The following is a 57,671-nucleotide window of genomic DNA, read 5'->3' on the forward strand; positions in this document are numbered from 1 at the left end:
CCGATTGGGAGTGCAAAAGTGCAACTTTAACCTTTTATACGCAAGTGCAGAACCAAAATATTGCTGAACTTTTTTCAAGATATTTCCTAACCCGTTGATAATCACATTTATTTAACGGAAAAGTTTTCTGAAATTTTTTAAAACAATCTTTCCTCACCATTAACCCCATCAAAACGCCCCAAACCGCATTTATATAAAATCCTTTCTGAGTCCAAAAACACAAAAAGGACCCTTGCCGAAGCAAGGATCCTTTTATAGAATCTATTGATCTATTTACGAACCGCATGCTTCGCAGCCTTCCGGATCGTCCAGCGAGCATTGCATATCCGCCTTATTGTCTCTTGGCGCAACAGGCTTTGCATGCTCTTCCGCATACTGAACATAATTTAACTCTTTCTCCGTTACAACAGCGGTTGCTGGCTCCAGCAAAACTTCTGCCTGCTTGCTTACAGTAAACTGAACCGGGTCGGAAGCCGCTCTGGTCCTCAAATAATACATGCCGGTTTTAAGTCCTTTTTTCCACGCATAAAAGTGCATGGAAGTAAGTTTACCAAAATTCGCTTCTTCCATAAAGATATTCAGCGACTGGGACTGGCAAATGAATGCGCCACGATCCGCTGACATGTCCAGCAAACTCCGTTGCTTGATTTCCCATGCCGTTTTATAAAGATCCTTGATGTTCTGAGGAATATTCGGAATCGGCTGCACCGAGCCGCTTGCACGGACAAGGTTATTTTTCATCTCTTCATTCCAGAGACCCAGTCTCACAAGATCTTTGAGCAAATACTTGTTGACAACCACGAATTCACCCGAAAGAACGCGTCTTACGTAGATATTGGATGTAAATGGCTCGAAACATTCATTGTTCCCCAGTATCTGGCTTGTTGAAGCTGTCGGCATCGGCGCAAGCAACAGGGAATTACGAACACCGTACTGAATTACTTCTTTTCTCAGCTTGCTCCAGTCCCAGCGATTGCTTCCAGGCGTGACACCCCACATATCAAACTGGAAAATTCCCTTTGAAATAGGACTTCCCGCCCAAGTCTCGTAAGGACCGTGTTGCATGGCCAGTTCCATGGACGCTTCCATGGAGCCATAGTAAATCGTTTCAAACACATCTTTGTTCAGCTGGCGCGCCTCATCCGAGTCGAATGGCATGCGCATCATGCAAAATGCATCCGCAAGTCCCTGCACACCGATTCCGATTGGCCGGTGTCTTTTGTTGCTTTTTTCTGCTTCCGGTACCGGATAATAATTCAGATCGATGATTTTGTTCAGGTTGCGTGTGATGACCTTTGTAATTTCATACAATTTTTTATGGTCAAAACGCATGTATCCGTCCGCACCTTGTTCAACGAACTTTGGCAATGCAATAGAAGCAAGGTTACAAACCGCAACTTCGTCCGGCGCTGTATACTCGATAATTTCGGTACAAAGGTTGGATGATTTGATCGTTCCCAGATTTTGCTGGTTTGATTTGCTGTTTGCATGATCCTTGTACAACATATAAGGAGTACCCGTTTCAATCTGCGATTCCATGATTGCAAACCACAAATCCTGCGCTTTTATCGTTTTACGTGCTTTGCCTTCCAGCTCGTATCTTTCATATAGTTTTTCAAATTCTTCACTGTGCGTATCCGAAAGGCCGGGGCATTCGTGCGGACAGAATAATGACCACGTATCGTTTGCCTCCACACGCTTCATAAACAAATCCGGAATCCACAACGCATAGAAAAGATCGCGGGCACGCTGCTCTTCTTTTCCGTGATTCTTTTTAAGATCAAGAAAATCAAAAATGTCCGAATGCCAGGGTTCCATATAAATAGCAAAAGAACCTTTGCGCTTTCCACCGCCCTGATCCACATATCTTGCGGTATCGTTAAATACACGAAGCATCGGAACAATACCGTTCGATTGTCCATTCGTACCTTTAATATAAGTACCCGTTGCACGCACGTCATGAATGCTGAGTCCGATTCCGCCGGCCGACTGTGAAATCAACGCACAGTTTTTAAGCGTATCGTAAATTCCGTTGATGCTGTCTTCTTTCATCGTCAGCAAAAAGCACGAAGACATTTGCGGCTTCGGAGTTCCTGCATTGAATAAAGTTGGCGTTGCGTGTGTAAACCATTTTTCCGAAAGCAAATGATACGTTTCAATCGCAGCCTGAATATCGTCCTGATGAATTCCGACAGCAACCCGCATGAGCATGTGCTGGGGTCTTTCTACGATTTTACCGTCTACTTTCAGTAAATAAGATTTTTCAAGTGTTTTATAACCAAAATAATCATAGGCATAATCACGGTCATAAATAATAGTAGAATCAAGCAGAGAAGCATGCTGACGGATTACATCATATACTTCCTTTGAAATCAGTGACGCATTTTCCCCCGTTTTGGAATCTACATACGTGTAAAGCCGCTTCATCGTAGCTGAAAACGACTTCAATGTATTTTTATGGAGATTCGATATTGCAACACGGGCAGCAAGAATGGCGTAATCCGGATGTTTCGTGGTCATGGAAGCCGCAGTTTCCGCAGCCAGATTATCCAGTTCGGCAGTCGTAACGCCGTCGTAAATGCCCGACACAACTTTCTTCGCCACTTCAATCGGCTGAATATAGTTGATATCAAGCCCGTAGCTCAGTTTCTCTATGCGTGCCGTCACCTTATCGAATTTTACAGATTCGCGGCGGCCGTCACGCTTTATTACATACATTGACATATAAGTAGATTGTTTAAAGGAAGTAAGTGATGTATACTATTGAAATTTCAAGTTCGTGAAGCCTTAAAATCTCTTGAAATAACATTAAATTAACATGAATCGCAACCTTCATTCCGGAGGCAAATTTTGTGTTATAGGGATAATGCAAATTAACTTTCAAGTAAGATTCTTATAGCTAGCCGATTACGAATACAGTATCTCTAAATTGATCACAAAAAATAATTTTAACTTTTTTCAGCATTAAAATTTGTAAACTTTTTTCAGTAACAACCTAATTTTTCTGATTAAAATTTTAACATTATTATCTATTGTTCAACTAGTTAGAATGAAAAAAAATGTTGCTGAAAAATTTTTTTTGTAAACTTTATTTTTCAGAGAAGATTTTTAGTTGCAAAACCTGCTATTTCAACTGCCGGTATTATTATAAAAAAACGTGTCAATATTTCAATGTTATGGATAAAAAAACTGCTGTTTCTTCAAGAAGGGATTTTGTAAAAAAGAGTGCCGGCATGGTTGCCGGTCTGGCTGCCGGCCCAACATTCGCTCAGGTTCTGACAACACAAAAACCGGACCCGCTTTATTCCTTGCAACTGGGCGTTTTTGCCGCTTACGACAAAGCTGATTTCCTTCGGGAATCCGGATGCAGTTATATAGAGGAATCGGTCGCCGGTTTTCTGATTCCTGCCGACGGAGACGTGCAGTATGCGAAAAATCTGGAACTGCTGCGATCCGAAAACTTCCCGATCAAATCGTATGTAATCCTGCTGCCCGGAAGCCTGAAAACACTTGGTCCCGACGCCAATCACGAAGCCATTCTGCAGCGCACGGAACTTGTACTGAAACGCGCAAAGGAATGCGGCTCACAATATGTTGTATTCGGAAGCGGCGGTTCCCGCGTAATTCCCGAAGGATACGACCGCAACAAGGCAAAGGCGCAGCATATTGAACTCACCCGGAAAATGGCGCCGCTTGCTGAAAAGTACGGCGTTACGGTTGCCATTGAACCTTTGAACCGCGGCGAAACCAATTTCATCAATAGCCTGGCCGAAGGCGTTGAAATCGTGGAAGCCGTAAAAAGCCCGAAAGTGAAACTGTTATGCGATATTTATCACATGCTCAAAGAAGACGAATCGCCGGATGAAATCGTGAAATACGGCAAGCATATTGTTCATTGTCACATTGCGGAAAAAGAAAACCGCACGCCACCGGGCGTAAAAGGGGATGATTTCCGGCCTTATCTCGGCGCATTGAAAAAAATAAATTACAAAGGCGGATTGTCCATAGAATGCTTTGTTTATACCGATTTTGAAAAAGAAGCAAGAAAAGGCATAGAAGTGCTTAAACAGCAGCTTAGTGAAGTGTAAACCGCCGTATCCTGTTAACATCAAAAAAGATAGCCTTCTTTTACTTGGTTTACACAATTAGAATTTTTACTTTTGCAATCCTTTTTGAAAATTGTATCGAAACACATAATACCATATACCAATGAAAAAAGATATTCATCCCAATTATAGAGAAGTAGTTTTCTGGGATTTATCAAGCGACTATAAGTTCATAACGCGCTCTACAATAGAAACCAATGAAACTGTTACTATGGAGGATGGCAAATCATATCCGGTGTACAAAGTTGAGGTTTCTTCTCAGTCACATCCATTTTATACAGGTAAAAACGTACTTGTGGATACAGCCGGACGTGTTGATAAATTCAGAAAACGTTACGGACAACAAAAAGAAGCGTAAATCTTCTTTTCAGCCTGAAGTTATTTTAATTAAGAACTCCTTGGCTGATCCGTTTGAAAATAATTACAAGAAGCAGTCTCCTGATAAAAGTCACAGGAGACTGCTTCTTTTTTTGTCCTGTCCGAAAAATGGGCGAACTTTGGCTGCACATACTTGTATAAAACATGCTCCATACCATTCTGTTTGACGATCCCGTAATTCGTACGCAGCTTTTACCATTTACATACACACGTCCGGTTGCAGCAATCCGCTGCGGAATTGAAAGAATTTTCGAAAAGTGGAATGATTGGCTGCAAACGGCTGCTTCTTTCCAGACGGCACCGTATCTAAACGCAAAATTTCCAATGAATGCTTCCGATGACAATCTTTTTATTAACGGCGGTTTATGCCCGGATGAAAAGCTGGTCGCAGCAATTCAGGATCTTGCATTGCATACAGTTCTGCTTTCGGAAAAGGGTGAAATACTTGCAGCAAGAAGTTCCGCCGACTGGCAGCCTTCCAATGAATACGGACAAATGAATACGGTGACTTATACCGAACCATTTACACTCATTAGAAATGTATGGGATATATTTGCACTTAATGGCGCACAGATAAAAGCTGATTTTGAAAGAATTACAGCAGGAAAACAGTCTGAACCGGTTACTGATCCTTTTACGCATTGTTATAATCCGGACCAGATTTTCATTGAAAGCGGAGCCGTGATCAAAGCAGCCGTGATCAATGCGGAAAACGGCCCCGTTTACATCGGACGCAATGCGTTGATTCAGGAAGGATCGCTTATTCAGGGTCCGTTTGCGATTGGCGAAAGTTCTGTGCTTGCGCAAGGTGCCAAAATACGGCCGAATACAAGCATCGGGCCATTCTGCAAGGTTGGTGGCGAAGTAAGTAATTGTGTCATTTTTGGTTACAGCAATAAAGGCCACGACGGCTATTTGGGAAATTCAGTTTTGGGCGAATGGTGTAATCTGGGTGCAAATACAAATAATTCAAACCTGAAAAATGACCATAGCAATGTAAAACTGCATAGTTATGCTTCCGGCTCGCTTGCTGACACCGGCCTGACTTTCTGCGGTTTGATGATGGGCGATTATTCCAAAGCCGGAATTTCCACGATGTTCAACACCGGAACGGTTGTCGGCGTAAGCGTGAATGTTTTCGGTTCCGGGTTTCAGGCCAAGCATACGCCTTCCTTTTCGTGGGGCGGCCATGTGGAAGGAACTTCGGAATACCGGTTTGAAAAAGCGCTTGCCGTTGCAAAAGATACCGCAATCCGGCGGGGAATTGATTTGAAGAAAGAAGATGAAGATATTTTGCAGTCCGTTTTTGAACAAACCCGAAATCAACGGATATTCTGACTGGCTGCTGCGTTGATCTATAAAAGACTAATCTAACCAAATCGTGCTTTTTAAAGATATTCCGGGACTTGAACATATAAAATCCACGTTGAGGCGCTCGGTAAATACCAGTCATCTTGCTCACGCCCAACTTTTTGATTCTGCTCCCGGCGGAGCCGGCCTGGCTTTGGCCCTTGCATTTGCCACTTACATAAACTGTGAAAACCGGAATGAGGCGGATGCATGCGGCGTTTGTGCTTCATGCTCCAAAATGGGCAAACTGATCCATCCCGATTTCCATTTTATCTTTCCGGTTGCCGCTTCCAAAAAAGCGGACGGCAAAAACAGTGAGGCTTTTTTAAATTTATGGCGTTCATTCCTGATAGAAAATCCATACCGCATACTTCCCGAATGGCTGGATTTTATTGGTTCGGAAAACAAGCAAGGCAATATTTCAGTAGAAGAAGCACGCGGTATTCTCGGAAAACTCTCGGTTAAGGCGTACGAAGGCGAATACAAGATTCTGCTGATCTGGAAACCGGATATCATGAATGCGTCGTCAGCCAATGCCATTTTGAAAATCCTGGAAGAGCCGCCTGCAAAAACTTTGTTTCTGCTCGTCAGCGATCAGTCGGACAAACTGCTGACTACCATTATTTCACGTACGCAGCGCATCGCAGTTCCGGCATTTTCCGACGATGAAGTCCGTACTTTCCTGAAATGGCAACATGTAAATGAAACAACAGCAACCCAGATCGCATACTTGTGCGACGGAAATCTTTCCGAAGCCTTGAAACTTGTTCAGGAAACCGAAGATGATCGTTCCGGCTGGTTTGCCACATGGATGCGCTCGTGTTACAAATACGACATTTCACATCTTGTCAAACTTGCGGATAATTTTGACGTCATGAACAAGGAAAGGCAGAAAGGATTGCTGGAATACGGGCTGCGGCTTTTCAGGGATATGCTCGTCTGGCGCGCGGGTGCGGGCGAATTATTGCGTGTTCCGCAGGAAGAACTTACTTTCGTTCAGAATTTTTCCAAAACGGTCAGCTTTGAAGCACTTGAAAGAATGATTGAAGAAGTAAATCTTTCCTATTATCATGTTGAGCGAAATGTAAGGGCCAAAATGGTTTTTCTTGACTTGTCGCTTATCGTTGCTCAATTCTTTCAACGCTGATGAAAAATCCTCTTGAAACAATCGGAGCTACGGACGTTGTGGACTTTCCTGACCTTGGCTGGAATGAAGTGCCTGTGCGTATCGATTCCGGTGCGGCCACTTCTGCCATTCATTGTTCGAGAGTGAAACTGGTCAAAGAAGGAGAAACTGTAAAGCTGCATTTTTATCTGGATACCCGGAAAGGAGCGCCGCAGCAATTGTTTTCTGTTACCGATTTTAAGGAAACAGTCATCCGCAATTCTTTCGGAAAAGAGGAAAAACGGTATGTGATCAAAACCGGCATTCGAATTTTCGGAAAAAAGATACGGGCTGAATTTTCACTCGCCAATCGCCGCAAAATGAGGTATCCGGTACTTCTCGGAAGAAAATTCCTGAAAAACCGTTTTATCATCGATGTCTCGCAGCAAGATCTTTCGGCTAAAAAGCATTCTAAATAAATTTATTAAAATGGCAGATTTACTGCTTTTGCCTTCCACGCATTTCCATTATTCAGAGCTTATATGAAAATCGCCGTATTATCCACTAATCCAGACCTTTATTCCACAAGGCGTTTGGTGGAGGCAATTAAACAAAGAGGCCATCAGGCAGTCGTTATTGACCATATAAAATGTTTTGTAATGATTGAAGGCGGAAAACCCAGCGTTGTATACAAAGGAAAACCGATCACCGGAATCGATGCGGTTATTCCCAGGATCGGAACTTCCGTAACTGCTTTCGGCTGCGCTGTTGTGCGTCAGATGGAACTGATGAAAATATTTACAACCGTAAAATCGCAGGCGATTCTGCGTTCGAGGGACAAATTGCGGAGCATGCAGGTGCTGGCGAAATCCGGCGTTGATATTCCTAAAACGGTATTTGCCAAGAACCCTTCGCAAGTAAATGAACTGATCCATATGGTGGGCGGCCCGCCGGTCATTATCAAACTGCTGGAAGGAACGCAGGGCGTAGGCGTTGTTCTGGCAGAAACCATTAAAGCTGCGAAATCCACAATCGAAGCATTTTACGGATTAAGAGCAAATTTCCTGATACAGGAATACATTGCAGAATCAAAAAGCGCGGACATACGGGCATTTGTAATTGGAAATAAAGTCGTTGCAGCCATGAAACGCCAAGGCGCAGAAGGCGATTTCCGCTCCAATCTGCATCGCGGCGGAGAAGGTTACATGATCGAGCTGACGCCGGAAGAAGAACATACGGCGATTTCTGCGGCCAAAGCATTGGGAATAAAAATAGCAGGCGTGGATATGCTTCAGTCCGACCGGGGCCCGTTGGTCATGGAAGTGAATTCTTCACCGGGTTTAAGAGGAATTGAAGAGGTCAGCGGGATTGATATTGCAGCACTTATTGTTGCTTATATTGAAGATAAAATTGTTACAGACGAGAATGATACCGTAGGTGTCTGACGTAAAAAGTTTTGAATCATGCATATAAAAATAGGAACACGCGGAAGTAAACTGGCTCTTTGGCAGGCACATTATGTTGAGGCGCAGTTACAAAAAGGCGGAATAGAAACCGAAATCGTCATTATTGAAACAAAAGGAGATAAAATCCTTAACCGATCCTTGTCCAAAATCGGCAGCAAAGGCGTTTTTACACAGGAACTGGAAGATCAGCTGAAAAACGGCAGCATTGATATAGCCGTACACAGCGCCAAGGACTTGCAGTCACAGCTGGATGAAGCCTTTGAAATTATTGCTTATACGGAAAGAGAGAAAGCCAATGACGTGCTGGTCAGTTTTGACACGAATCTTTCTTTGAAAAGCGGAGAAGTATTTGTTGTCGGAACTTCATCGACGAGAAGGATTGCCGTTTTAAAACATTTTTATCCGCATATTCAAATTGTGGACATGCGGGGAAATCTGCAGACGCGCCTGAGAAAACTGAATGAAGGCCACTGCAATGCATTGCTGCTTGCTTACGCCGGCGTTCACCGAATGGAATACGACGATAAAATTGCCGAACATCTTTTGCTGGACGAATTTACACCGGCCGTAGGACAAGGCAGCGTTGCCATTGAATGCGCTGTTGACTTATCCGAAGAAAAAAAATCCATACTGAAAGAACTGCTGAATGATAAACATACCGAAACCTGTCTGCGTACGGAAAGGGCATTTCTGAAACGTCTTCAGGGCGGATGCAGCATTCCGGTTTTTGGTATGGCCACGCTGGACGGCGAGCAAATTGATATAACTGGCGGAATCATCAGCCTGGATGGCAAAGAATTGATCCGGAAAACGCAAACCGGATCTTCTCAATTTCCTGAAGAACTGGGAACGGCATTGGCGGATGAATTACTGGAAGCAGGCGCTGAAAGGATATTGAAAGAAATTAGAGAGCAAATACCCGTTAGATAAATGAACATCGCCACTTGGTCAACGCAGTAGAAATGTAAAGTAAAGAGTTCATATCATTGCAGATAACCATAAATATACTGCGATGAAAAAGATCACTTATTTAATTTACTTTTTAATAGCTGGATTGGTTTCTGCATGCTCATCCGATAAATCTCATGATGTGGCGCCTAAGCCAGACATGAAAGCACTAGTTGGCAAGTACCAACTAACACCGGATGAATCAGCCAGACGAAATGAGTCACGCATATGGACGATAACCAAGATTGATGATAGCCATGTTGACGTTAAAGAAAACCTAACAGCGGATCTTAACAGCAAGAAACCTAAAATTACAAGCCGTATTTTAAAAAATGTCTTGGTATTAGGATTGGAAACATCCGGTTCTGTCTTAAAAATAGACTCAGATTTTGAAGATCCAGAATTCCTGAAAGACGGAAAGGGTAGTTATAAAATAGCTGGAAATGGTACTGTTCAAACTAATACATTGATTGCTTCGCTGTCGTTTCGGGATTTGAGCATAAAAGAAAACAACCCACAGCTGCATCAAGAATTTATGGAATTCGAAAAGATAGAGTAAAACAAGAAAAGCCCGGCATTTTATTGCCGGGCTTTCTGGTTACAGGTTTTTAGGAATATTGATGTTTTAGTTTCTTTTTGGCAATGAATCCGCAGGCGTAGCCGGTTTTACCGGAAGTGCCGTTGAATCCGGCTTTACGGGTGTGACTGGCAATGCCGGTTTTGCTGTGCTGTCTGGACGGGCAGTCGAATCCGGCATTGCAGGAATAACGGCCGGCTTTGCAGTCGAATCCGGAGTTGCTGGAACAATAGCTGGTCTTGCTGTAGAGTCCGGCGTAAAAGTTGCGTTTGGTGTTACAGTTGAATCCGTTCTTACACCTTGCATTCCTTGCTGCATTGGCGTTGTCGGCCTTCCTGCTCCGTCGGTTCTTGGTGCCATTGCCGGAGCTCCGGGCCTTACTGCCGGTACTGTAATGGCAGGCTGAGCATTTTGTGCACCTCCGCCACCGCCGGCATCCATTCCGCCGCTTTCGCTTTTCTGGTCATCATTGTTAACGGATTTTCTTCGGCGTGTTTTCTGCTCCACAAATGTCATTTTACCCAAACGGTAAGAGAAATTAATTCTGAAACCTCTGTTGAACAAATAATTGGTGTTCGTCTGTGTAAAGGTGCTGGATTCCAGGCTGGTTTTCATTTTGAAAGAAGGAGCCAGGAAATTTTCCATTCCGAAACCGATGCTTCCGCGCTTGTTGGTAAAATCTTTCTTGATCCCCAGGTCATACATACGGAAACCGGCCTGGCTTCCCTGCAACTGAACATCCCGTCCTCTGATAAATCCGCCGCCCTGCAATCCCCAGCCATTCCGGATCGTAAGACTTGTTCTGAAACGGCCGCTTACGACAAAACCGGTGTTTGAAGCGGATAAAGAAGGATCGGGGCTGTTGTTGGAAAGATCTGCATAGTATGCGTCAAATCCGCCGCCAACCTGCCATTTCTTGAAAAATGTCATATTTCCGAATACATTGACACCATAATTCTTTTTGGAACCGATGTTGCCATAAGTTGTGGTGATTACACCTTGTTCGCTCGTTGTACGGATGCTCTCGATCGAATTGTTTGTAAAACGGGCAAACGTGGAAACATTCACATAAAGGGAATTTTTGAAAAAGCTGGTTCCCAGTTCCACCTGATCCGTAAGCTCCGGTCTCAGCTGCGGATTGCCGACGGTGACGTTCAGCGGGTTGGCTGCATTTCGGTTAGGGTTTAGGAATTGAATGCCGGGACGCTGCAAACGGCGGTTGTAGCCGAGTTTGAATGTCTGCCCTTTGGCAAATGTTTTGGAAAGATTCAGGCTTGGAACCAGATTGCTGTACGCCGGAATATTAAGATTGCCTTGTTCTCCCTGTGAGGCATCAATACTCGTATACTCGTACCTTGATCCCGCCTTGACCGTAAATTTGTTTTTGGTCGTATAAGTATAGGAAAAATAACCGGCTGCCACATTCTGATCGTAGTTCAGGTTACTGGCCGCCTGCGGGGTAGTAATGGTATTGTAATAATCGAAGTTACTCACCACCTGACGGAAAATTCCTTTACCTCCTACTTCAATCAACTGATTATCCTTGATCGGCGTCTGATAATCGAGCTGAACTGTACTTTCCTGATTATGACTGGAATTGTTGTTTCCCTGTATTCCAAGCAGTTCGCGCAACTGATTGTTATTCAATGAATACACATCGGCATCATAGTCATTTGTACGGTTGTTACGGCTGTACTGCGTTGATATGCTCAGTTCCTGTTGCGGCTTGCTCAGTGTTTTGATATAATCCACATTGACATCCCACGTTCCGGAAAGATCTTTGGTGCTTACATCCCTGAAATTGGTAGTTGTTGCGCCGCTGCTCTGCGTATTGAATGTAGACAGTTCCTGTGTATTTCTCATGTTCCTCATTCCGTAACGTACGCCGGCAGAAAGCGAGGTTTTGGAATCAATCTCATAATCCCAGCCGAAATTATAGGAACCGAAAGCCATTTTATTGTCCGTATCGCTGGTCTGGCGAATGGAGAACGGGTTCAGTTTACCAACCTGAAGATTTTCATATTTGCCCGGCATGTTGTAATTGAACCTTCCGAAACCGCCCAGGCTGAATCCCATTTTTCCAACCCGGTAATTTCCTCGAAGGCCGAGGTTGGAACCTCTGTTGCCTATACCCGTATCCAGATTCAGCGTCCCGCCCTGAATGGTGCTCTTTTTAGTAACAATATTGATAATCCCCGCAGAACCTTCCGCATCGTATTTGGCCGATGGAGACGTAATGACTTCCACCGATTTGATCATATCTGCAGGAATCTGCTTCAAAGCGTCCGCTACGCTCGTGGCGATAATGGTTGAAGGCTTGTTATTGATCAGAACCCGCACGTTGGAACTTCCTCTCAGAGAAACATTCCCGTCAAGATCCACTGTAAGCATCGGCACTTTTTTCATGACATCGGAAGCGTCGCCGCCTTTGCTTGTAATGTCCTTTTCGGCGTTATAAACCAGACGGTCTACTTTTTCTTCCACCATTTGTGCCATTCCGACTACTTCCACTTCTTTCAGCTGCACTACATCCGGACTCAGTACAACAGAACCCAGATCAAGGTCCGTTTTGCGGTCTATTTTAATGTCATTAATGGTTTTTGTTTTATATCCGATGAAGGAAATCAGGATTTTGAAATTTCCGGAAGCCACTTTGACGAGTGAAAATGCTCCTTTTTCATCCGTTGTCGTTCCGTCAATCGGATTGTTTGTTTTGATATCGACCAATGCAAGCGCTGCAAATTCAACGGGTTTTTTGCTGACGGAATCAACCAGAATACCCCGGATTTTTCCATTGCCTTTTGGTGAATCTTCTGCCGTTCCGGGAATTACGGTCTGCCGTTGTCTTTCGCCTCCGCGCTGGAAATCACCGCCTCCGCCCGGAAACTGTGCATAAGCCGTTGACGTAAAACCAATAAAAATGATGAAGAGCGAGTTTCGTAAAAAGAGTTGCATGGTTTCTGGTCTCTAATGATGTAATTATCGAATTTCAAAATAACCACCATTTTAAGTGATATGAAAAGACAATAGACAGAAACGACGGATGTGCCGATCAACGGGTGATTCTACACGATTAAGATGTCGAAGTAATCTTTGGAATCAGTAATATAACGGCAAAGCGTACTTATAGATCTTGTCAGGCCGCAAAATGCCATACTGCCATTTTCCTAAATAAGCTTTATAGATTTCAGCAGTTAATCAGTCGGTATTTGAGTTCCTTTGATCGATTTGGTTAGGCACTTTGATATATTCCGTGTAAGATTGTGAATGCATGCTGCGTTTAAGCACATTGAAACTAACAAATTCCCAATGAACTCACGTAACGTTAAAAAATATCCTCCGTTTGTTCTGCATCTTTTAGGATGGAGTTTTCTGGTTATGTTTCTGATGTGGCAACCGCTAAGCTGGCAAATTCAGTTTCCGATGTCTTTCTGGATAAAACAAACGGTTCTTTTTGCGCTGCTGATCACCATATTTTACCTTAATTACTACTTCTGGTTTCCAAGATTTCTTTCGAAAAACAGATATGTACGTTTCATTCTGCTGAATATCGTGTCAGTAATCATGCTTGCAGTCGTCATTGAACAGGTCAAAATCCTTATCAATCACGGCGAACAAATGGACCGCGCTTTCCGCATTGCGCGAGAAGCAAACGGTGACAAGAAACAGCACGACAAACTTGATTATTTCGCATTGCTTACTGCCTTGATGATTATCGGGTTAAGTACGAGTATAGCAGCCGTACGCAGCACGCAGCTTGACAAACAATACCGCCAGAATCTGGAAAAGGAAAAGATCAATTCAGAACTTTCATTTTTGAAAGCGCAGATCAATCCGCATTTCTTTTTCAATACGCTCAATAATATTTACGCACTCACCGTCATCGACGTGGAAGCGGCACGGGAAGCATTGCACAAGCTATCGCGCATGATGCGCTACGTATTGTATGAAACGCAGCACGGAACCGTTTTACTGAGTCAGGAGATTGCTTTTGCACAGGATTACATTCAGCTGATGCAGCTGAGGCTTACGGATAAAGTTACGGTTCATCTGGATCCGCCCAGTCCGCTTCATGACGTTTCCATTGCGCCCATGTTGTTTTTGCCTTTTATCGAAAATGCATTCAAACACGGTGTAAGCGCAGTTCAGCCAAGCAGGATCGACATTCAGATCCGTCAGGATCATCACAAGATTCATGTAGAAGTAAGAAATACCTTGTTTACAGATAAAAGAGCCATTCTGGATGAAAGCAACGGAATCGGGCTGGTGAATACACAGCGGAGACTGGATTTATTGTATCCGGGAAAATATCAGCTCGAAGTGACTGAAAACAAGGAAGACAAAGAATTTGAAGTACATCTGGAACTGGAAACGGCATGAGTATACTAAAATGCATTGCGGTGGATGACGAGCCGCTTGCGCTGGGCCTTGTTTGTGCTTTTATTGACAAAACCCCTTTTCTCTCGCTTGAAGGCCGCTATTCCAGTGCCGTTGAAGCATTGCAGTATATTCAGAACCAGCAGGCCGATATTCTGTTTCTGGATATTCAGATGCCGGATCTCACAGGAATTGAACTGGCAAGAATTCTTGAAAAATCAGGAACGCGCGCCCCAAGAATCATTTTCACAACAGCCTTTAACCAATATGCGCTGGACGGCTTCCGAGTGGACGCACTTGACTATCTCCTGAAACCCTTTAATTATGAAGAATTCCTGCGTGCGGCGTCCAGAGCGCAGGCGTATGTGGAACTTCTGCAAAAAGCTTCGTCGGCCGGCCCAGCGGAACCCAAAGACGAATACCTTTTCCTGAAAGTGGAATATCAGTTGCTCCGCATCGCATACGACGATATTCTTTATATGGAAGGGCTTAAAGACTACGTAAAAGTCCATCTGAAATCCGATTCCAAACCGGTACTTTCACTCACAAGCCTGAAAGCGCTTGAAGAAAAACTGCCCGTTTCCAAATTCATGCGTGTACACCGTTCCTTTATTGTAAATCTGGACAAGATCAGTGCGGTAACCAGAAACACGATTCAGATCGGGACAATCACCATTCCTGTCAGTGATCAGTACAAGGAAGGTTTCAGTCAGTTTCTGAGCAAATGGATGTAATTGCAGGATTGTTACGTGTAGTCATGTATTGTCACTTATAGTCAGGGATTGTCTTTTATTGTCATTCGTGGTCAGGGATTGTCAAGAAGTTGTCATTTGTCGTCAGGGATTGTCATTGTTAGTCATTTATTGTTATAGCTTACAATCCATGACTATAATTAACAATCCTTGACTAACTATGACAATCCATTACAACAATTACCAACCCATGACTATAATTGACCAAAAATGACAAAACTCTCCACACGCAAAACTGCACCCTTACTTCAGTTCTTCCTTCAAGAAATACCCCGTATAACTGCCTTTTACTTTTGAAACTTTCTCGGGCGTTCCTTCGGCAATAATGCGGCCGCCTTGTGCACCGCCTTCCGGACCTACGTCGATAATGTAATCCGCTACTTTTATGACGTCCAGATTGTGCTCGATAATCAGTACGGTATTGCCTTTGTCCACCAATTTATGCAGTACATTCAATAAATGCCGGATATCCTGAAAATGCAGCCCGGTTGTCGGTTCATCCAGGATATAAAGCGTTTTTCCGGTATCTCGTTTGGACAATTCCTCCGAAAGCTTGACGCGTTGTGCCTCTCCTCCTGAAAGTGTGGTGGCGTGCTGCCCGAGTGTAATGTAACCCAAGCCTACATCGTTCATCGTCTGTACTTTTCTCAGGATACGGGGCATATTTTCAAAGAACTCCAGTGCAGCTTCCACCGTCATGTCCAGCACATCTGCAATGGATTTTCCTTTAAAGCGGACCTCCAGTGTTTCCCGGTTAAACCGTTTTCCTTTGCATGTTTCACAATTGATATGAACATCCGGCAGAAAATCCATTTCAATTTTTTTCATTCCGGCACCTTCGCAATCTTCACAGCGTCCTCCTTTTACATTGAATGAAAAGCGGCCGGGTTTGTAACCGCGGATTTTGGCTTCCGGCAACTCGGCAAACAATGAACGGATGTCTGTAAAAAGGTTCGTATAAGTAGCCGGATTGGATCTTGGCGTGCGGCCGATCGGCGATTGATCCACTTCAATTACTTTGTCGATATGTTCCAGCCCGTCAATGGATTTGTAAGGCAAGGGTTCCCTTCTTGATTTGTAAAAATGATGGTTCAGTAATGGAAAAAGCGTTTCATGAATCAGGGAAGATTTCCCGCTTCCGCTCACGCCTGTCACGCAGATCATGGTTCCCAGGGGAAAAGACATGCTTACATTTTTGAGGTTATGGCCTGTGCATCCTTTCAGTACAATCGCGTTTCCGCTTCCTTTTCTGCGCTTTTTCGGAATATCAATGGCCGTTCTGCCGCTGAGGTATTCCGCAGTAAGCGATCCGTTTTCCAGAAACTGCTCCGGCGTCCCGGCCCCCACAACATTTCCGCCATGACGTCCTGCGCCCGGCCCGATGTCCAGGATATAATCCGAAGCAAGCATCATATCTTTATCGTGCTCCACCACCAGAACCGTATTTCCAAGATCACGAAGGCTTTTAAGTGAATTGATCAGCCGGACGTTATCGCGCTGATGCAGACCGATGCTCGGCTCATCCATAATATACAGCACGCCTGTAAGCTGCGTACCGATCTGCGTTGCCAATCGGATTCTTTGCGCTTCGCCGCCTGAAAGCGTACGGAGTGCGCGGTTCAGTGTCAGATAATCCAGACCGACGTCCAGCATAAAACCCACCCTTTTCCTGATTTCCTTAAGAACTTCATGTCCAATGACACGCTGCCGTTCTTCCAGCCTGTCTTCCAGATTCACAAGCCAGACGGCCAGATCTTTGATGTCAATATTGGACAATTCAGCAATGTCTTTTTTATCTATTTTAAAATGCAGCGATTCTTTTCTGAGCCGTTTTCCGTTACATTCCGGACAGGTCTGGATGGTCATAAAGTCTTTTAACCAATCCTGAATTTTATCATTGCCTGTTTCCTGCTGCCTTTTCAAGAAGTTCACAATCCCGTCAAACTTGGTTTCCCATTCCGTTCCCGGATATTTTTTGGAAGCAACGGCAACGGCATCTTCACTTCCGTACAATATTATTTTAATAGCTTCTGCAGGAAATTTCTCAATGGGCGTCGCCAGGGTAATTTTAAAAGGCTTAAGAATGACTTCAAGCTGCTTGAAAATCCATGCGTCCCGGTATTCGCCCATGGGCGCAATGCCGCCTTTATTGATACTCAACGATTTGTCCGGAATAATAGAATCTTCCGTAATTTCCTCAATCACCCCCAACCCCTGGCAAGTCGGACACCAGCCATATGGCGAGTTAAAGGAAAATGCATTTGGAGCCGGATCGTCATAGCTGATTCCCGACTCCGGATCCATCAGATTTTGCGAGAAATAATAGGTTTCTCCTTTTTCGTCAAGAATCATCAACGCGCCTTTTCCCTGTTTTATGGACGTGGCAACCGACTGACTGAGCCGGTATCTTGACTGCGGATCTTCTTCTTCAGTTTTCGGGATAACGCGGTCAATTACAATCTCGATATCATGCACTTTATAGCGATCGAGCTGCATTTTGGGCGTGATTTCCTGCACTTCGCCATCCACTCTTACTTTGGTGTAACCCATCCGTGCAATCTGAACGAAAAGTTCACGATAATGTCCTTTCCGGCCTTTTACTGCCGGTGCAAGCAGCATGATTTTCTGGCCCAGAAACTGGCTTTGCAGCTGGTTTACAATCTGGTCCTGCGATTGTTTTACCATTCTTCTTCCTGTTACATAGGAATAAGCTTCTCCTGCGCGCGCATACAAAAGGCGCAGAAAATCATAAATTTCCGTTACCGTTCCGACCGTAGATCGCGGGTTTCTGGAAGTGGTTTTTTGTTCTATACTGATGACCGGCGACAATCCGCTGATCTTGTCAACGTCCGGCCGTTCCATTTCCCCGATAAACCCGCGTGCGTACGAAGAAAAACTTTCCATATAACGACGCTGGCCTTCTGCATAAATGGTATCAAAAGTCAGGGACGATTTTCCGCTTCCGCTTATTCCGGTTACAACAACAAGCTTGTTGCGGGGAATACTGACATCTATATTTTTAAGATTATGCTCACGGGCACCTTCTACTTCAATTAAGTCCTGACCTGCGAGTTCAGTTATATTCAATGGTTCCAAAATAATGGTTCGTGATGTTGGTTGATTCCTGAATGATGTGAATATATAGTCTAACGATAAGAATACGGTAAGAGTTGCAAATTTTTATGCCTTGATCCACACTCGTATAGCCATAAGGGTTAATTGTCCAAAAGGCGTTCCTTAGTTTTCAAAGTAACAACCGACAAGTATGAACGGTCGAATCAGAAGCTATGTAACCGATAATATATTAATATTTATTCATGAAATTATACCAACAATCGCTTCAACAGTCATCTCTTTTTGTATTTTTGCTGCTAATATTGTCATTATTTAATTTTTGTTTGTTCACATTTTACCTATTCGTTTATGAAACAAAATTTACGCTTCAGGGTATTGTACGCCTTGATTTTTCTGGTTGGCTTGTTAGGCAGTATGTCCGTCCATGCACAGGAACATCGGGTTACCGGTAAAGTAACTTCGTCTGTGGACAACATGGGATTGCCCGGAGTCAATGTTCAGGTAAAAAACACAACTACCGGCACTGTGACGGACGCAGACGGAAATTATTCCATTGATGTAAAGGCAAATGACGCCGTACTCGTATTTTCTTCCATCGGTTTCGGAAAAAAAGAAGTAACCGTAGGAACGCAGTCCACGGTTAACGTATCGTTAACGGACGATGTCAAGAGCCTGAGCGAAGTGGTTGTAACCGGCTATGGTTCCCAGTCCAAAAAGGAAATTACAGGTGCCGTTGCCACTTTGGATGCCAAGCAGCTGCTCACTACGCCGGCAACCAACCTCGGACAGGCATTGCAGGGAAAGGTAGCGGGTGTCGTAATCGGAAATGAAAACAGCCCCGGCGGCGGCGTTTCGGTACGTATCCGCGGGTTCGGTACCATCAATGACAACTCGCCGCTTTATGTTGTGGATGGCGTTCCTACAAAAGGCGTTGGCGCCAACGGCGTTTCCAATACGCTGAACACGCTGAACCTGAATGACATCGAATCCATGCAAATTCTGAAAGATGCTTCTGCTGCTTCCATTTACGGATCACGCGCCGGTAACGGGGTTGTCATTATAACTACCCGGAGAGGAAAGATCGGCAAACCTGTTTTCACCTATGACACCTACTATGGCACCCAGCGTCCGGGAAAATTGCTGGACATGCTCAACACACAGCAATACGCCGATTTGACCTGGGAAGCAAGGACCAACACACTTAACCTTAGCAAAATGGTAAACGGCGCGTTTCCTGCCGGCACCACACTGACTTACCCGACACATGCCCAATTCGGAAACGGCCAAACGCCGAAAATTCCGGATTATATCTTTCCGTCGGGCGTGTACGAAGGCGATCCGAAAGTTGCGCAGGATGCAAACGGCAATTACATTAATTACAGTACGGATGTTAACAATGCCAATTTCAACAAAACCAAATGGCTGATTACCAAAGCTAACAAGCAGGGAACCAACTGGCTGAAAGAAATCTATCAGCCCGCTCCTATCCAGAATCATCAGATCGGTGTTTCAGGCGGAACCGAAAGCGGCCGTTATGCCATGTCGCTGAACTATTTCGATCAGCAGGGTTTGATGATCCACACCAACTTCAAACGCTACACCTTGCGCTCCAATACCGAATTCAACATCAACAAGCGCATTCGTGTCGGCCAGAACTTTCAGGTGGGTTATGCATCCAGAGTGGGTCAGCCAAACGGCAACAATGCGGAAAGCAATCCTACTTCTTTCGGTTATCGTGTGCCGCCGATCGTGCCGGTATACGACGTAGCCGGAAATTTTGCCGGAACGCGCGGAACCGATGTGGACAATTCGGTGAACCCGGTTTCGCTGCTGTACAGAAACAAGGATAATCAGCAGAAAGAAGTAAGGCTGTTCGGAAATGCATATGCAGAAGTGGATATTCTTGAAAACCTGACTGCAAAAACCAGCTTCGGAATTGACTACAACCTTTATAATTACCGCAATTACGTTCCGAGAGATATTGAATCGGCAGAAGCAAGAAGTACGCAAAGCCTGACCACCACCAACAATTACGAATGGACATGGACGTGGTATAACACGCTTACCTACAACATTGCACTGAACAATGCGCATAAACTGAATATCATAGCCGGTACGGAATCCATTAAAAACTATTATGAGAACTTTGATGCAACACGTACCAATTATCTTGTAGATGCGCTGGATAACCGTTACCTGAGTGCAGGAACAGGCGTACAGACCAACAACGGCGGTGCTGCCAACTGGCGACTTGCTTCCGAATTTGCTCGCGCAAGCTATGGTTACCAAAGCAAATATCTATTTGATGCAACCATCCGCCGCGACCGTTCTTCCCGGTTTGCTGCGGCCAACCGCGTTGCCTACTTTCCGGCATTGAGCGCAGGCTGGGTGGTTTCGGATGAAAGTTTTGTAAAATCCGCTGCTTCATGGCTTTCTTATGCCAAGTTCAGAGTCGGCTGGGGACAAACCGGAAATCAGGAAATCGGTAACTATAACTCTTTTACACAATTCGCTACGAACCCTGCTTTGTCATTCTATGATTTGAACGGCGCCAAAACTTCCGCCATTGCAGGTTATGAATTGATTCAGTTTGGTAACCAGAAAGCAAAATGGGAAACAACGACTTCCACCAACATTGGTCTGGACGCGGCTTTCTTCAAAGGAGCATTTGACCTTGCGCTCGACTGGTACACACGTACTACCTCAGACATGCTGTTCCCGGTTTCTCCTCCTTTGACCTCCGGCGTGGCTGCTTCACCTTTCCAGAACATCGGATCCATGCGCAACCGCGGAGTTGACCTTGGTCTGAATTATAACGGAAGTGCTGCAAACGGCGATCTGACCTATACGCTTGGTGTCAATGTCAGTACTTACCGCAACGTTGTAACCAGAACAAACGGCGATCCGAACACGCAATACTTCGGGATCAATGACGAACGTATCCAGAACTTTGTCGTAACGCAGCAGGGCCATCCGATTTCTTCATTCTTCGGGTACAAACACGACGGCATTTTCCAGACCGATGAAGAAGCGCAGAAAGCACCAAAAAACAATCTGGGTTCCAATGAAAACAGAGCGGGACGTTTCAAATTTGTGGATGTGAACGGAGACAATGTCATTGATACCAAAGATCTGAGCATCATCGGCAATCCGCACCCTGACTTCACATACGGTGTCAACCTGAACGTGAATTACAAAGGTTTTGGTCTTGCCCTTTTCGGCGCAGGCGTTCAGGGTAATGAAATCTTCAACTACACCAAATACTGGACCGATTTCCCTACATTCTTCGGAAACAAAAGCACGCGCATGCTGAACGAATCGTGGAGGCCTGGAAAAACGGATGCCATTCTTCCGCAGCTGAATTCAAGCGATCAGGTGAGTATCCTTCCTTCGGATTATTATCTTGAAAAAGGATCTTATTTCCGCTTCAAGAACATTCAGTTTACGTATTCTTTCCCGAAAGGACTGCTTTCCAAAATGGGACTCGGACCTTGCCGGATTTATGTTCAGGGACAAAACCTGGTTACGTTCACCAAATACTCCGGAATGGACCCTGAAATCAACCTGCGGAATTACGGAGCAGGAAATGACAGACAGATCGGCGTAGACGGCGGTTCTTATCCTGCTTCCAAACAATATATCATGGGCCTGAACATCAGCTTTTAAACATGATGACTTTGACTGATCAAGATCATTTAAAAACAGAAATTCAATTTTACAAGAGATGAAAAAAGTTGCATTAATATTCTCATCCGTGGCGCTAGGCATATTAAGCTCATGCTCGGATTCCTTTCTGGATGTACAACCCAAAGCGGCGCTCAGCTCCACTATTTTACAGAACAAAACAGGTGTAAATGCATTGCTGACAGGCGCGTATGCCTTGCTCGACGGCTGGGCAACGGCCGAGGGCGCTTACCGTTCCTATAACGTCGGTGCGGACAACTGGGTTTATGGCAGCGTTGCTTCCGATGATGCTTACAAAGGCACCAATGCCGGTGACCAGCCGCCTATCTCCCTGATCGAACAGGGCAATATTGCCGCTGACAACATTTATTTCCGTGGCAAATGGCGGGGAATGTACGACGGTATCGCCCGGACGAACGATGTACTTCAGAACCTTGAAAAAGCCACTGACTTTACAGACGAAGAACGCGCACAGGTCATTGCAGAAGCCCGTTTTCTGAGAGGAAATTATCATTTTGAACTGAAAAAGATGTTCAATATGGTTCCTTATATTGATGAAAAAACGTACGATCCGAACAATCTGGAAAGTACCAAGCTGCCAAACACCACGGATATTTATCCTAAAATAGAAGAAGACCTGAAAGCGGCTTATGATGTGCTTCCAACTTCGCAGTCGCAGCCGGGCCGTCCTACCAAATGGGCTGCGGGCGCCATGCTCTCAAAAGTTTACTTGTTCCAGAAAAAATATGCCGAAGCAAAAACCATCCTGGAAGCCATTGTAGCAAGCGGCAAATACCGGCTTGTAGACAAATACCATGACAACTTTCAGGCCTCGACCAACAACAATGCCGAATCGATTTTTGAGGTTCAGTATTCTGTAAACGACGGTGCTGCGGGTGGTGAAAACGGGAACATCGGCTCTACGCTGAATTATCCGTACAGCGGCGGTGCATTTACAACCTGCTGCGGATTTTTCCAGCCTTCGGTAAACCTTGCAAATGCGTTCAAAACGGATGCAAACGGGCTGCCGCTGCTGGATACTTTCAACGATACCGACATTCCGAATGATCAGGGAATTGAATCTACGGACCCGAACTTTACGCCTTACAAAGGAAACCTTGATCCTCGTCTGGACTGGACGGTTGGCCGCCGCGGAATTCCTTTTCTGGATTGGGGCGTGCATCCGGGCAAAGCGTACATCCGGGATCAGACTTACGGCGGACCTTACTCGCCGAAAAAGCACGTTTCACATAAATCCGATCCTTCTTTTGCTTCCAACAACCGTTTGAATGCCAACAACTTCCGTATGATCCGTTATGCGCAGGTTTTATTATGGCTTGCAGAAATAGAAGTGGAAATCGGATCGCTTGAAAAGGCACGTGCTTATGTAAACCAGATTCGTGCAAGAGCAGCAAAACCGGAAGGATTTGTAAAAAATGCGGACGGCACGCCTGCGGCCAATTACGTGATCAAAGAATATACAACGCCGTGGACCGATCAGGCTTTTGCGCGCAAGGCAGTACGATTTGAAGAGCGCCTTGAACTCGGAATGGAAGGCAACCGCCGGTTTGACCTGGTCCGCTGGGGAATTGCCGCCGAAACCATGAATGCCTATTATACCGTAGAAAGTACCAAAAGATCCTATCTGAAAGGTTCTCAGTTTGTCAAAGGCAAACATGAATACTTCCCGATTCCAATTCAGGAAATACTGAACAGCCAGGTTGGAGGAAAAGCAACGCTGACACAGAACAACGGTTACTAGATTCTTTCATTTCGGCAAAAAAACCGGCTGGAAACGGCCGGTTTTTTTGTGCTTTACTGATCAATAAAATAACTTTGATAAAAAACCGGTTCAACAACAAAGACGACAACGATGAAAATCAGCAATGAAGGTGAATATGAAAAAGCTTCTGAAAGAGCAGATGAAATTTTCGGGGCAAAAAAAGGATCGCCCGAAGAAAAGGAATTGCAGGAACTCTTGAAAGCGATTAAAGAATATGAAGATGACTTTGTAAAAATGCTGAAAGATATGGAGTAAGGTTTGTGAAAGCCTGTTTGATTTTAATCAGTATTTTTTCCCAGCCATAAAGTCGTCTGAAATCAGATAAAAATGATCTCGTTTATAATTTGAAGATAACTCCTAAAAGCTAACTGCTAATAGCTAACTGCAAAAAGCGAATAGCTAAAAGCTAATTTCCAAAAGCTAAAAGCAACTGCACATTCAACGCCTCCACTTTTCCACATCGCGTTACAAACTGCTCCGTCAGCGTAATCCTGACTTCAACAACCATTTTACATTCCATTTCAAAATCCTGGCTTCTGACCGGCAATTCCATTTCTTTTACAATGCGCATGACATCGTTCATCTGAATGTAGGAAAACGTCAATTCATACAAACTGAAAAAATTCCTTGTAACGACTTCCGCCTGATTCAAAGCATCTTCCGTTGCAAGCTTGTACGCGTTGATTAGACCGGGAACGCCAAGCAGAGTTCCTCCAAAGTAACGCACAACTACGACTAATATATTGGTTATATTTCTGGAATAAAGCGTATTGAGGATTGGTCGCCCGGCTGTTCCGGAAGGCTCGCCGTCATCGCTCATTCGGTAACTCATGCGATCAGAACCGAGCCGGTATGCATAGCAATGATGAACGGCTTTCGGATGAAGTTCGTGCAATGCAGCAAGATGAAATTTGGCATCCTGTTCACCTTCAACCGGAAAAGCATACGCCAGAAATTTGCTTCCTTTGTCTTTGTAAAAACCTTCACAAGGCTTTACAATCGTTTGGTAAGTATCGTCAAACAGCACGGGAACGGCGTTTTTTTAACTGGTAAATGAATATCGCATAAATCAGTGCAGCGGCTGCAAAAGCGGCCATACTGAAAAATACAAGCTGTAAATTCTGCCGCTGATTTGCAAACAGCGCTGCCGACAGAAATGCGCCGAGGCCAATGCCGGCTTCCAGCGAAATAAACATCGTGGCAATTGCTCGCCCCCGGTTGTCTTCCCGGCTAAGGTCCACAGTCCAGGCGGAAAGAACGGGCGAAAGAATGCCCATAGCCATGCCGAAAAATGCAGCACCGGTCAGAAATGTCGTGATGGAATTGGCATAACCTGTAATGAGCATGGCAATAATCAGGATGGCGCAGCCGGCAATCGTAACCGGAACACGGCCGTGCTTATCCGAGATTTTTCCGGCAAAAAGTCTGATCAGTATGGAAAAAAGCGTAAAAAACATGAAGTAATAGCCACGATTCTGCAAACCGAGGTATCCGCTGAAATCAGGCGTTACCGTAGAAACTGCGCCGTATCCGAAATAACAAAGGAACGTAATCAGTGCCGGGCTGAAAACATCCGGCTCAAAAACATCCCGCCATGTAATCTGAAATGCTTTTACTGACAACCGTTCTTTTACTTTGAGCGTTTCCTTCATGTTGAGCAAGATCGCAATGGAAAGAAATGCAAAAAAAGAAGAAGTATAGAAAAGGGCATTCAGCGAAAAATGGATGCTGATCATACTGCCGACAGCCGGCCCGAACGCCGATCCGACGCCCATGCACATGCCGTGAATGCCCATAGCCTCGCCGCGCCGGTTGGCCGGAACAATGTCCGCAACGTAAGCCGAAGTTCCCGTTGGCTTGAAACCCGTCGAAAATCCATGTACAAGCCTTAGAAGCAAAAATGGCATTACGGTTGTAAAAATTGGATATAAAAACCCGCACACAAAGCATACAATGGAACCGAACGCCATCACCGGAACTCTGCCGATGCGATCCGTAAGCCTTCCGCTGAATGGCCTGGACAAGCCGGCTGTGAGTGTAAACAAACCAATGATTGCACCTTTGTACTCGGCGCCGCCCATTTTGGTAAGATAACCCGGAAGTTCGGGAATGAGCATGTTGAAACTGGAAGAAAAAAGAAACGAACTTAGGCCCAGTAACCAGAATTGTGTCGTGAATATTCCTTTGGAAGCGGCATTTTGCATCGTGCAAATTTACAATTAACTTGGTAAAAAAGGAGATATTTCATCCGGCCGCTTTCCTCCTTCTTTCTTTTTTCCCAACTTTAAAAAATGGTACGCATATTTTATAAAGAGGGCAGATTAATCAAACGCGAAAACGACATTCGTGAACTGGGCAAAGTAAAAAACCTGGTTTGGGTGGATTTGCAGTCACCGTCTGCAGAAGAAGAAGAATGGGTTGAGAACAAATGCAACATCAGTTTTCAGACGCCTCAGGAGATCGTGGAAATTGAAAGCAGTTCGCGTTTTTTTGAACAGAATGAAACAATCAACGCCAACTCCAACTTTCTACGCATCGACCGGGATGGTTATGAAAATTACCCGGTTTCTTTCATTCTCAACCATAATGTACTCTTTACGTACCGGCGCGGCGATTCCAAAACTTTTGCGGATACGGTTAAAAAAATGAAAGTCAGTCCGGAAGGCGTGCAAGGAGGCGTGGATTTTATGCTGCTTTTGCTGGAAACCCGTATTGAAGCCGATGCAGATTATCTGGAAAGTATCTCCCGGGAAATTTCGACCATCAGCAAAGACCTTACACACGAACAGAAAGCCAGGCAGGAAGTGCTGATCCGGATCAGTGCACTGCAGGAAATCACGATGGTGCTTCGCGAAACAAGCATTGACAAACAGCGCGTACTTTCCGGCATTCTGCGCAGTCAGTATTTTCCTGAAGACCGCAAGGAACATTTACGCATTATCCTGAAAGATATTAATTCATTGCTTGAATACACGACTTTCAATTTTGAACGTCTGGAGTATCTTCAGAATACATTTATGGGTCTTATCAATCTGGAACAAAGCCAGGTTATCAAAATATTTACGGTTGTAACGATCATTTTTATGCCGCCGACGCTCATTGCGGGTATTTTCGGTATGAATTACAACCATATCCCAACGACTGCCGAGCCGTGGGGTTTTGGCGTTTCGCTGTTCCTGATGATTCTTTCATCGCTGATCGTTTTATGGTTTTTCAGAAGAAAACGATGGATCTGATTTAAATTTTCAGGAATGTTATTTGGTCAAAAAATCGAGTAGTTGCCGCTTACATTATATCAGTCTGTAATTCCGGAATTCAAACAGGCGTTTGCCCGTTTTCTTTTCATACCAGTAAAGCAAGGCATCTTTAAGGCGGAATTTTTTTCTGGAGGTGTCCAGCTGTACTTTCCAGGTCTGTTTTTTGATTCTTTCTTCCATAACGGCCGGATGCGTTCCGTCAAAGAGCTTGATGGAATCAAATTCTTCGTAATCAAAGAAATCTTCAGATTGAAGAATTTTATTCCATTCCGCATCGTCGTTCCAGAAACGACTTACATTTTTCATTTTCGTTTTCATCTGCGCCGGACTTTTTACCCAGCCGTAATGATAAACTGCCGCACCCGAATGCTTGACATTCAGCTTGGTATGGCCTTTTCGAAATCCCTGCGCATCGCGAAATGCCGAAATCTGCGGATTTGGCAGCTTGTTTTCATTTTTTATAATCCTGATTTCCCGGCGGTACCATTTTCTGCTGTCGCCAACATAATCGTACGTACCGTAAAAATGCAGATAATCGAATATCAGTCCTTCCACCGCCGGATCATCCGCATAGCGTTTGCAGGATTCGAGAATGGCAGGATGATATTTTTCATGAACAACCTCATCGCCCTGAATATAAAATGCCCAGTCCGTATCCGGTGAAATCTGGCGCAGCGCTTTGTCCGTTTCCACGGCCAGCACTTTGCCGCCGGCGCGCAGCGATAGGTCCCATTCCGACTCGACGATCCTGATTTTGTCCGAAGGAATGGAACGGATTAAAGCCAGTGTTTCGTCATCACTTTTGCCGACACTGACGAGCATTTCGTCAACAACGGGGAGAATGGACAGGATGGCTTCTACAACCGGATAGTCGTTTATAACCGCATTTCTGATGATTGTAAATCCGGAAATCTTCAATTTTAGTCGTATTAAATGAACTTTTTTTAATGTTGTTCTACACTGCGGGCAGCAATTCGGAACCTTCAAAGTTAACTGATTCAGTACAAGAATTTTTCTAAATAAGTATTTCAATTTGATTCCTTTCTCCTTGAATATTCAGCGCAAAGCATGTAGATTTGTTTTCCTTCAAACCTGCCTTTCAGGCCAGGGCTTGTCAAACGTTATGTATTCTGGTCCCCGTAAATAGTCAAATTAATTATGTCACAAGAACTTACCAGACAGGAACCCCTGTTGATTGAAGATCCGTTGCGGTTCGTTTTGTTCCCGATCAAACATTCCGATATATGGGAAATGTACAAGCGCCATGAAGCTTCTTTCTGGACCGCGGAAGAAATCGATTTATCGCAGGATCAAAAAGACTGGGAAAACCTGAATGATGGAGAACGCCACTTTATTTCGCATGTGCTTGCATTCTTTGCTGCGTCAGATGGCATTGTAAATGAGAACCTTGCGGTTAATTTCCTGAGCGAAGTGCAATATGCCGAGGCAAAATGCTTTTACGGATTTCAGATTGCAATGGAAAACATCCATTCCGAAACCTACTCACTCCTGATCGATACGTACATTAAAGATCCGAATGAAAAAGACCATTTGCTGAGAGCCATTGACACAATTCCATGCGTTCAGAAAAAAGCAGAATGGGCATTGAAATGGATCAACAGCCCCGTTTTTGCCGAACGGATCATTGCCTTTGCAGCCGTGGAAGGAATTTTCTTTTCCGGTTCTTTCTGCTCTATTTTCTGGCTCAAAAAACGCGGCCTGATGCCGGGACTTTCGTTTTCAAACGAGCTGATCTCACGCGATGAAGGTTTGCACTGCGAATTTGCCTGTCTGCTTTATACCAAGCATATCATCAATCAACTGCCGCAGGAAAGAGTCATTGAAATCATGCTGGATGCGGTGAAAATCGAGCAGGAATTTGTGACTGAAGCGCTGCCGGTTTCACTGATCGGGATGAATGCGGATCTAATGAACCAATATATTGAATATATTGCCGATTTCTGGCTGGAACGTCTGGGCTGCCCGAAACAATTCGGCTCGGCAAACCCGTTTGATTTCATGGAACTGATTTCGCTTCCGGGTAAAACCAACTTCTTTGAAAAACGCGTAGGCGAATATCAGAAAGCCGGTGTTATGAGCGGCGTTAAAGACAAGGATTCAGGACACAGAATTTCTTTCGACTCCGATTTCTAAAAAATCCGGTTTATAAAAGATTACTAAAAAATGTCATCCTGAACGGCTGTTCGGGATGACATTTTTAGTGATAGAAAAGCCGGCTCAACAACTTACAAATTCTCGATTTCCTTCCAGACCAGCTCACTTTCGTATCCTTTTCCCAGGGCAAACCTGGCCAGTTTTTGTTTAAGCTTGAAAGGGTCCGTTTCTGTTTTCGCAAGAAGCAGTTTCTTTTTGCCCAAAAGTTCCTTCAGACCGGCAACGTAAGCATCGTCCTGAATTTCATTCATGCCTTTCTGAATGCTGTATTCGCTGAGCCCTCTGCGGTGCAGTTCCTGCCGGATCTTCATTCTTCCCCAGTTTTTCACCCGGAACTTTCCGCCGGCGTACGTTTTTGCAAAACGCTCTTCGCTGAGGTAATTCATGGAAATCAGCTCGGCAATGATTTCATCCGCTTCTTCGCCCCATACATTCCATTTCTTAAGGCGTTGTTTTACCTCATCCTGCGTCCGCTCCTGATAAGCGCAGTACGATGCAGCCTTTTGCAGAATAAGACGATCCATTCCGTTTTATTTAATGTTAAATATCCGTAACATCATGCAAGAATAAAGAAAATATCAGTGATGAATAACTATTTTTGAAATTATAAAATACCTCGGCCTAAACTTACGTAACCTCGCAAACTATGAAATTCCAGAGACGGTCTTTTTTAAAACTGCTTCCCGCACTGCCGGCGATTCCGTATTTGTCCGGGCAAAAAAGTGGGAACGCTGCAAAAATTTCCATGCGGTTTGTCGTTGCTTCGGACGGCCATTACGGACAGCCGGATACCGATTTCAAAACTTTCCATTCCGATCTGATCAGCTGGGTAAACCGTGAAAAATTGCAGAAAGGCGTTGATTTTATATTTTTCAACGGCGACCTGATTCATGACGATCCGACTTTACTTTACGACTTTAAAAGTACACTCGCAAACCTGCGCGTACCATACTATGTAAGTCGCGGAAATCATGACAAAGTGGGGCTGGACGTTTGGCAAAGCACGTGGGGCTATGCAACGAATCACAGTTTTGCAAAAGGTGAATATGCATTTATTGTAGGCGATACTTCCAACGAAAAAGGTGAGTACGTTTGTCCGGATGCCGCTTGGCTGCGAACGGAAATTGCCAAGTATTCCGAAAAGAAGGGCATTTTTGTTTTCCTGCATATCACGCCGGCAAAATGGACCGTAAATGGAATCGAATGCAAGGAAGTCATTGATCTGTTTGAAAATACGCCCAATGTAAAGGCCATTTTCAACGGGCATGACCACGATCAGGACAGCACAAAAATGTATGGCAAAAAACCCTATTTCTTTGACGGGCACTTCGGCGGAAGCTGGGGAACGGCCTATAAAGGTTACCGGATCGTGGAAATTTACGAGGACAGCACGTGGCAATCGTATCAGTACAATCCGGCTGCATCGCCGATTCTGAATACTTTTTCCGGGAAAAACTAGCGGGTGATTACCGGTTCCGTTCAATAGGCGAATCCGATTTAAGTACTCCGCTTCCATTGGTTAAAGGCTTGTTATTTGGGTTGGCATTGTAGATTTTTTTAGCGAACTGAATCAGTTTCAGTGCAGCATTTATGCGCTCCTCAGGCGTTTTTGACCTCCAGTATGCCTTATCAGAATTCGAAATATGCTCAAATACAGATGATTTTCTGACGATTTTCATAAAATACCCTTTTAGAATACAGCTCTGGATTCCAAGATAACTTTACAAGTTCTGAGTACTATTGCTTCGTTGAAACTTAACAGGACTAAATCAGCTAAGACGCATTCCAAACAAAAAAGACTCTGTCAATGCAAGATGCTTTAACAGAGTCTTCGAAAAATTTATAAGAAATTGATTAAAAGAAATTAGATAAAAGCTAACAGCTAACAAGCTAATGGCTAACAGCGAAAAGCCAATCACTTCAATTTGATCAAATGATTTTTCTTGCCTTTTGAAATCAGCAGAAAACGCTCCTGAAGCAAGCTGAAATCGGTCAGTGGCTGTTCTGCGGAAGTAACCTTTACTTTGTTCACGCTGACTGCATTCTGCTGAATGGCCCTGCGGGCCTCACCTTTCGAAGCATAAATTTCTGAGTGCGTAACGGTCGAAATCAGATCTGTAATGTTAGCGCATTCATTCCATTCCTGAAACGTAATTTCAGTTTGCGGCACGCCGTCAAAAACCGTTTCAAATTCATCCGCCGCAATGCTCTGCAACGTTTCCAGCGTAGCTTTTCCGTACAAAACTTCAGTTGCTTTCAAAACCAGCTGAAAAGCGCGTTCGGAATGGATCCGGGAAGTCAGTTCTTCGGCCAGTGCTTTCTGCATGATCCGAAGGTGCGGCGCTTCGGCGTGGCTGCTTTCCAGCGCTTCGATTTCTTCCCGATTTTTAAACGAAAATACCCTCAAATAGCGCGGAAGGTCTTCATCACTCTGGTTAAGCCAGAATTGATAAAACTCATACGGAGAAGTTTTAGTGGCATCCAGCCAGATATTTCCGCCTTCGCTTTTACCGAACTTGGAACCGTCCGATTTGGTCAAAAGCGGCGTTGTAAGCGCATAAGCCTTGAAATAACCTTCTTCATCGCCTTCCTTGCGACGGATAATTTCGGTTCCGGTCGTGATATTCCCCCACTGATCCGAGCCGCCCATCTGCAGACGAACATTTTTGTTTTTATATAAATGGTAAAAATCGTAGCCCTGCAAAAGCTGATAGGAAAATTCAGTAAAGGAAATGCCAGTTTCCAGTCGTTTTTTCACGGAATCCTTGGACATCATGTAATTAACGCTCAAAAACTTGCCCGCATCTCTCAGAAACTGCAGAAACCCGATGTCTTTAAACCAATCGTAATTATTGACCATTTCGGCAGAATTCACACCGCAGTCAAAATCAAGAAACTGTTCCAGCTGTTTCCGGATTCCTTCCTGATTGAAGCGCAAAGTTTCCTCATCCAGAAAAGTACGTTCCGCCGCCTTGAAAGAAGGATCGCCGATCATTCCCGTTGCGCCGCCGATCAATGCAAAAGGTTTGTGCCCGGCACGCTGAAAATGCACAAGAAGCATAATCGTCGCCAGATTCCCGATATGCAGGGAAGAAGCAGTCGGGTCGAAACCGATATAGCCGGAAGTCATTTCTTTTCTGAGCTGCTCGTCGGTGCCCGGCATCATGTCATGCAGCATGCCGCGCCAGCGCAGTTCTTCTGTAAAATCAATCGTCATTTTAAATGCTGTTCTTATTTCAAAAATGGAAGCGCAAAGGTAAAGGTTATCCGTTTTAAAATCCGGCAATCCATTCAGCTTTTGAAAATCTGTTGAACTTATTACTCCAAAACTGCTTAAACTTGCATAATAATAAGATTAATATGAATCAATTCAACAGAACGATACGAATGCGGCCAGGTTTGGTTTTCGGTTTATATATGCTGCTGCTGCTTGCGCCGGCATTCAGTTTTGCGCAAACCACATATTGTAATCCAATGGACATTGATTACAAGTACAACTTTGAGCAGTTGAATGAAAAGATCAGTTACCGTTCCGGCGCCGATCCGGTTATCATCAATCACAAAGTGGCTGGCCGCAATGAATATTTCCTGTTCGTAACAATTTCGGGCGGATACTGGCATTCCAAAGATCTCATTAACTGGAAATATCTGACTGCAAACCGGTGGCCGTTTGAAGATATGTGCGCGCCCGCAGCCGTTTCCGTACGCGATACGCTGTTTCTTTTTCAGTCTACTTTTGAGTCACGTCCGATTTTATATTCTGTGGCGCCCGAAAAAGGAATCTGGGAATTTTACAACCGCTGGACGCCGCGTCTGCCCAAAGACATCGGCCCGTGGGACCCGGCGCTTTTTCATGATGCGGAAACGGATAAATGGTATATGTACTGGGGTTCTTCCAATGTTTATCCCATTTTCGGTTCGGAACTGGATTATTCCAAAAGACTTGCTTTCAAAGGCGAGTACAAGGCCATGTTCTGGCTTGATCCGTATGCACACGGCTGGGAACGTTTTGGCCCGAACCATTCGGACCCGTTCAAACCTTTTACCGAAGGCGCATGGATGACCAAGCACAAAGGGAAATATTATCTTCAGTACGGCGCGCCGGGCACAGAATACAATGTGTATGCAAATGGCACTTACACGGCCGACGATCCGCTCGGGCCTTTTACGTATGCGCCTTACAATCCGGTTTCTTACAAGCCCGGCGGGTTTGCGACCGGCGCCGGACACGGCAATACTTTTCAGGATAATTACGGCAATTACTGGAACACAGGCACTTCGTGGATCGGCCTGAACTGGGCTATGGAAAGAAGGATTGTGATGTACCCGGCCGGATTTGACAAAGACGGACAAATGTTCTCCAACACGCGCTTTGGTGATTTTCCGCATAAAATGACAACCAAAACGTGGCAGGGAAAAGGCGATGAACTGTTTACCGGCTGGATGCTGCTTTCTTATAAAAAACCCGTAACGGCTTCGTCAGAGCTGGATACGATGGCAGCGGCTAAAATAACCGATGAAAACCCGAGGACCTTCTGGGCGGCAAAGCAGAACAAACCCGGCGAAACGCTCACGATTGACTTGCAGAGCGAGCTGGAAGTAAAAGCCGTTCAGGTAAATTACACCGATTACAAGTCTGATATCTTTGCCAACGATCCGGAAAAAGTGTATACGCAGTTCAAAATCCTGACTTCTGTAAATGGCAAAAAATGGGACGTTGCATATGATCTTTCAAAGGAACCAAAACGCGACCGCCCGTGTGCGTACATCGAACTTCCGCGTCCGGTGCGTGCGCGCTATGTGCGGTATGAACACACGCATGTGGCTTCGCCGGTTCTGGCAATCAGTGAATTCCGGGTTTTTGGAAACGGGTTTGGCAAAGCACCGCAAACGCCGGCAAATTTTACTGCTGTCAGACAAAAAGATACGCGCAATGCAGATCTGAAATGGGACAAAGTTCCCGGCGCAACCGGCTATAATGTACTTTGGGGAATTGCTCCGGACAAGCTTTATCAGACTTATCAGTTCTGGAATGACGAGCCGAACACGTTTGAACTTCGCGCATTGAATGTAGGCGTTCCTTACTATTTTGCTATTGAAGCTTTTAGCGAGAACGGCGTTTCAGAAGTGAGTGCCGTTAAAAGTGTAAAGTAGACTTTAATCAAATGCTTTCTTCACCCGGAATGAATACAATGCTGTCGTAAATTGCAGATAATGGCATTTCGAAATTCATTGATTCAAAATAAATAATATCGTCTTTGTTATCGAAAGTCTGGTAATTCCATACAGCCTTCTGACTGGTACGCGTGTAAAGTTCCACGTAAAATTCATTCTGTGAAACGAGCAGAAAGTATTGAAGCGAAGCAATGTTTTTATATTGTCTTAGCTTGAAACCGCGGTCATAACTTGCAGATGATTTGGACAAAACCTCAACCAGAATAACCGGGTTCTTTACAACATACGTTCCGGCTATGTCTTCTTCCGAACAAGTTACAATCACATCGGGATAAGGATAATAAAGGTTTTCAATTGCTTCCACCTTGATATTTTCGGCAAAAACCCTGCATCCTTGCGGACGAAAGAAACCTTTGAAAAGGGTCCGGATATTATCTACAATGTCATTGTGATTCATCGTAGTTCCTGCCATTGCGAAAATTTCACCATCATAATATTCATGGCGAATTTCACTTTTTTCCTCCATTTCAAAGTATTCGTTGACAGAATATTTATGTTCAGAAACCTGTGCGTGTCCCATAAAATCCAAGTTACAGTATTACAATTTACACCAAAATGAATGCATTATCAAATAACCTTTAACTCAGGAACATTCCGGATTACTGCCGCCAGAGCAGAGAAGAATCGCCGTAGCTCAGAAAACGGTAATCATGCACTATTGCTTCGGAATAAATATGTTTCCAGTCATTACCGACAAAAGCAGCCACCAGCAGAACAAGCGTTGATCCCGGCTGATGATAATTGGTTACAAGCCCTTTGCATAAACGGAATTTGTAACCCGGGAAAATAAAGATTTCCGTTTCGCCTACGATAGAATCCAGCTTTTGTTCATCCATATAATTTGCAATGGCCGTAAGCGATTGCATTGCAGTCGGAAGTTCGCTTTCTTCAAACGGATACGGATACAGTTTTTCAATATGAAACTCAGCCGTTTCTTTCCTGAAAAGCTTGACACCAAACCAGTAAAGACTTTCCAGCGAACGAAGCGACGTCGTGCCGACCGCCACAATATGTTCAACGCTTTTCAGTAAATCATTGATCAAATTTCTGGAAAATACAACCTGTTCGGAATGCATGCGATGTTCCGTAACCGAATCCACTTTGATCGGCTGGAACGTGCCCGCGCCTACGTGCAGCGTCAGAAAAGATTTCCGGATTCCTCTGGATTCCAGTTTTTCAAATACCGTTTCAGTAAAATGAAGCCCGGCCGTCGGCGCAGCCACCGCTCCGTCGTGACTGGCATAAACCGTCTGATAGGAACGAATGTCGCTTTCTTCTGTATCTCGATTGAGATATGGCGGCAACGGAATTTCGCCAAGCGCTTTTACAATGTCCAGAAAAACGATTTCCTTGTCCCACGACAGTTTTACATGGTTCCGCTCGTAATCCGCATATGTTATTTCCAGATGAACAGCTTCTCCGTTCACCTCGATTTCAGTTGAAAGCGTATCCTGAATTTTAAATCGCTTCTTGTTCCCGATCATGCATTCCCATACGCAGGAATGTTTCACAAGCATGGCATCGTTTATAATCCGGGAAGGAAGCTCCGGATGCAGCAGCAGGATTTCAATGACAGCTCCGGTTTCTTTCCGGAAATAAGCCCGTGCAGGAATTACTTTCGTGTTGTTAAATACAAGAAGCGTTTCTGCGGGCAGGTTTTCAGGAAGATTGTAAAAATGCCGGTGCTGAATCAATCCGTTTTTGTAAACAAGCAGCCTGGATTCGTCCCTTTTTTCCAGCGGATAACGCGCGATGCGTTCATCGGGCAGGCTGTATGTAAATTCTTCCAGCCGGATCGATTCTGCATCTGAACGCCAGTCGCTTTTCATAGCCGCCTCCTGCAAGTTTGATTCTTCCATTCTTACAACCAGATTACAGTCTGTCCTCGGGAACAGGCGTTGACAGAAGCCGTAACGGAAGCAGAAGCACGATTACAAGCAATGCAACGCCTATGTAATACAGCCAGGAAAAATCAAAAACGTCTACTTTATAATTCGTGCTGTTGATCGTTGCGAGAGAAAAAAGACTGAAACCGATAACGGTATTGATAGCAGCCACAAGGCAATTGAACCAGTTCACCAGATGCTCGTTCAGTTCTTCACGATGCTGCGCCCAGATCCTTTTTTTCGGAATGGGAAGATGCATCGGATCGGCATTGGATACCAGCTTTGCAAACCTCGCTATCAGCACATTATTGACCAGAAACAAGGCCATGACAATGTAAAAAATATGTTCTTTGGCCAGATAAATTTCCGCCAGGCCACTGTCTGAAAAATCGACCGCAACCATTTGCGGAAAAACCGAATACGTCCATATCAAAGCCCCGATTACCAGCACAACGGATAACCAGCGCCAGACTTTTATTGCAAATGTTGTAACTTTCATGAATAAGTAACCTGTAACAGGTTTTTCGCCATATTAAAAATAAGGTGCAAAATTAGGCCCGGAAGCTTCCAAAACCTAATTGAAAACCTTAAAGTTTATTTCAAATACCATCATGAAAATATACACCAAAACAGGTGACAAAGGCACCACTTCCCTGATCGGAGGCACACGCCTGAGCAAGGCACACGTCCGGATCGATGCCTATGGAACCGTTGATGAGCTGAACAGTTACATCGGAATGCTGCGCGACCAGCCCGTCAATGAAAACCGGAGAGACATTCTGAAAGAAATTCAGGACCGGCTATTCACAATCGGATCACACCTTGCTTCCGAGTCGGACCAGACCAAACGCATTCTTCCGGATTTGTCCGAAAATGACGTCACAGTACTGGAAAGTGCAATGGACTTTATTGATTCACAGGTTCCGCCGCTCAGGGCATTTGTCCTGCCCGGCGGACATCCGTCCGTTTCCTTCGGCCACATTGCCAGAACGGTGTGCCGCCGGGCCGAGCGCGCCGTTATTCATCTTCAGCAGGGTGAAGAAGTCGAAGAAATTGTGATCCGTTATCTCAACCGTCTTTCCGACTATCTTTTTATGCTTTGCCGCGCCATGACTTATGAATTGAATATTGAAGAAGTAACCTGGAAACCACGCATTTAGCCTCAAAAATAATTGTTGTACTAAATATTAGAAACTTATTGAAATAATTCAGTAAATTGCGGAAATCAGTCAAGATGAACAATTACAATTAAATTTTTGGCACCATGACAGCCGACACAGTACAAATTGAGGTTCAGCAGACGTCAAAGTCACGTCTGCATGAGGTTGATTTCAACAATCTCGTTTTCGGACGGAATATTTCCGACCACATGTTTATTGCAGAATACCGCGAAGGTCAATGGCAGGATCTCCGGATCGTCCCATACGGCGACCTTTCGCTAAGCCCTGCAACTGCTGCCCTTCATTACGGACAAGCTATTTTTGAAGGGATGAAAGCCTATAAAAATGAAGATAATGAAGTGCTGCTCTTCCGTGCTGTCGACAACTGGAAAAGGCTTAACAAATCGGCTGAAAGGCTTTGCATGCCAACGATTCCCGAGGAAATTTTCATGAACGGCCTGACTGAACTGCTGCGCCTGGATGCGGAATGGGTTCCTTCCCAGGACGGCTGCTCGCTGTATATTCGTCCGTATATGTTTGCAACAGACCCTTACATTGGTGTAAAACCGTCTGATTCATACTATTTTATCATTTTTACAAGCCCGGTTGGCACGTATTATGCCAAGCCTCCGCGCGTGAAAGTGGAAACGCACTACATCCGTGCTGCGGAAGGCGGCGTGGGCGCTACCAAATGCGCCGGAAATTATGCCGGCTCGCTTTATCCTGCCAAGCTTGCACAGCAGGAAGGATACGATCAGCTGATCTGGACGGATGCCCGCGAGCATGCCTATATTGAAGAATCGGGAACGATGAACATCATGTTCATACTGAACGGCAAACTGGTTACGCCTTACGTTTCCGAAACAACGCTTGACGGTATTACGCGTAAAAGCATCGTCGCCGTTGCGCAGCATTGGGGAATTCCGGTTGAGGAGCGCAGGGTAAGTGTAAAGGAAATTATCGACGGCCTGAAAGACGGAAGCCTTGAAGCCGCATTTGGTGCAGGAACGGCAGTTGTTATTTCTCCGTTTGCAAGCATCGCTTACGAGGGCGTGGATTATGCATTGCCGGAAATCAAGGAAGATTCGTTTGTTAATAAAATAAAAAAATACCTGACTGACCTTCGCACCGGAAAGGAAGAAGACGTTTTTGGCTGGATGCTGAAAGTGTAGTCTTAAAAAGATCGGAAGTTCATTCTTAAAAGTTCAAAGCAGGGATTCACGGCATCGTGCAGTTCCCGGCTTTGAACTTTTCTGTTTTTGTTTTATTTGAACTTTTCTGTTTCTATATGAATGTCCTCGTGCCGGAATAGTTGTCACGAAATTCCTTTGGCGTGCAGCCGTTTTTATTCTTGAAAATCCGGTTGAAATAAGAAAGATTATTGAACCCGCATTTGTACGCAATTTCCGAAATCGTATTGGACGTATTGATCAGCGACCGGGAAGCATGGCCAAGCCGGATTTCGTTCAAGCTTTCGATAAAGGTTTTACCCGTTCTTTTTTTGATAAACCGGCTGAAAGAAACTTCCGACATTCCCGCCAGTTTGGATACGACTTCCAGATTTATTTCCTTATCGTAATTGTCGCGCATATGCGCAAATACCTTTTCAATCCGGCGGCTGTTGTAATTGATTTTTTCATCAATAAAAGTACTGTTCGACAAGGTGCGCATGTTTCTGGAAACGGACAGATCATGCAAAATCGACATCAGTTCAAGAATCGAGTCAAACCCGCTTTTTTGTACAAGTGCTTTCAGCCGGGGAACAATGCGTTCAATGGTTTCCTTGGAGAATGAAATTCCTTTTGAGGATTTTTCCAGCAGCGAACGTATGAAAAATAACTGGTTGCGGCGCAGAAATTTATCATCAAAAAGATCCCGGTGAAACTGCACCGTAATTTCATACACTTCGGGCATTCCTTCCTGCCATTTGTAATTATGATTCAGCCAGCAATGCGAAAGGTTATTGCCTACAAGCACAAGCTCTTCATTGTCAATAGCTTCGGTATGATCGCCTACAATTCTCTTCACACCTTTGCCGCCAATAATGAGATTCAGCTCAAACTCGTCGTGATTATGCAGCGGAAAATCAAAGAACGTTTTGTTTCTGGCAAAAATGGTAAAACAGTCATATTGGGTCAAAGGGGTAATTTCACGGTAAATTTCACTCATAGACATTCAGGTTAAAGGTATATACAGGTACGGTAACCGGGGGCAAGTAAAGTATCATGCAAAATTAGCTTGCATTAAGAATATTATTCAATCAAATATTACAAAATTTTATGATTTTTATTGAGATAACACAAATTAATCCTTCAATTTAGCAATTTACTAATTAGCAAATAGTCGTTTTTAATTTAATTCAAGATAAGATAGTATTATATAAATACGGATTCAGCGAATACTTTTGCAGATGTTTGTGGCTGATTCCGGAAAATCCGACCGCATGAAGATACAATCCATTGATTTGCTTGTCATTATCCTATATCTCGTTTTGGTAACCATCATCGGTGTCATACTTAAAAAGCAGGCGGCAAAAAGCAAAAATGATTACTTGCTTGGCGGAAAATCCATGCCTTACTGGATGCTCGGCGTTTCCAATGCATCGGGAATGTTCGACATTTCAGGAACCGTGTGGATGGTCGCAATCATGTTTGTGTATGGCCTTAAAAGCGTGTGGCTTCCGTGGTTATGGCCCGTTTTCAATCAGGTGTTCATGATGGTTTACCTGTCCATATGGCTGCGCCGTTCCAATGTCTCCACCGGGGCCGAATGGATGCTTACCCGTTTTGGCAACAAGCCTGATGCGCAGCCGGCACACCGTGTAATCGTTGCATTTGCATTGCTGAGCTGCATCAGTTTCATGACTTACGGGTTTATTGGTCTGGGAAAATTCCTTGAAATATTCATTCCCTGGCAATCGGTGCAGCTTTACGTTCCGTTTATACACATTGCTCCTGAATACGTACCGCATGCATACGGGATTGTATTTACTCTGTTTACCGTTTTTTATTCCTTGCTGGGCGGGATGAAAAGCATTGTGTGGGTGGATCTCATTCATTATATCATCATGGCGATTGTATCCGTTACCGTTGCCGGCATTGCCATGAATGCCTTGCATAAAGCCGGCAGCCTGCCGGTTCCGGACGGATGGCATCATCTGTTTTTCGGCAAGGAACTGGGACTGAACTGGAACGGATACATTTCGGATGTAAACAGAAAAATCGAAACAGACGGCTTTTCACCGTTCGGCTACTTCTTTGCGCTGATGTCGGCAAAAGGAATTCTTGCAAGCCTCGCCGGACCGGCGCCGAATTATGACATGCAGAAAATCCTCTCGGCCAGATCGCCGCGCGAGGCTGCGTTAATGAGCATGATCGTGAATGTTGTGCTGCTGCCGACGCGTTATCTTTTCATCATGGGAGTTACCGTAATCGGTTTGCTTTTTTACCGTGACCTCAACATTTCCTCTGCAAACGGAACGGATTTCGAACGCATTCTGCCCGCAGTTCTGAACACGTACATTCCGCCCGGCCTGCTTGGCTTGGTACTGATTGGATTGATGGGCGCTTTTATGGGCACTTTTGCAGGCACTTTCAATGCAGCGCAGGCTTATCTTGTCAACGATATTTACCTGAAATCCGTAAATCCGAACGCCAGCAACAAACAGGTTACAAGAATGAATTATCTGCTTGGCATAGTCGTCGTGTTCATCAGTATCCTGCTCGGGTTTCTTGCAAAAGATGTGAACAGCATCCTGCAATGGATTGTCTCCGCATTGTTTGGCGGCTACATTGCTTCCAACGTACTGAAATGGCACTGGTGGCGGCTGAACAGTACCGGTTTTTTCTGGGGAATGCTTGCCGGCATTGTTTCGGCGATGGTCTTTCCTTACCTTTTTCCGGACGCTTTGCCATTGTTTTACTTTCCGGCCATATTGCTCGTTTCTGCTGCCGGCGCTATTGCGGGATCATTGCTGACACCTGCGACAGATATGGAAGTACTCACCAAGTTTTACAGGAATGTCATGCCGTGGGGATTCTGGAAACCCGTGCGTGAAGCCATTCGGCGCGAAGATCATTCCTTTGCTCCCGATATGAATTTCAGGAAAGATCTGTTCAATGTAGCAGTCGGAATTGTTGCGCAGACTGCCATTACTGTATTACCTGTATTTTTCATACTCATGATGCCTTTGCAAACGTGTATTTCCGCTTTGGTGCTGGTGGTCTGCATACTTGTGCTCTGGAAAACATGGTACCGGAAATTGCCGCTGAATTAACTTTTTATTTTACCCTACATATAGAATACTGTCATGAATAAATTTCAGGATCGCCTTGCACAAATTACAGCCGAAAAGGAAGCATTGCTGCTCAGACCGAATGTGGAGGTCCTGCCCGGAAACGGAAATTATGACCGGTACAGATTCCCCGTTCTCACCAGCGCGCACGCACCGGTTATCTGGGAATACGACCTGAACCCGGAAACCAATCCTTACTTCATGAAGCGCTTCGGGGTCAATTCGGTATTCAATGCGGCGGCAATCCGGTTTGAGGGTAAATACATTGTCGTAGCGCGCGTAGAAGGCTATGACCGGAAATCGTTCTTTGCCGTTGCCGAAAGTCCGAATGGCATTGACAATTTCAGGTTTTGGGAATATCCGGTTCATGTGCCGGAAACCGAAGTTCCCGACGGCAATGTTTATGACATGCGACTCACTGCGCATGAAGACGGATGGATTTACGGACTTTTCTGTACCGAACGCAAAGATCCCGGTGCAATGCCCGGCGACGAATCTGCAGCCATAGCGCAATGCGGGATTGCACGAACTAAAAACCTGAAAAACTGGGAAAGGCTGAAAGATCTTGTAACGCCGTCCGCGCAGCAGCGGAACGTTGTGCTGCATCCGGAATTTGTTGACGGGAAATACGCCTTTTACACACGTCCGCAGGATGGCTTTATAGAAGCAGGAACAGGCGGCGGCATCGGACTGGGCTTATCGGCAAGCATTGAAAATGCAGCAATTGACAAAGAATATATCATACATCAGAAAAAGTACCACACCATTTATGAAGCCAAGAACGGACTCGGCCCGGCGCCTATCAAAACGGAAAAAGGATGGTTGCATCTGGCGCATGGAGTCAGGAAAACGGCTGCCGGACTGCGGTATGTACTCTATCTATTTATGACTGACTTACAGGATCTTACAAAAATAACGCATAAGCCGGCAGGTTACTTTTTAGCTCCGGAAGGCGAAGAGCGCACCGGCGATGTACCGAACGTCGTTTTCTGCAACGGGTGGATTCCGGATGATGACGGGAATGTGTACATTTACTATGCTTCTTCCGACACAAGGCTTCATGTTGCCACTTCTACGCTGGACAAACTCTGCGATTACGTAATTAACACGCCGGAAGACGGATTAAGATCAGCCACTTCACTGCAGACGTTAAATACCCTTATTGACCGGAACAAAACGTACCTCAACAGCATTCAGCCGGTTATTATCTGAGAAAAATAGTACAGATCCCGATGATACCTGAAAGCGTTGATGCTGTATTGAATTTGTACATCTGCTTTTGCCCCCCTGTTTCAGCCATAAAGCGTATACTACTTTAAGTCACACTGAATTTGCTCATTTTTCAAAGGCGTAATTTCATAATCAAATCATTAAAATGCTAAAAATGTGTTATTTTCAGATAAAAAATAACTATATACGGAACATACAGATATTGGTATATTTGATCAAATTTTATAATAATAACCTGTTGTCAGGTAGTCCATTTATCTACATTTTACTTATTTAATAATGCGTATGAAAAAACGAATACTACTTATGGTATTGTTACTGCTTTCCGTGTGCTCCATGCACAGTTATGCACAGGAAATGACAGTAACAGGAAAAGTCACCGAAGAAGCTGGAGGAGAAGTGGCCGGGGTCAACGTTGTAGTAAAAGGTTCAAGCCGCGGTACAACTACAAACGACAAAGGCGAATACAGTATCAGTGTTGAAAAAGGCAAAATCCTGACCTTCAGTTTTATTGGTTTCAACTCGAAGGAAGTAACAGTCGGCAGTGAATCAATAATAAATGTTTCACTCACACCGGAAGCCACCGCTTTAAATGAAGTCGTTGTAACCGCTTTGGGTATTAAAAGAGAGAAAAAAGCCTTGGGCTATGCTGTATCGGAGCTAAAAGGCGAAGAACTGGTTCAGGCACGCTCCACCAACATGGCCAATACACTGGTTGGCAAAGTAGCCGGTCTGAATATTACAAGTACAGCAACCGGCCCCGGCGGATCAACACGTATAACACTGCGCGGTAACGGATCAATAGATAATAACAACCAGCCTTTGATTATCATAGACGGTATTCCTATTGATAACAGCAACCTCGGAGCAGCCGGAATGTGGGGCGGTGGTGATCGCGGCGACGGAATTTCAAGCTTGAACCCTTCGGAAATCGAAAGCATGAGCGTATTAAAAGGTGCGACAGCAGCAGCACTTTACGGTTCGCGCGCATCCAATGGCGCTATTCTTGTTACCACAAAAGGGGGAAAAGCAGGAAAAGGAATTGGCGTAGAAATCAACTCCAATATTACTACGGATGATTTGCTGATTACCAAGTTCAAGGATTTTCAGTATGAATATGGAATGGGAAGAAACGGAGTAAAACCTACAACCCGCGAAGAAGCAATGAGTTCTTCCAGCTTCGGTGCCAAACTGGACGGATCAAGTGTTATTCAGTATGACGGTGTTTCACGTCCTTATTCTGCTGTAAAAGATAACCTTACCAAATTCTACAAAACAGGAAGCACTTTCAATAATTCAGTTGCATTGACCGGTGCTACAGAGAACATTACTTATCGTTTGTCTCTGGCAAACATGAACAACAAGGGCCTGATTCCTGACAATACGCTTGACAGACAGAATTATTCCCTTAATGTCAATGGAACCCTTAGCAAAAACCTGAGCATACTGGCTAATGTAAAATACATCAAAGAGAAAAGCCATAACAGGCCAAGGGTTTCCGATTCGCCCGGAAATGCCAATTACACCCTGGTGAACATGCCGACTACACTAAGTGTGGAAACCATGAAGCAAAGTATGCTGGATGATCGTGGCTATGAACAGGTTTGGGGTGACAACATTTATGTGGACAACGCTTACTTTGCAGCAACCCAGTTTCAGCAGGACGATAATAAAGACCGCTTTATTGTCTCCTTTGAACCAAGGTATAATTTCACAGACTGGTTATATGCAAAAGCGCGTGTAGGTTTTGACAAATACTTTTACAACTACACAGCTATAACCCCGACCGGAACGCCTTACCAACCACTTGGCGGTTTTGACAAAAACGTACAGTCATTTTCGGAAGTCAACTCGGAGCTCCTCTTCGGAATAAACAGAAAGCTCGTTGGTGACCTGAACCTGAATATGCTGATTGCAGGAAACTTAATGAAACAAGTTGTAAAACAGGATTATATCAGCGGATCAAGTTTTAACATTCCGTTTTTCTATGATATAACCAATATCAATCCGGCTTCACGCAATGCTTCTTATAACTACATTGAAAAAAGAATCAATTCGGTATACGGTTCGGCTGAGTTTTCATACAAAAGCTATGCATATGTAACTGTTACCGGCCGAAATGACTGGTTCTCAACACTTGCACCTGGAAAAAACAGTTTATTTTACCCTTCCATCGCAGGTAGTTTCGTATTATCAGAAGCTATAAGATTGCCTTCAGTAATAAGTTATGCCAAATTGAGAGGTTCATGGGCAAAAGCAGGCGGCGATACAAATCCTTACAGGCTTTCCCTATACTATGGACTTTCCGGAGCCCATATTGGATCTCCGCTTGCACAAATCAATGGAAGTACTGTACCATATGCAGGACTTCAGCCCCTAAGAAGTTACACGTATGAGTTAGGACTGGAAAACAGGCTTTTCAACAACCGACTTGGTCTTGACTTTACCTATTACGATCGCCAGACCAAGGACGATATTGTTGCTGCATCTATTTCCGGAACTTCCGGCTTTACCAGCGTACTGCTTAACGTTGGACAAATATCCAATCGCGGAGTTGAGTTGATGCTGAATTACGATCTGATTAAAAACAAAAATTTCACCTGGGATATTTCCTATAATCTTGGATACAATAAAAGCAATGTAGTTTTCCTTGGCGATGGCCTGGAAAGTATACAGGTTGACAATCCCCGTTCTCAAACAGCCTATGTATTTCAACAGGTTGGCCAGCCTTTCAGCTTGCTGAAAGCAACTTCTTTTGTAAGGGATGATCAGGGACGAATCGTATATAATGCTCAAGGTTTGCCGCTTAAAGGTGATTTGAAACCTTATGGAACCGGAATCTCGCCCTATACAATGGGCTTTACTACCAATTTCAGATACAAAGGCGTTGGTCTTTCTGTTTTGTTTGATGGTCGTTTTGGCGGTCATCTTTATTCCGGAACAAATGCTTTGGCTACACGATACGGCTTGTCCAAAGAGTCACTTGTCGGTCGTGAAACAGGCGTTGTGGGCGAAGGTGTAAATGAAGAAGGAGAAATCAATACGGTAAGTGTACCGGCCACTCAATACTATGAAAACCTCTACAATTTTGGTGAGCCTTTCATTTACAAGTCGGATTTCATCAAGCTTCGTCAGGTGATACTTGATTACAGCATCCCTGCAAGAGTTTTCGGCAGATCGCCGTTCAAAGGAGTATCGGTTTCGCTTGTGGGCAGAAACCTTGCAATTCTGATGAAGAAAACGCCTAACATCGACCCGGAATCGACTTATGGAAACGGTAATGCACAAGGCTATGAATTTGCCGGCGTGCCTACAACCCGTAGTATTGGTGTGAACCTTAACCTGAAATTCTGATCCGGACCTTTTCAGGAAATTATAAAAACATGACTATAAAGATTCTTATGATACGAAAAATAGCAGTTGTGCTTGCCCTTACGCTCGGAGCCGGCGCATGTACCAAAGATTTTGAAGAAATTAATATAAATCCTACTGCTCCTTCGGAAGTTCCGCTGGATTACTTGCTTGCACAAGCTCAATTGCAGATCTCAGGCTCGGCGGGCGATCCGGGGTATAAAGTGTGGCGCGGCAATTTCATTTACTCAGGGACTATTGTTCAGCAGCTTGCATCGGTTGATGACTACTACGCAGGTGACAAGTACACTTACAATGCGGATAACAGCGGAGCGTATTTTGCTGACTCCTATGTCAATTCTGTAAAAAGCCTTGCAGATATCATTTCACAGGCATCCGAAGATCCTGCAGATGTCAATATTCTTTCCATGGCAAGGATATTAAAGGTACTTCAAATGCATATCATTACAGATTTGTATGGCGATGTTCCTTATTCAGAAGCCGGAAAAGGATTCATTAGTCAGATTTACAAGCCTAAATACGATCCGCAGCAAGCCATATACATGGATATGCTGAAAGAACTGGATGAAGCCGGCGCTGCACTGAATGCATCCGCCTATGTTCCTACTGCAGCCGATTTTGTATATAAGGGCGATGTTTCAAAGTGGAAAAAGGCTGCCAATTCGCTGATGCTCCGCCTTGCCATGCGCATGCAGAAAGCAGACCCGGCTGCGGCTCAGACCTGGGCAAAAAAGGCAATCGACGGCGGGTTAATGGCTTCCAACGATGATACTTTCAAATTTATCCATACCGAAGGTTCGACAGCGAGCCGCAACCCGAATTCCTATAACCTGGGCATCGGACGCGGTTTGATCAAAGGCGATAATTTCCAGTGGTCGAAAACTTTGATTGATATGATGAAGGCCCGAAAAGATCCGCGCATCAGCATCATTTCCCAGCTTGCAAACGGTGACAAAACGGTAGCCAATCAGAAAGGTTTGCCGAATGGCCTTGATAAAAGCAGCGGGCCAAACGGGCTGGTTACAAAAACAGGCGACGGAAACATCAAGAACTATTCCCGTCCGACCGACCTGATGTATGACGACGACGATCCGAACATTCTTTTAACTTTTGCAGAAACCAAATTCCTTACTGCCGAAGCCATTGAAAGAGGATGGGCAACAGCCGGAACTGCCAAAGATGCCTACGAAGCCGGACAGAAAGCTGCTGTAACGCAACTTGCGGCTTTTGATGCAACGGCAGGGGTTGTTAGTGCGGCAGATGCGCAGGCTTACGTTACCGCAAACCCGTATCCCGTAGCCGGAACGCTGGCCAATAAACTGACTCAGATCCATTCTGAAATGTTTATTCTTACCGCCTCCACTTTCAATCATTATGAAGGCTGGTCAAACTGGCGCAGAACAGGCATTCCTGCACTGACACCGACAAATTATCCGGGCAACCTGACGGGCGGCGTTATTCCGCGCAGACTTATATTTCCGATCAGCGAGCTGGCCGTTAATGAAGCCAATTACAAGGAAGGCGTTGCCAGAATGGGCAAAGATGATTTTCTGACCCGTGTCTGGTGGGACAAATAAGTATAAATTAGTAGATATAATTCAAAAGGTGCCCTGAATATTTTGGGGCATCTTTTTGTTTTTTATTCTAATTTTGAAATTCTACATTTTCACATTTGTAATACAATTGGTATGATACAGTCATTTACAGAAACGGCCGATAAGGAAGTTGTTTTTGAAAAAGTTCAGCAGTTTATAGATGAGCAGGGCTTCACGGTTGTCAGTAAAGATCATTCGCGGCCATGGGGCGGTTTTTTTGTGCTGGAAGAAAGTGAAGCGCCCAAGTTCATTGCTACTTTTTTCCCTCATCTTTCCATTCAGGATTTTGCAGGCTACGAAAAACTCAGCCCGAAAATACTGGTTGTAGCGCCAAACAAGCGTTTATCCTGGCAGTATCACCATCGCCGTGCTGAAATATGGAAGGTAATTGGTGGAAATGCCGGCATTGTGATCAGTGATACAGACGAGGAAACCGCATTGCAGCAACTTCCGATCGGAACGGTTATTGACCTGAAAAAGGGGGAACGTCACAGGCTTGTCGGTGTGGACGAATGGGGAATCGTGGCTGAAATATGGCAGCATACCGATCCGTCCAATCCTTCGGACGAAGATGATATTGTACGCGTTCAGGATGATTTCGGAAGATAGATTTGCGGAATAAAACGTTATTTGAATAACTGCCTCAAAAATCAGATTGCATTTCAGAACCAGTCCGTATAAAGAAATCTGTTGACTGTAGCCCATTCTGAACACTTCGGACATGTGCCGGACTGATTTTTGAGGCAGTTTTTATTTAAAACTGTTTTGATATGAAATTCGGCAAAGTTGAGCATCCGGGCAATATTGATTTTACAATGCCTGCGGATTTACCCGAAAACAAAATCCTTTTGCAGAAGAAAGGGTTTAAAGGCAAACCAAACATATATGTCGGCAGCCCGAGCTGGAACCGCGCCGACCTGAAAAATTTCTATCCCAAAGGAACCCGCGATGAACTGACGTATTATGCAAGCCGTTTCAACTGCATTGAAATGAATGCTACATTTTACTCCAACTTCACACCTCATATCATTGAAGGCTGGCACAACAGAACACCTGCAGACTTCCGCTTTTTCCCGAAAGTTCATCAGAGTGTAAGCCATTTTAAAAAGTTGTATGACGCCAAAGCAGTGACGGATCTGTATCTGGACGGAATAGCCCATCTGCAGGAAAAACTGGGTATGCTTTTTCTTCAGCTTCCCGACAATTTCAGTCCGGCACACTTTCAAACGCTGAAAAATTATCTGAAAGACTGGCCGTCCGGATTTCCACTTGCCATTGAACTGAGGCATTCCGGCTGGTTTGACGGCTCATGGAACACGGAACCGCTTCACGAAGTACTTGAAAACCATAATATTACACAGCTTATTACCGACACACCGGGCCGAAGGGATGTACTGCATATGCGGCTGAGCACGGCAAATACTTTCGTCCGGTTCAACAGCATCAATGCCGAGGCCGATTATGCAAGGCTGAACGACTGGGTAAAGCGCCTGAAAGTATGGGTTGATAACGGACTTGAAAATATTTACTTCTTCGTACATCAGGACCTTGAAAAGCCAATGCCATTGCTATCCGGCTATTTCATCAAAAAACTGAACGAAGAACTGGGCACAAACCTGAAAATTCCGATCATCCAAAGTACCAACACGCAAATGGAGCTTTTTTGATTAGCTGTCAGCTATTAGCCGCCAGCTTTTAGCGATTAGCTTAAAAACCAAAACTTAACAACAGATGACGCACAGCGAATGACCAAAATTCTCAAAAACTTCACCCTTAACAATCCATAACGCGCAGCAAATGACAAAAAAACCAATCGACAAAATCCAGCACCCAACACCCCATTGACGCGCAGCAAATGACAAAAAACTACTTGATTTCAAACCCAACCCCCTGCTCCGGAAAAATCAGGTTCAGTCCGAGCTTGTTTTCCGATGCGAGCTGCTTTTTGATTTGTTCTTCGCTGTTTCCTGTCGGTTTTATATGCGTGACAACGACGTTCAGTTTATGCATTTTGTCTTTGCCGGCCAGTTCAGCCAGTTTGTTCATTTCCTTCATAAACCATCTTGGCGTTAAATGTCCGAACAGCTTTTCGTCCGGCTGCTCATTGGCGTAGGAAACTTCCAGAAAAATCCCTTTCAGTTTTCCGGAGCGGATCAACGGGGCGGCTACTTTCCAGATTTGCTGCAAATAATCCGTTTTCTCGATCTCGTCCGGGCCGGTATCTCCAAAGTAGAGCACGTAATTTCCGGTATTTTCAAGCAGGAAAGCGGCACTTTCACCCGGTTTTGAATGGCTGAGCTTCAATGCCTTTACGGTCATTTGCGTTTGTTCAACCTTTGTTTCGATTCCGGGTTCCAGGATTTTGTACGTGTATTTTTTCAAAGCCGGGCTGTTTCCTTCATTTCCCATATTCGGCCAGCTTTTCCAGTTGAAATAATGATCGTTTATCGTGCGGATACAATCCGGAAAACCATAAATATTTTTAGCCGTATCTTCCACAGAATTGATGATCATTCCGGAAATATGGTCCAGATGCGGATGTGAAATGAAATACGCCCTGATATATTTTTTTAGAACCTCTTCGGCAGAAACCTTAAATGCGCCGCTGAAAACAGCCTTCTGAATTCCTGCATGGATAGTACCCGCATCCAGACAGACATAGCCGTCGGATTGCAGGGGAGCAAGCATGTAAGCAGATAAATTTCCGTCTTCTACCCCGCCCTTTACCCCGAGCGGAACCACTTTAAAGCCGTTTTGGGCAAAAGAAGCTGAAACCGAAAGAACAAACAGCCATAATATCACAGCGCCGGATCGAATCATATACGTGAGTGCATTTGAGCATGCCTGCGGGAATGATTATTTACAATACAAAAATTATCGTTTAACCTTTAACAGCGGGTGAATATTCAAATATGATCAAAAAATCGGATTTACCCGTCAAAATGTGCCCGGTTTGCAATCGCAGTTTTACGTGGCGCAAGAAATGGGAAAAAGTGTGGGATGAAGTGAAATACTGCAGTGATAAATGCCGCTCAAATAAAAACAAAGCTGTTCAATGAAAGCCGTTACGTTGTTGTTCCCACATCAGTTGTTCAAGGACAATCCCGCTGTTGATAAAGAAAGAAGCGTTGTTCTCGTTGAGGAATTCCTGTTTTTTAACCAGTTCAATTTCCATAAGCAAAAGCTGTTTCATCACCGCGCGTCCATGCAATGCTACAAAGCGCAGCTGCTCAGCAATCATTATCAGGTTGAATACATTGAAGCGCATGAAGAGCATGCCGACGTCCGAAAGCTGATTCCGTATTTAAAAGAAAAAGGGATTTCAGAAATTCATTATGTGGATGTGACGGATAACTGGCTGCTTAAAAGAATGAGCAACGCGGTGAAAAAAGCAGGCATAACGCTTGTAGAATACGCCACGCCGATGTTCCTGAATACAAAGGAAGACCTGGAACTGTACTTCATGAACAAGAAAAGATACTTCCAAGCCGATTTCTACACGGTACAGCGTAAAAGACTGAAAATTCTGCTGGATGAAAATGAGCAGCCGGAAGGCGGCAAATGGAGTTTTGACACGGAAAACAGAGTCAAATACCCGAGAAAAAAAGTACCTCCGCCAATCCGTTTCCCTGAAGAAGATGCATTTTATACCGAAGCTGTAAAATACACTGACGCACATTACAAAGACAACTACGGACGGATTCCTGAAAATACAAGATTCCCGGTCAGTTCCGCGCAAAGTGAAAAATGGCTGGACCAGTTTCTTGAAAACCGGTTTGAAGAATTTGGCAAATATGAAGATGCCATGGTTACGACCGAGCATTTTCTGCATCACGGCGTGCTTACGCCCATGCTTAATACCGGATTGCTGACGCCGCGCTATGTCGTAAAAAAAACATTGAAGTTTGCAGCTGACAGGAATGTTCCGCTGAATTCGGTGGAAGGCTTTATCCGGCAGATTATCGGCTGGCGTGAATTCATGCGGGGCGTTTATGAAGTAAAAGGAACAGCCGAACGTACGCGCAATTACTGGGGCTTTACCCGGAAAATCCCCGAAGCATTCTGGAATGGAACAACGGGCATTGAACCTGTGGATGTCGTTATTAAAAAAGTCCTGGAAATCGGCTATTGCCATCATATCGAGCGGCTGATGGTTCTGGGAAATTTCATGCTGCTTTGCGAATTCGATCCCGATGAAGTTTACAAATGGTTTATGGAACTGTTTATTGATTCGTACGACTGGGTGATGGTGCCCAACGTTTACGGCATGAGCCAGTTTGCCGACGGCGGACTGATGGCCACCAAACCGTACATCAGCAGCAGCAATTATCTGATGAAAATGAGTGATTTCCAGAAAGGCGAATGGCAGCAGATCTGGGACGGATTGTTCTGGCGGTTTATGGACAAACAAAGAAAATTTTTCGGCCAGAACCCGCGTATCGGCATGCTGCTCAACACTTTTGACAATATGCCGGAAGAAAAACAACAGGTACATTTAAAGTATGCCAATACTTTCCTGAAAAAACTTGACAGCGGGTTTGCATTGTAATTCGTACAGACGGTGTAAATTAAGCCGTTTTAAGACCATGACTTATGATTCAACTTTACAGAACAAACAGTGAACATCCCGAATTTGTAAGACTGACCGGCTTGCTGGACGATGCATTGTGCATGATTTATAACACTCGTAAAGAAGATTATGAAGAGTACAATCGCATTACCGGACTGCCGACTGTGGTGCTTGCCATGGAAGAAAATGTTGCCGTTGCATGCGGATGCTTTAAAATGGCCGGCGATTCCACAATCGAATTGAAACGCATGTTTGTAGACCCGGCTTTCAGGAGCCAAGGAATTGCATCGGCTATCGTCGGTGAACTCGAAAAATGGGCAAAAGAAAACGATTGTGAACATGCCATACTGGAAACGGGAAAGGGACAGCCGGAAGCCATTGCCCTGTACGCCAAACTGGGCTACTCAATGGCTGATGACAGCGATTTTGCCAGTTCGGAAAGAAGCGTGTGCATGAAAAAGAAGTTGTAAGCACCCACTGATCCCATAAAATTTAAACCTGAAACCAAGCAATGACTTCACTGGACCCTCCTCCGTTTTATCAGAAATTTGCACTTTCATTACTTGGGATCGGCATTCTGATGCTGGGAATTTATCTCGGTCAAGATATTCTTGTTCCGCTGGCACTTGCCGGGCTGATCGCCGTTTTGCTGCGGCCTGTTGAAAACATGCTTGTCCGCGTTGGTTTGCCCAAAGTAATAGCCATCAGTCTGGCAGTACTGCTTGCCGTGCTCATTGTTTCCGCCATCGGTGTTTTGCTTTCCATGCAGATTTCTGATTTTTCGGAAGAACTTCCGAAGCTAAAACGAAACATCAACGATTTTTACCATGATGCAAGGCGCTGGATCCGGAATGAATACAGCGTAAGTTACCGGCAGCAGGAACAGTATCTGAAAAATGCACAGACCAAAACACTTGAAAACTTTCAGGGTACCGAAACGCTCGGCATTGTAACCGGACCGCTCGGAACACTGATCCTGATTCCTATTTACACCTTTTTACTACTTTATTACCGTACGATGCTGCTGCATTTCATGGTGGTTCTTTTTGCAGAAAAACACAAAGCGCAGGTGCTGGAAGTGCTTGCGGAAATCAAATCGATTATCCAGAGCTATATGGTGGGATTATTGCTGGAAACTACCGTTGTAGCCGTTCTTAATTCCATCGGTTTGCTGATTTTGCATGTGCAATACGCCATTTTGCTGGGCATTATGGCCGCTATCCTGAATCTGATTCCTTATATCGGCGGACTGGTGGCTACGGCGCTGGCAGTTATGGTCACTTTCATCAGTCATCCGGAAATCAATGTTATTTTTGGCGTTGTCGGCGTTTTTATAGCCGTTCAGCTGATCGATAACAACCTGCTTGTTCCGCTTATTGTAGCTTCCAAGGTAAAAATCAATGCGCTGGTTTCCATTGTCGGTGTATTGGTCGGCGGCGCACTTGCGGGTTTTTCAGGCATGTTTTTGTCTATTCCGGCCATTGCAATCATGAAAGCCATTTTCGACCGTGTGGAAAACCTGAAACCATGGGGTGTCCTGCTTGGCGATCAGACGCCCGAACAGGCGAGTAACGATATATTCAGGCTGGTAAAAAAGAAGAAACCAAAGCCCGAAGCGGAAGCGTAAAGAGCGGTTACTGATCTTGAATAAACTTTTGAACGGAACCGTAGTCCCGTTCAAAAGTATGCTTTATACCAGAATTTGCCTGGTTTCTATGTTTGCTTTCAGATCATGAAGCAGGCTGAACAAGCCGAAGAAAGTACGGTTGATATAAATGAAATGCTTTGAACCGCGGTTCACGTTCATTTTCCTCAACTCTTTGTCATTTGCATATTTTTCACCCAATGCCGCCAGTTTTCCGAAAAACTGTTCATCCGCAAAATCAAATGTTTCGGACTGAAAAGGCTGCGTAAAAAGCATCAGGATTTCCCGGAACAGATTTGAAAAATAGACCGTTTCTGCCGGTGTATCCTTGCTGGTCAGTATTTCGAGCGCAGTCAGTCTGGAATGGAAAAATGCTTGGTCATTCAGGTTTTCCGGCTCGGCAAGTTCAAAATAAGGAACATAAAACGATTCCGGAATTTCTTTCATACAGCCGAAATCAATGGCAATCAGATTTTCCTGTTCATCGACAAGGAAATTGCCCGGATGCGGATCGGCATGCACCTTGCGCAGCTCATGAACCTGAAACATATAAAAATCCCAGAGCGCCTGCCCTATTTTGTTGGCCGTTTCCTGATCCGGATTGGACTTGCAAAACTCGGATAGATGTTTTCCGTTCATCCAGTCCATTGTAATTACACGTTCGCAGGAAAATTCAGGATAATAATTCGGGAATTTCAGGTTCGGAATGTGTGCACAAGCCTGCGCCACTTCGTTGCTCTGCGCAATTTCCAGAATGTAATTGGTCTCTTCGGTAAGCTTTGTTTCAACTTCCTTGAAATACTTGTCGGAATCTTTTGCCTGAATATTAAACATTTTCATGGCTATGGGTTTCACAAGCGCAAGGTCTGTTGAAATACTTTCCGCAACGCCGGGGTACTGGATTTTTACCGCCAGTTCCTTTCCGTTCAGCGTTGCTTTATGCACTTGACCAATGCTTGCCGCATTGATTGCGTTGGCATCAAAGGAATCAAACAGATCGAGCGGCGCTTTGCCGAAATATTTTTTAAAAGTCCTGACAACCAGCGGTGCAGACAACGGCGGTACAGAAAACTGTGACAATGAAAACTTTTCCACATACGCCTGCGGCAGAAAGTTTTTTTCCATACTCAGCATCTGCGCCAGTTTCAGAGCACTGCCTTTCAGGTTTTTCAGACCGTCATAAATATCCTCGGCATTGTTACTGTTCAGGTTATCCCTCGCCGATTCCGGATTGGTGATTTTCTCGCCGTAATATTTTAGGTAATTGCCTCCTATTTTTACTCCTGTTGAAATCAGTTTGCCTGCACGCTGTATTTTGGAAGTAGGTATGCTGTCTATGGTCTCCATTCCTACTTTATTTTTTCTTTAAACAAAAATTTACCAAAATCGATCACACTTTCAAACGGCGTTATATCGATCAGATCAAAAGTTGCGCGGATGGATTTCTCTATAAAAAGGTCCGTTTTCTCGAAACCGATGGATTCGTCATCCAGCCAGAAACGCAATGTGACCAGAAACTGAACCCAGGCACCTTCTTCCAGCGCTTTTTGCTGCGCATTGCGGATGCGGTCATTGGTCAGTTTGAGATAACCGGCGCTTATTTCGGTAATGAACGCTTTGAAATACTTTTTGAATTCCTGCAGTTTCGCAGAGTTATGCAGCCTTGCTTTTTCATCTTTCAGATCAAAAACGACATAGCTCCGGTTGGCGGTCAGAATTTCGAAATACGTGTAATAATAAGTAAGCAGCTTGTCCCTGAAACCAAGCGTTTCTGTTTCGCCGCTTTGATTGATCAGATTGACAGCCATTCTGTGAAAGCTCACAAACACGCTTTTTTCAATGGAATCAATGGAAGAAAAAAACTTGTAAAACTCCTTTTCAACAATTCCGTTCTGCTTGCAGAACAGATAGACCGACTCGGGTTTTCTGTTATTTTCAAGGCAGTAATGCATATATAACTCGGTTATCTTTTCCGAAGTGAGTGGCTCCGGCTCAGAAGTAACGCCTATTATTTTTGTTGCCATTATGTTAATTTGGTTTAGCAAACTGGATGATTTACTTAACGCTTAAGAGCGTTTGTTTCTTACACAGCGGCTTTTTGCTGGAAAATTTACAAAGGAATAAAACTCAGTAAATGATCCTAAAAGAACCGGTGCATGGACTTATAGTATAACAAAAAATACAGCCGGAATCATTCCTTTTCCGGCTGTATTTTACATAAGATTTCAGCGTTATTCAGGACCTGAAAATATTCAGGTTCAGGAACTCGTTCCTGAATTTTTCTTTGGGGTCATATTCCTTGGCAAGCTGCCTGAAATCCTGCATTTTATCATACCTCTTTTCCAGCTCGTCGGGCGAAACGGTAAACAGTTTGCCCCAGTGCGGGCGCGGATTGTAAGGTGCCAGTTCCTTCTCGATCACAGGAAGCAGTTTGCTGACGGCCGGCCAGTCCTGTTTCCACGTAAAATGAATGGCCACGCTGTCCTGCCTGTAGCACGGGCTCATCCAGAAATGGTCCGCCGCAATCGTCCGGATTTCGGATGTGAGCAGATACGGTCCTACTCGGTCGCCCAGCCGCGAAATCGCCAGAATGGCATCAACCGCATTTTGTGAAGACACAAAATACTCCGACTGCAGCTCCACGCCGCTGCTCGGCGTAAAACCCATTTTAAAGTGCGGCATACGCTCGTACCACGGCGCGGCCACACCCATTTGGTCCGTACAGTTTTCCGCCGAAAGCTCCGGAATGGGATGCAGGTTTTTGGTCGCCAGCTTTGCGCCGAAAAACTCCGGTTCCGCTTTCAAAGGCTGGCCGTTCTCGATTTTTTGCTTGATCCACACCTCGGCAATATCCTTGCTTTGCCAGTTTGTAAACAGACTGACGCTGTAACCGCTGGCCTGTATACTTTCAAAATTGTTTTTCAGCTGCTCAAAGGAAAGATGCTCATAAACGTACTGGCCCATCGTGAAAGTAGGCTGAAGATCGAGTGTGATTTTGGTTACTACGCCCAGAGCACCCAGATGCACGACTGCCGCATTAAACTTTTCACCGTCCTTTTCGCGGCTCAGATTAATAGTTTCTCCATTTGCCAGAATCATGTCCATAGCCGATACGGCCGTGGCCAGATTCCCGTTTTTTGCGCCTGAACCGTGCGTGGCCGTTGCGCAGGCACCGGCAATGGAAATGTGCGGCAAGGAAGCCAGATTATGCAATGCAAAACCTTTTTCGTGGAGATACGGACTCAGCCGGCCATATTTCACACCCGAACTCACCGTTACCTTTTTGTTGGCGGCATCCAGCTGAATATCCTCCATGTCCACAAGCGTGATAAACCGGTCTCTGGTATCGGCAATACTATTGAAGCAATGGCGTGTGCCCAGTACCTTGAACTTGTCATGTTTTTTTACGAATTCCTGAACCTGTGCAATGGATCCGGCTTTTTCCAGCTTGTCGGAACTGTATTCCAAATTGCCCGCCCAGTTTTTGAGCTTGCCGCCGATTGCCCAGCCGGTTAATGGTGAAAATAATGGAGCTGCCATTAATGCTGAAGATAATTTTATAAAAGTTCTTTTTTTCATAAACAGAATTAAAACACAGCCTCCGTCAGCTGCAAGTTAAAATCCTAATTTAGTTTAATAATTTCTGATTTC

The 57,671-nt window shown here is 44.7% G+C and carries 46 protein-coding genes; 29 read left to right on the plus strand and 17 right to left on the minus strand.

Going from position 1 to position 57,671, the window contains the following annotated elements; all coding sequences use genetic code 11:
• Positions 1-273: 273 nt before the first annotated feature.
• Positions 274-2,718 (minus strand): ribonucleoside-diphosphate reductase subunit alpha, encoded by a 2,445-nt coding sequence (locus FEM55_RS24145; protein ID WP_138284126.1) that lies wholly within the window; start codon positions 2,716-2,718, stop codon positions 274-276.
• Between the two features lie 458 nt (positions 2,719-3,176).
• Here FEM55_RS24145 and FEM55_RS24150 point away from each other — a divergent pair, with 458 nt between their 5' ends.
• The 8 genes from FEM55_RS24150 to FEM55_RS24185 all read left to right on the plus strand — a co-directional run bounded on the left by FEM55_RS24150 (position 3,177) and on the right by FEM55_RS24185 (position 9,912).
• Positions 3,177-4,088, plus strand: a complete 912-nt coding sequence (locus tag FEM55_RS24150) for a sugar phosphate isomerase/epimerase family protein (protein WP_138283910.1) — start codon at positions 3,177-3,179, stop codon at positions 4,086-4,088.
• Between the two features lie 121 nt (positions 4,089-4,209).
• Positions 4,210-4,464, plus strand: a complete 255-nt coding sequence (locus tag FEM55_RS24155; protein WP_138283913.1) for a type B 50S ribosomal protein L31 — start codon at positions 4,210-4,212, stop codon at positions 4,462-4,464.
• 164 nt (positions 4,465-4,628) lie between these two features.
• Complete coding sequence (locus FEM55_RS24160) at positions 4,629-5,822, plus strand: putative sugar nucleotidyl transferase (protein WP_138283915.1); 1,194 nt, start codon at positions 4,629-4,631, stop codon at positions 5,820-5,822.
• 43 nt (positions 5,823-5,865) lie between these two features.
• Complete coding sequence (locus FEM55_RS24165) at positions 5,866-6,981, plus strand: DNA polymerase III subunit (protein WP_138283917.1); 1,116 nt, start codon at positions 5,866-5,868, stop codon at positions 6,979-6,981.
• Complete coding sequence (locus FEM55_RS24170) at positions 6,981-7,418, plus strand: ATP-dependent zinc protease family protein (RefSeq protein ID WP_138283920.1); 438 nt, start codon at positions 6,981-6,983, stop codon at positions 7,416-7,418. The genes FEM55_RS24165 and FEM55_RS24170 overlap by 1 nt, the downstream gene beginning before the upstream one ends.
• 63 nt (positions 7,419-7,481) lie before the next feature.
• Positions 7,482-8,384, plus strand: coding sequence for a 30S ribosomal protein S6--L-glutamate ligase (gene rimK, locus FEM55_RS24175; RefSeq protein WP_138283922.1), 903 nt, complete (start codon positions 7,482-7,484; stop codon positions 8,382-8,384).
• 18 nt (positions 8,385-8,402) lie between these two features.
• Positions 8,403-9,335 carry a hydroxymethylbilane synthase gene (hemC, locus tag FEM55_RS24180; RefSeq protein ID WP_138283925.1) on the plus strand — a complete coding sequence of 311 codons (933 nt, stop codon included), beginning with the start codon at positions 8,403-8,405 and terminating at the stop codon, positions 9,333-9,335.
• A gap of 82 nt (positions 9,336-9,417) precedes the next feature.
• On the plus strand, positions 9,418-9,912 hold the full coding sequence (locus FEM55_RS24185) for a hypothetical protein (RefSeq protein WP_138283927.1): 495 nt from the start codon (positions 9,418-9,420) through the stop codon (positions 9,910-9,912).
• A 66-nt stretch (positions 9,913-9,978) separates the two neighbouring features.
• Here FEM55_RS24185 and FEM55_RS24190 read toward each other — a convergent pair whose 3' ends face one another.
• Complete coding sequence (locus FEM55_RS24190) at positions 9,979-12,885, minus strand: TonB-dependent receptor (protein WP_138283930.1); 2,907 nt, start codon at positions 12,883-12,885, stop codon at positions 9,979-9,981.
• 354 nt (positions 12,886-13,239) lie between these two features.
• Here FEM55_RS24190 and FEM55_RS24195 point away from each other — a divergent pair, with 354 nt between their 5' ends.
• Together FEM55_RS24195 and FEM55_RS24200 are read left to right on the plus strand one after the other, a co-directional pair.
• Complete coding sequence (locus FEM55_RS24195) at positions 13,240-14,310, plus strand: sensor histidine kinase (RefSeq protein WP_138283933.1); 1,071 nt, start codon at positions 13,240-13,242, stop codon at positions 14,308-14,310.
• Complete coding sequence (locus FEM55_RS24200; RefSeq protein WP_138283936.1) at positions 14,307-15,041, plus strand: LytR/AlgR family response regulator transcription factor; 735 nt, start codon at positions 14,307-14,309, stop codon at positions 15,039-15,041. The genes FEM55_RS24195 and FEM55_RS24200 overlap by 4 nt, the downstream gene beginning before the upstream one ends.
• Before the next feature lie 261 nt (positions 15,042-15,302).
• Here FEM55_RS24200 and uvrA read toward each other — a convergent pair whose 3' ends face one another.
• Positions 15,303-18,155 carry an excinuclease ABC subunit UvrA gene (gene uvrA / locus FEM55_RS24205; protein ID WP_138283940.1) on the minus strand — a complete coding sequence of 951 codons (2,853 nt, stop codon included), beginning with the start codon at positions 18,153-18,155 and terminating at the stop codon, positions 15,303-15,305.
• A 327-nt stretch (positions 18,156-18,482) separates the two neighbouring features.
• On the opposite strand from uvrA, the gene FEM55_RS24210 reads away from it, so the two are divergent.
• The 3 genes from FEM55_RS24210 (at position 18,483) to FEM55_RS25070 (ending at position 23,856) form a co-directional block, all read left to right on the plus strand.
• Positions 18,483-21,800 (plus strand): SusC/RagA family TonB-linked outer membrane protein, encoded by a 3,318-nt coding sequence (locus tag FEM55_RS24210; protein WP_138283944.1) that lies wholly within the window; start codon positions 18,483-18,485, stop codon positions 21,798-21,800.
• A 58-nt stretch (positions 21,801-21,858) separates the two neighbouring features.
• Positions 21,859-23,580 carry a RagB/SusD family nutrient uptake outer membrane protein gene (locus FEM55_RS24215; RefSeq protein WP_138283947.1) on the plus strand — a complete coding sequence of 574 codons (1,722 nt, stop codon included), beginning with the start codon at positions 21,859-21,861 and terminating at the stop codon, positions 23,578-23,580.
• Between the two features lie 111 nt (positions 23,581-23,691).
• Entirely contained in the window at positions 23,692-23,856 is a 165-nt protein-coding gene (locus FEM55_RS25070) for a hypothetical protein (protein ID WP_171036648.1), read from the plus strand.
• 151 nt (positions 23,857-24,007) lie between these two features.
• Here FEM55_RS25070 and FEM55_RS24220 read toward each other — a convergent pair whose 3' ends face one another.
• Together FEM55_RS24220 and FEM55_RS24225 are read right to left on the minus strand one after the other, a co-directional pair.
• Entirely contained in the window at positions 24,008-24,628 is a 621-nt protein-coding gene (locus FEM55_RS24220) for an IMPACT family protein (RefSeq protein WP_138283950.1), read from the minus strand.
• Positions 24,618-25,805 (minus strand): MFS transporter, encoded by a 1,188-nt coding sequence (locus tag FEM55_RS24225; RefSeq protein ID WP_138283953.1) that lies wholly within the window; start codon positions 25,803-25,805, stop codon positions 24,618-24,620. The genes FEM55_RS24220 and FEM55_RS24225 overlap by 11 nt, the downstream gene beginning before the upstream one ends.
• Positions 25,806-25,892: 87 nt before the next feature.
• Between FEM55_RS24225 and corA the strand changes: the two genes are divergently transcribed.
• Entirely contained in the window at positions 25,893-26,837 is a 945-nt protein-coding gene (gene corA, locus FEM55_RS24230) for a magnesium/cobalt transporter CorA (protein WP_138283956.1), read from the plus strand.
• A gap of 54 nt (positions 26,838-26,891) precedes the next feature.
• On the opposite strand, the gene FEM55_RS24235 is transcribed toward corA, so the two are convergent.
• Complete coding sequence (locus tag FEM55_RS24235; RefSeq protein WP_138283959.1) at positions 26,892-27,776, minus strand: glycosyltransferase family 2 protein; 885 nt, start codon at positions 27,774-27,776, stop codon at positions 26,892-26,894.
• A gap of 240 nt (positions 27,777-28,016) precedes the next feature.
• Here FEM55_RS24235 and FEM55_RS24240 point away from each other — a divergent pair, with 240 nt between their 5' ends.
• Positions 28,017-29,012, plus strand: coding sequence for a ribonucleoside-diphosphate reductase small subunit (locus FEM55_RS24240; protein WP_138283962.1), 996 nt, complete (start codon positions 28,017-28,019; stop codon positions 29,010-29,012).
• Positions 29,013-29,104: 92 nt separating this feature from the next.
• Here the strand turns inward: FEM55_RS24240 and FEM55_RS24245 are convergent, their stop codons facing one another.
• Positions 29,105-29,557 carry a regulatory protein RecX gene (locus FEM55_RS24245; RefSeq protein ID WP_138283966.1) on the minus strand — a complete coding sequence of 151 codons (453 nt, stop codon included), beginning with the start codon at positions 29,555-29,557 and terminating at the stop codon, positions 29,105-29,107.
• Between the two features lie 122 nt (positions 29,558-29,679).
• Between FEM55_RS24245 and FEM55_RS24250 the strand changes: the two genes are divergently transcribed.
• On the plus strand, positions 29,680-30,492 hold the full coding sequence (locus tag FEM55_RS24250; RefSeq protein WP_138283970.1) for a metallophosphoesterase family protein: 813 nt from the start codon (positions 29,680-29,682) through the stop codon (positions 30,490-30,492).
• A 7-nt stretch (positions 30,493-30,499) separates the two neighbouring features.
• On the opposite strand, the gene FEM55_RS24255 is transcribed toward FEM55_RS24250, so the two are convergent.
• Both FEM55_RS24255 and tyrS read right to left on the minus strand, forming a co-directional pair.
• Entirely contained in the window at positions 30,500-30,712 is a 213-nt protein-coding gene (locus tag FEM55_RS24255) for a hypothetical protein (RefSeq protein ID WP_138283973.1), read from the minus strand.
• A gap of 236 nt (positions 30,713-30,948) precedes the next feature.
• Complete coding sequence (gene tyrS / locus FEM55_RS24260; RefSeq protein WP_138284129.1) at positions 30,949-32,244, minus strand: tyrosine--tRNA ligase; 1,296 nt, start codon at positions 32,242-32,244, stop codon at positions 30,949-30,951.
• 206 nt (positions 32,245-32,450) lie between these two features.
• Between tyrS and FEM55_RS24265 the strand changes: the two genes are divergently transcribed.
• A complete protein-coding gene (locus tag FEM55_RS24265) occupies positions 32,451-34,187 on the plus strand; it encodes a discoidin domain-containing protein (RefSeq protein ID WP_374756489.1) in 1,737 nt (578 codons plus the stop codon).
• Positions 34,188-34,194: 7 nt separating this feature from the next.
• On the opposite strand, the gene FEM55_RS24270 is transcribed toward FEM55_RS24265, so the two are convergent.
• From FEM55_RS24270 to FEM55_RS24280, 3 genes are all read right to left on the minus strand, one after another.
• A complete protein-coding gene (locus tag FEM55_RS24270; RefSeq protein ID WP_138283980.1) occupies positions 34,195-34,788 on the minus strand; it encodes a Uma2 family endonuclease in 594 nt (197 codons plus the stop codon).
• A gap of 79 nt (positions 34,789-34,867) precedes the next feature.
• The gene (locus tag FEM55_RS24275) at positions 34,868-36,127 is read right to left on the minus strand and encodes an S-adenosylmethionine:tRNA ribosyltransferase-isomerase (RefSeq protein ID WP_138283983.1); all 1,260 of its coding nucleotides are present in this window, start codon (positions 36,125-36,127) and stop codon (positions 34,868-34,870) included.
• A gap of 13 nt (positions 36,128-36,140) precedes the next feature.
• Complete coding sequence (locus tag FEM55_RS24280; protein WP_138283986.1) at positions 36,141-36,653, minus strand: hypothetical protein; 513 nt, start codon at positions 36,651-36,653, stop codon at positions 36,141-36,143.
• A gap of 112 nt (positions 36,654-36,765) precedes the next feature.
• On the opposite strand from FEM55_RS24280, the gene FEM55_RS24285 reads away from it, so the two are divergent.
• Together FEM55_RS24285 and FEM55_RS24290 are read left to right on the plus strand one after the other, a co-directional pair.
• The gene (locus FEM55_RS24285; protein ID WP_138283991.1) at positions 36,766-37,314 is read left to right on the plus strand and encodes a cob(I)yrinic acid a,c-diamide adenosyltransferase; all 549 of its coding nucleotides are present in this window, start codon (positions 36,766-36,768) and stop codon (positions 37,312-37,314) included.
• A gap of 104 nt (positions 37,315-37,418) precedes the next feature.
• Positions 37,419-38,486, plus strand: coding sequence for a branched-chain amino acid aminotransferase (locus FEM55_RS24290; protein ID WP_138283994.1), 1,068 nt, complete (start codon positions 37,419-37,421; stop codon positions 38,484-38,486).
• Positions 38,487-38,598: 112 nt separating this feature from the next.
• Here the strand turns inward: FEM55_RS24290 and FEM55_RS24295 are convergent, their stop codons facing one another.
• Positions 38,599-39,483, minus strand: coding sequence for an AraC family transcriptional regulator (locus FEM55_RS24295; protein WP_138283997.1), 885 nt, complete (start codon positions 39,481-39,483; stop codon positions 38,599-38,601).
• 274 nt (positions 39,484-39,757) lie between these two features.
• Between FEM55_RS24295 and FEM55_RS24300 the strand changes: the two genes are divergently transcribed.
• From FEM55_RS24300 to FEM55_RS24325, 6 genes are all read left to right on the plus strand, one after another.
• Positions 39,758-41,590: a sodium:solute symporter family protein gene (locus tag FEM55_RS24300; protein ID WP_138284001.1), complete on the plus strand. Its 1,833-nt coding sequence runs from the start codon at positions 39,758-39,760 to the stop codon at positions 41,588-41,590.
• Positions 41,591-41,623: 33 nt separating this feature from the next.
• Complete coding sequence (locus FEM55_RS24305; RefSeq protein WP_138284004.1) at positions 41,624-42,820, plus strand: glycoside hydrolase family 130 protein; 1,197 nt, start codon at positions 41,624-41,626, stop codon at positions 42,818-42,820.
• 324 nt (positions 42,821-43,144) lie between these two features.
• Positions 43,145-46,192: a SusC/RagA family TonB-linked outer membrane protein gene (locus tag FEM55_RS24310; RefSeq protein ID WP_229209402.1), complete on the plus strand. Its 3,048-nt coding sequence runs from the start codon at positions 43,145-43,147 to the stop codon at positions 46,190-46,192.
• 47 nt (positions 46,193-46,239) lie between these two features.
• Positions 46,240-47,787: a SusD/RagB family nutrient-binding outer membrane lipoprotein gene (locus FEM55_RS24315; protein ID WP_138284010.1), complete on the plus strand. Its 1,548-nt coding sequence runs from the start codon at positions 46,240-46,242 to the stop codon at positions 47,785-47,787.
• 111 nt (positions 47,788-47,898) lie between these two features.
• On the plus strand, positions 47,899-48,414 hold the full coding sequence (locus tag FEM55_RS24320) for a cupin domain-containing protein (protein ID WP_138284013.1): 516 nt from the start codon (positions 47,899-47,901) through the stop codon (positions 48,412-48,414).
• Positions 48,415-48,575: 161 nt separating this feature from the next.
• On the plus strand, positions 48,576-49,472 hold the full coding sequence (locus FEM55_RS24325) for a DUF72 domain-containing protein (RefSeq protein WP_138284016.1): 897 nt from the start codon (positions 48,576-48,578) through the stop codon (positions 49,470-49,472).
• Positions 49,473-49,671: 199 nt separating this feature from the next.
• Here the strand turns inward: FEM55_RS24325 and FEM55_RS24330 are convergent, their stop codons facing one another.
• Complete coding sequence (locus FEM55_RS24330) at positions 49,672-50,625, minus strand: MBL fold metallo-hydrolase (RefSeq protein ID WP_138284020.1); 954 nt, start codon at positions 50,623-50,625, stop codon at positions 49,672-49,674.
• A gap of 92 nt (positions 50,626-50,717) precedes the next feature.
• Between FEM55_RS24330 and FEM55_RS24335 the strand changes: the two genes are divergently transcribed.
• Genes FEM55_RS24335 through FEM55_RS24350 form a run of 4 tightly spaced genes read left to right on the plus strand, consistent with a single transcriptional unit; the run spans position 50,718 to position 54,002 of the window.
• Complete coding sequence (locus tag FEM55_RS24335) at positions 50,718-50,864, plus strand: DUF2256 domain-containing protein (RefSeq protein WP_138284024.1); 147 nt, start codon at positions 50,718-50,720, stop codon at positions 50,862-50,864.
• A complete protein-coding gene (locus FEM55_RS24340; RefSeq protein WP_138284028.1) occupies positions 50,861-52,354 on the plus strand; it encodes a cryptochrome/photolyase family protein in 1,494 nt (497 codons plus the stop codon). The genes FEM55_RS24335 and FEM55_RS24340 overlap by 4 nt, the downstream gene beginning before the upstream one ends.
• 44 nt (positions 52,355-52,398) lie before the next feature.
• Complete coding sequence (locus tag FEM55_RS24345) at positions 52,399-52,845, plus strand: GNAT family N-acetyltransferase (protein ID WP_138284032.1); 447 nt, start codon at positions 52,399-52,401, stop codon at positions 52,843-52,845.
• Positions 52,846-52,886: 41 nt separating this feature from the next.
• On the plus strand, positions 52,887-54,002 hold the full coding sequence (locus tag FEM55_RS24350; RefSeq protein WP_138284035.1) for an AI-2E family transporter: 1,116 nt from the start codon (positions 52,887-52,889) through the stop codon (positions 54,000-54,002).
• A gap of 63 nt (positions 54,003-54,065) precedes the next feature.
• On the opposite strand, the gene FEM55_RS24355 is transcribed toward FEM55_RS24350, so the two are convergent.
• From FEM55_RS24355 to FEM55_RS24365, 3 genes are all read right to left on the minus strand, one after another.
• Entirely contained in the window at positions 54,066-55,367 is a 1,302-nt protein-coding gene (locus tag FEM55_RS24355; RefSeq protein WP_138284038.1) for an ABC1 kinase family protein, read from the minus strand.
• A gap of 2 nt (positions 55,368-55,369) precedes the next feature.
• On the minus strand, positions 55,370-56,044 hold the full coding sequence (locus FEM55_RS24360; protein WP_138284042.1) for a TetR family transcriptional regulator C-terminal domain-containing protein: 675 nt from the start codon (positions 56,042-56,044) through the stop codon (positions 55,370-55,372).
• A 211-nt stretch (positions 56,045-56,255) separates the two neighbouring features.
• Positions 56,256-57,599 carry a D-arabinono-1,4-lactone oxidase gene (locus FEM55_RS24365; protein WP_138284045.1) on the minus strand — a complete coding sequence of 448 codons (1,344 nt, stop codon included), beginning with the start codon at positions 57,597-57,599 and terminating at the stop codon, positions 56,256-56,258.
• Between the last annotated feature and the right edge of the window lie 72 nt (positions 57,600-57,671).

The sequence above is a fragment of the Dyadobacter sediminis genome, assembly GCF_005860765.1.
In the GTDB taxonomy this organism is placed as follows: domain Bacteria; phylum Bacteroidota; class Bacteroidia; order Cytophagales; family Spirosomataceae; genus Dyadobacter; species Dyadobacter sediminis.

Coding starts and splice junctions, on each gene's coding strand:
- FEM55_RS24145 (WP_138284126.1), bottom strand. CDS start 2,718: ATGTATGTAATAAAGCGTGACGGCCGCCGCGAATCTGTAAAATTCGAT.
- FEM55_RS24150 (WP_138283910.1), top strand. CDS start 3,177: ATGGATAAAAAAACTGCTGTTTCTTCAAGAAGGGATTTTGTAAAAAAG.
- FEM55_RS24155 (WP_138283913.1), top strand. CDS start 4,210: ATGAAAAAAGATATTCATCCCAATTATAGAGAAGTAGTTTTCTGGGAT.
- FEM55_RS24160 (WP_138283915.1), top strand. CDS start 4,629: ATGCTCCATACCATTCTGTTTGACGATCCCGTAATTCGTACGCAGCTT.
- FEM55_RS24170 (WP_138283920.1), top strand. CDS start 6,981: ATGAAAAATCCTCTTGAAACAATCGGAGCTACGGACGTTGTGGACTTT.
- rimK (WP_138283922.1), top strand. CDS start 7,482: ATGAAAATCGCCGTATTATCCACTAATCCAGACCTTTATTCCACAAGG.
- hemC (WP_138283925.1), top strand. CDS start 8,403: ATGCATATAAAAATAGGAACACGCGGAAGTAAACTGGCTCTTTGGCAG.
- FEM55_RS24185 (WP_138283927.1), top strand. CDS start 9,418: ATGAAAAAGATCACTTATTTAATTTACTTTTTAATAGCTGGATTGGTT.
- FEM55_RS24190 (WP_138283930.1), bottom strand. CDS start 12,885: ATGCAACTCTTTTTACGAAACTCGCTCTTCATCATTTTTATTGGTTTT.
- FEM55_RS24195 (WP_138283933.1), top strand. CDS start 13,240: ATGAACTCACGTAACGTTAAAAAATATCCTCCGTTTGTTCTGCATCTT.
- FEM55_RS24200 (WP_138283936.1), top strand. CDS start 14,307: ATGAGTATACTAAAATGCATTGCGGTGGATGACGAGCCGCTTGCGCTG.
- FEM55_RS24210 (WP_138283944.1), top strand. CDS start 18,483: ATGAAACAAAATTTACGCTTCAGGGTATTGTACGCCTTGATTTTTCTG.
- FEM55_RS24215 (WP_138283947.1), top strand. CDS start 21,859: ATGAAAAAAGTTGCATTAATATTCTCATCCGTGGCGCTAGGCATATTA.
- FEM55_RS25070 (WP_171036648.1), top strand. CDS start 23,692: ATGAAAATCAGCAATGAAGGTGAATATGAAAAAGCTTCTGAAAGAGCA.
- FEM55_RS24225 (WP_138283953.1), bottom strand. CDS start 25,805: ATGCAAAATGCCGCTTCCAAAGGAATATTCACGACACAATTCTGGTTA.
- corA (WP_138283956.1), top strand. CDS start 25,893: ATGGTACGCATATTTTATAAAGAGGGCAGATTAATCAAACGCGAAAAC.
- FEM55_RS24240 (WP_138283962.1), top strand. CDS start 28,017: ATGTCACAAGAACTTACCAGACAGGAACCCCTGTTGATTGAAGATCCG.
- FEM55_RS24245 (WP_138283966.1), bottom strand. CDS start 29,557: ATGGATCGTCTTATTCTGCAAAAGGCTGCATCGTACTGCGCTTATCAG.
- FEM55_RS24250 (WP_138283970.1), top strand. CDS start 29,680: ATGAAATTCCAGAGACGGTCTTTTTTAAAACTGCTTCCCGCACTGCCG.
- FEM55_RS24255 (WP_138283973.1), bottom strand. CDS start 30,712: ATGAAAATCGTCAGAAAATCATCTGTATTTGAGCATATTTCGAATTCT.
- FEM55_RS24265 (WP_374756489.1), top strand. CDS start 32,451: ATGCTGCTGCTGCTTGCGCCGGCATTCAGTTTTGCGCAAACCACATAT.
- FEM55_RS24270 (WP_138283980.1), bottom strand. CDS start 34,788: ATGGGACACGCACAGGTTTCTGAACATAAATATTCTGTCAACGAATAC.
- FEM55_RS24275 (WP_138283983.1), bottom strand. CDS start 36,127: ATGGAAGAATCAAACTTGCAGGAGGCGGCTATGAAAAGCGACTGGCGT.
- FEM55_RS24280 (WP_138283986.1), bottom strand. CDS start 36,653: ATGAAAGTTACAACATTTGCAATAAAAGTCTGGCGCTGGTTATCCGTT.
- FEM55_RS24285 (WP_138283991.1), top strand. CDS start 36,766: ATGAAAATATACACCAAAACAGGTGACAAAGGCACCACTTCCCTGATC.
- FEM55_RS24290 (WP_138283994.1), top strand. CDS start 37,419: ATGACAGCCGACACAGTACAAATTGAGGTTCAGCAGACGTCAAAGTCA.
- FEM55_RS24295 (WP_138283997.1), bottom strand. CDS start 39,483: ATGAGTGAAATTTACCGTGAAATTACCCCTTTGACCCAATATGACTGT.
- FEM55_RS24300 (WP_138284001.1), top strand. CDS start 39,758: ATGAAGATACAATCCATTGATTTGCTTGTCATTATCCTATATCTCGTT.
- FEM55_RS24305 (WP_138284004.1), top strand. CDS start 41,624: ATGAATAAATTTCAGGATCGCCTTGCACAAATTACAGCCGAAAAGGAA.
- FEM55_RS24310 (WP_229209402.1), top strand. CDS start 43,145: ATGGTATTGTTACTGCTTTCCGTGTGCTCCATGCACAGTTATGCACAG.
- FEM55_RS24315 (WP_138284010.1), top strand. CDS start 46,240: ATGATACGAAAAATAGCAGTTGTGCTTGCCCTTACGCTCGGAGCCGGC.
- FEM55_RS24320 (WP_138284013.1), top strand. CDS start 47,899: ATGATACAGTCATTTACAGAAACGGCCGATAAGGAAGTTGTTTTTGAA.
- FEM55_RS24325 (WP_138284016.1), top strand. CDS start 48,576: ATGAAATTCGGCAAAGTTGAGCATCCGGGCAATATTGATTTTACAATG.
- FEM55_RS24330 (WP_138284020.1), bottom strand. CDS start 50,625: ATGATTCGATCCGGCGCTGTGATATTATGGCTGTTTGTTCTTTCGGTT.
- FEM55_RS24335 (WP_138284024.1), top strand. CDS start 50,718: ATGATCAAAAAATCGGATTTACCCGTCAAAATGTGCCCGGTTTGCAAT.
- FEM55_RS24340 (WP_138284028.1), top strand. CDS start 50,861: ATGAAAGCCGTTACGTTGTTGTTCCCACATCAGTTGTTCAAGGACAAT.
- FEM55_RS24345 (WP_138284032.1), top strand. CDS start 52,399: ATGATTCAACTTTACAGAACAAACAGTGAACATCCCGAATTTGTAAGA.
- FEM55_RS24350 (WP_138284035.1), top strand. CDS start 52,887: ATGACTTCACTGGACCCTCCTCCGTTTTATCAGAAATTTGCACTTTCA.
- FEM55_RS24355 (WP_138284038.1), bottom strand. CDS start 55,367: ATGGAGACCATAGACAGCATACCTACTTCCAAAATACAGCGTGCAGGC.
- FEM55_RS24360 (WP_138284042.1), bottom strand. CDS start 56,044: ATGGCAACAAAAATAATAGGCGTTACTTCTGAGCCGGAGCCACTCACT.
- FEM55_RS24365 (WP_138284045.1), bottom strand. CDS start 57,599: ATGAAAAAAAGAACTTTTATAAAATTATCTTCAGCATTAATGGCAGCT.